Consider the following 56,460-nt stretch of genomic DNA (forward strand, 5'->3'; position numbering starts at 1 on the left):
AGAGCAAGAGCAAGAGCAAGAGCAAGAGCAAGAGCAAGAGCAAGAGCAAGAGCAAGAGCAAGAGCAAGAGCAAGAGCTGGGCTGGCGGGCAGCTGCGCATTTCTCAAGCGGTGCTTGGACCGCGTCGCGCTATGCGCGACAATGGCGATCATTTTCGGAGCCCCCCATGACCGATTTCACCCCCGACGCCATCCTCGATGCCACCGGCCTGAACTGCCCGGAACCGGTGATGATGCTGCACCAGCACGTGCGCGACCTGGCCGCCGGCGGCCTGCTCAAGGTTATCGCCACCGACCCGTCGACCCGCCGCGACATCCCCAAGTTCTGCAACTTCCTCGGCCACGAACTGCTGCAGCAGCAAGAAGACGCCGGTACCTTCCTGTACTGGATTCGCAAGAAAGCCGACTGAAGCGCTCTGGAACACGCCCGACGTTGCGCCTACACTGCGTTCCCCAGACAGGAGAGCGCCATGCTGATAGTTGCCGACGAGAACATCCCGCTGCTCGATGCCTTTTTCCAGGGTTTCGGTGAAATCCGCCGTTACCCCGGCCGAAGTCTCGATGCCGCCAGCGTCAAGGACGCCGATATCCTGCTGGTGCGCTCGGTAACCAAAGTCGACCGCCAGTTGCTCGAAGGCAGCCGCGTACGCTTTGTCGGCACCTGCACCATCGGTACCGATCACCTGGACCTGGACTACTTTGCCGAAGCCGGCATTTGCTGGAGCAGTGCGCCGGGCTGCAATGCCCGCGGTGTGGTCGACTACGTGCTGGGCAGCCTGTTGACCCTGGCCGAGCTGGATGGCGCGGCACTCCCCGAGCGGGTGTATGGCGTGGTGGGCGCGGGTGAAGTGGGTGGCCGCCTGGTGCGGGTGCTGCACGGCCTGGGCTGGAAGGTGCTGGTGTGCGATCCGCTACGCCAGGCCGCCGAGGGCGGCAACTACGTCAGCCTCGAAACCATCGTGCAACAGTGCGATGTGATCAGCCTGCATACCCCGTTGCAGCGCGATGGCGAGCACCCGACCTGGCACCTGTTAGGCCAAGCGCAGCTGGCGCAGTTGCGGCCGGGTGCCTGGCTGATCAACGCCAGCCGTGGTCCGGTGGTGGACAACGCCGCCCTGCGCGAGCTGCTGCTGGACCGTGAAGACGTGCACGCAGTGCTGGACGTGTGGGAGGGCGAGCCACAGGTCGACCTGCAACTGGCCGACCTGTGCACATTGGCCTCACCGCACATTGCCGGCTACAGCCTCGACGGCCGCCAGCGTGGCACGGCGCAGATCTACCAGGCGCTGTGCCGGTTCCTGGGTGCGGACGAGCAGGTGCAACTGGCCGACTTGCTGCCCCGACCGCCGCTGGCGCAAATCGAACTGGATGCCAGCACTGACCCGGCCTGGGCCTTGGCGACCCTGTGCCGCGCGGTGTACGACCCACGCCGCGACGATGCCGACTTCCGCCGCAGCCTGAGTGACGACCCGCAGCAGCAGCGTGCGGCGTTCGACCAGCTGCGCAAGCAATACCCGCCGCGGCGCGAGATCGAAGGGTTGGCAGTGCGCTTGCGTGGGGAGTCGCCGCAGTTGGCGCAGCTGGTGAGTGCCTTGGGGGCGGAGTTGGTCTGACAAGCTCGCAATTCCCCCAGGTTTTTACAGCCCCTGTAGGAGCGGCGTACAGCGGCTGTCAGGCAATAAAAACCCGGCGCAGGCGCCGGGTTGCAAAAAAATCGCTGATCAACCTTTGTGTACGCGCTCGACCCGGCTTTCTTCCAGGGCCTTGCAGGCCTGCTGGATCATCTGCTCGGTAATTGGCACTTCGCGCCCCTTGCCGTCGATGATCGAACCGCATGCCTGGGGTGGCGGGGTGGTCTGAGGCTTCTGGTTGTCACTGCCATGCTGCAAGCTCATGCACTGTCTCCTCTTCAGGTTCAAGTTCAGGGTAGCCCTGCGCCGTGACTGGGCTGTGACAGCTTCTGTGTCACGGCAGCAACAGTCCAACAGAAACCCTGTGAAAGCTCCATCATCTGTTTAGACCGATGCGTTATAGCAACCTGCATGCATTCCCCCTGCCGGATGAGTGGTAGTCTGCGGTTTCCCCGCCATCGTAGCCGCCGCCATGCCCGATTCGGTTTCCCCTCGCCAACGCCGAGCCTTGCGCCTGGCCTGGCAGTTCGTTCGTCCGTACCGTCGACAGGTGCTGCTGGCCTTGTTGGCCCTGGTGGTTACCGCCGCCATCACGCTGTCCATGGGGCAGGGCATCCGCCTGCTGGTAGACCAGGGCTTCATGACCCGCTCGGCGCACCAGCTCAACCAGACCATCGGCCTGTTCCTGCTGCTGGTGCTGGCCCTGGCGGTGGGCACCTTCAGCCGTTTCTACCTGGTGTCGTGGATTGGCGAGCGTTGCGTGGCCGATATCCGTCGTGCCGTGTTCGACCACCTGATCGGCCTGCACCCCGGCTTTTTCGAAGACAACCGCAGTTCCGAGATCCAGTCGCGGCTGACCGCCGATACCACCTTGCTGCAATCGGTTATCGGCTCATCGCTGTCGATGTTCCTGCGCAACGCGCTGATGGTCATTGGTGGTGTGGTGCTGTTGTTCATCACCAACCCCAAGCTCACCAGCATCGTGGTGGTCGCCTTGCCGCTGGTGCTGGCACCGATCCTGCTGTTTGGTCGCAGGGTGCGCAGCCTGTCGCGCCAGAGCCTGGACCGGGTGGCCGATGTGGGCAGCTACGTGGCCGAGACCCTGGGGCAGATCAAGACGGTACAGGCCTACAACCACCAGGCGCATGACCGCGAACGGTTCGCCGACACGGTCGAAGCCGCCTTTGGCGTGGCCCGCAAGCGGATTGCCCAGCGTGCCTGGCTGATTACCCTGGTGATCGTGCTGGTGCTGGGGGCAGTGGGGGTGATGCTGTGGGTCGGCGGCATGGATGTGATCGCCGGGCGTATCTCCGCAGGCGAACTGGCGGCGTTCGTGTTCTACAGCCTGATCGTCGGTAGCGCGTTCGGCACCCTCAGTGAGGTGATCGGCGAGCTGCAACGGGCAGCGGGTGCGGCCGAGCGCATTGCCGAGCTTTTGGCGGCGCGCAGTGCGATCCTGCCACCCACCGTGGCGCAGGCGCTACCGCAGCAACGGGCCAGTGGACGTATCGAGTTGCAGCAGTTGGTGTTCGCCTACCCGTCACGGCCCTCGGTGGCAGCCGTCGATGGCCTGAGCCTGGTCATCGAGCCCGGGCAGACCGTGGCCCTGGTTGGCCCCTCGGGGGCGGGCAAGTCGACCCTGTTCGATTTGCTGCTGCGCTTTTACGACCCACAGCAAGGGCGCATCCTGCTCGATGGCCTGCCGGTTACCGAGCTGGACCCCGACCAGTTGCGCCGCCAGTTCGCCCTGGTGGCGCAAAACCCCTCACTGTTTCGCGGAACGGTGGAGGCCAATATCCGTTATGGCCGGCCCGATGCGACCCTGGCCGAAGTCGAAGCAGCGGCGCACGGTGCCCATGCCGACGAATTCATCCGGCAGCTACCGCAAGGCTACCAGACGCCCTTGGGCGAGGGTGGCATCGGCCTTTCTGGCGGGCAACGCCAGCGCCTGGCGATTGCCCGGGCGTTGCTGGTGGATGCACCGATCCTGCTGCTGGACGAGGCCACCAGCGCGCTCGACGCGCAGAGCGAACACTTGATCCAGCAGGCGTTGCCCAGCCTGATGGCCGGGCGTACCACGCTGGTGATCGCCCATCGGCTGGCCACGGTGCAGCATGCCGAGCGCATTGCGGTCATCGACAAGGGCCGGGTGGTGGCGGTGGGTACCCACCGCCAGCTGGTCGAGGAAAGCCCGCTGTATGCGCGGCTGGCGGCCTTGCAATTCACCAGCGGCTAACGCTTCGCGAGTTTGTAACAATTTTGTAGCAATTGCCTGAGAATATCTGGCTCAACTGTTGCGTAAGTGCTCGACCTGGCTGCCATTGCTTGATGGCAGCTTTTTTTTGGCCTGCCAACAAGGACATGGAATGTCTTACCTGGTGTTGCGGATGCGCGCCGTTCCTTTCCTTCCGGTTTCGAGATCCACGATGTTGCGTAAATCCCTCAGAGTGCAAATTCTCTCGCTGCTCGGCGGCAGCCTGGTGGCGATGCTGTTGATCGCCCTGGTGTGTTTCCAGTTTTTGTCGTCCAGCGTGCGCGGTTATGCCGAGCTGGTGGAGGGGCCGCTGCGGGCCTCGCAATTGATCGATGAAGCCAACCTGCAGTTCAAGATCCAGGTGCAGGAATGGAAGAACGTGCTGTTGCGCGGGCGCCAGCCGGCTGAGATGGACAAGTACTGGCAGCAGTTTCAGGCTCGCGAACAGCAGGTGCAACAACTGCTCGGGCAACTGATCGACAGCAGCGACGCCAGGCTCAAGGCGCCGTTGCAGCAACTGCGTGACAGCCATCGGCAGTTGGGCCAGGCCTATGCGCAGGGCCGTCAGGCCTTCCTCGCCGCCGGTGGCGACCCGGTAGCCGGCGACCTGGCGGTGAAGGGTGTAGACCGCGCCGCCAGTGAGCAGATGAGCGAACTGGTCGAGCAACTGCGTGCCGATGCCCGCCAGCGTGCGGCCAGCATCAACGCCAGTGCCGAACGCACGGTATGGCTGGGCTTGCTGGTGATGCTGGCCTCGGCGGTACTGGTGGGGCTGTTCAGCCTGTGGCTGGTCAACCGCAGCCTGATCGAGCCGATCCGCCAGTTGATCGAGTACGTCGCGCAGCTTAGCCAGGGCCGTTTTGCCGCCCGCGTGGACAGCCGCCGCGAGGACGAACTGGGGCGCCTGGCGCGGGCGGCCAACACCTTGCGCGACTTTCTCGCCGACACCGTCGGCCGGCTGAAGGACAATGCCCAGGAGCTGGAAGGTGCCAGTGGCCAGTTGCGCAGCATTGCCGGCGACATGGCCCGCGGCACCCATGACCAGTTCCAGCGCACCGACCAGGTGGCCACGGCCATGCACGAGATGTCTGCCACTGCCCAGGAAGTGGCCCGCCATGCCGCTGAAGCTGCCCGCGCAGCGGATGACGCCGACCACAGTGCCCAGGCGGGTGAGCAGGTGATGCAGCAGACCATCGATATCATTGGCGTGGTCAACCGCGAAATCGCCGGCACGGCGGCGGTAATCCGCGACCTGGAACACGACAGCACGCGCATCGGCAAAGTGCTCGAAGTGATCCGCGGTATTGCCGAGCAAACCAACCTGCTGGCGCTGAACGCGGCCATCGAAGCGGCCCGTGCCGGCGAGGCCGGGCGTGGCTTTGCGGTGGTGGCCGATGAGGTGCGCAGCCTGGCCCAGCGCACGGCAGCTTCGATTGCCGAGATCCATCAGATCATCGAAGCGGTGCAGTCAGGTGCGGTTGAAGCGGTCAAGGCCATCGAAAGCGGCCAGCAGCGAAGCGAAGAGGGGGCCGAGCAGGTGCAGCAGGCCGGGCAGATGCTGCAGCGCATCACCCAGGCGGTAGAGGCGATCCGCGACATGAACCGGCAGATCGCCACGGCGGCAGAAGAACAGACCAGCGTGGCCGAAGACATCTCGCGCAACCTGATCGAAATCACCTGCATTGCCACGGCCAACCAGGAGTCGGTGCAGCACACCGAGCAGGCGGGGCAACGCCTGCATGGGTTGTCCGGGCAGCTGGGCGAAGTAACCTCGCGCCTGAGCGCCTGACACTTTTCAGGGGCAACAAAAAGCCCGCGCAAGGCGGGCTTTTTGAAAAGGATCTGGTCGGAGAGACAGGATTCGAACCTGCGGCCTTCTCGTCCCGAACGAGACGCGCTACCTGGCTGCGCTACACTCCGATGAACAAAATCCTACTGCATCCCGTTTTCGCCCACAAGCCCTTGTTGTTGTAGGGGCCTTTGCCAAAACAGGTGCTTGATCAGAGCTCTTTGACGGTGCGGATCTGGTCCTTGTTCAGGCGCGTGCGCTTACCGTCGAGTTGCTCGAATTCGTAGAAACCGGAGTCTTCGTCGAAGGAGGGTTTATCCGTTGCCTGGATCTCCCGGCCATCGTTCAGGGTGATGACGGTAGGGGTCGAGCAGCCAGCGAGGGCGCCCAGGCCCAAGGCTAGCAGGAAGGCGGGTAGGGTCCGTTTGATCATCGTGTTTCTCCAAGTGCGATGGTGCTAGATGACATTTATGACGCAGGACATTAGTGTAAGTTCACTCCAAGTGCAGCATAGCGACAAATCTGTCTTCTTGATCCAAGGCAAGGCTGATGGCGCAACGCCGGGCAAAGGTACGCTGTGATATAACTGCGGCCATCTCATCCTGTTGTGACGGACACCCATGAAAGCCAAGGCAGATACCCCCTTCGTGGCGCTGAACATCGCCGTGCTGACGGTCAGCGACACTCGCACCTTCGACACCGACACCTCTGGCCAGCTGTTCGTCGACCGCCTGAGCGCAGCGGGCCACCGCCTGGCCGAGCGCGTACTGCTGAAAGACGACCTGTACAAGATCCGCGCCCAGGTCGCCACCTGGATTGCCGATGACTACGTGCAGGTGGTACTGATCACCGGTGGCACCGGCTTTACCGGCCGTGACAGCACGCCCGAGGCGGTGGCCTGCCTGCTGGACAAGCAGGTCGAAGGCTTTGGCGAGCTGTTCCGGCAGATTTCCGTGGCCGACATCGGCACCTCCACCGTGCAGTCGCGCGCCCTGGCCGGGTTGGCCAACGGCACCTTGGTGTGCTGCCTGCCGGGCTCGACCAATGCGGTGCGCACCGGCTGGGACGGCATCCTGGCGGAGCAGCTCGATGCACGCCATCGCCCATGCAACTTCGTGCCGCACCTGAAGCAGGCAGCGGCCTGTGACAGCCGTGGCTGAGGCTAGCCAGGCCCGGCCATTGATGCCGGTGGAGCAAGCCCTGGAGCAACTGCTGGCGCTGGCCGAAGCGGCGCCGATCCGTGACACCGAGAACCTGCCGTTGGCCGAGGCCGAGGGCCGCGTGCTGGCCACTGACCTGGTGGCCACGCTCGACCTGCCGCCCTGGCCGAACAGTGCCATGGACGGCTATGCCTTGCGCAAGGCCGACTGGCAGGGCGAGCCACTGCCGGTCAGCCAGAGGATCTTCGCCGGCCATGCGCCGCAGCCCCTGCAGCCGGGCACCTGCGCGCGCATCTTCACCGGGGCGCCAGTGCCTGAAGGTGCCGATTGCGTCGAGATGCAGGAAAACACCGAAGTGGCCGAAGACGGTCGGGTGCGCTTTCTCGAGCCCTTGCATGCCGATCAGAACATCCGCCCTCAAGGCCAGGAGACCCGCAAGGGCGAGCAGGTGATGAGCGCCGGCACCCGGCTGGGGCCTATCGAACTGGGCCTGGCGGCGACCCTGGGCCACGGCCGACTGGACGTGGTGCGCAAAGTGCGGGTGGCGGTGCTGTCCACGGGTGACGAACTGGTCGAGCCCGGCCTGCCGCTGGGGCCGGGGCAAATCTACAACAGCAACCGCCGGCTGCTGGTCAGCTGGTTGCAGCGGCTGGGCTGCGACGTGGTCGATGCAGGCATCCTGCCTGATGATTTGGCGCTTACCCGCGCCTGTTTGGCCTCGCTTGGCGACGTTGATCTGATCTTGTCTACCGGTGGTGTCTCGGTGGGCGAGGCCGATTACCTGGGTGCAGCCCTACGCGAGGCGGGCGAGCTGGCCTTGTGGAAGCTGGCGATCAAGCCGGGCAAGCCACTCACCTTCGGCCACTTCCAGGGCGTACCGGTGATCGGCCTGCCGGGTAACCCGGCCTCTACCCTGGTCACCTTTGGCCTGCTGACCAGGCCCTATCTGTTACGTCGCCAGGGCGTGGGCGATGTCACGCCGCTGCGCTTCGACATGCCGGCAGGCTTTGACTGGCCCAAGGCCGGCAAGCGGCGCGAGTACCTGCGTGCACGCATCGAGCAGGGCCAGGTGCGTATCTACAAGAACCAGAGCTCCGGTGTGCTGCGCAGCGCAGCGTGGGCCGAAGGTTTGGTGGAAGTGCGAGAGGGCAGCACGCCGAAACAGGGCGACAGCGTGCCGTTCATTCCCTTCAGCGAGCTACTTGGCTGAGCGGCCCAGCCAGGCACTGCCCAGCGGCGCGGCGTCGGCCGGCGCTGCCTGGGCCAGGCGCATGTGCACGTTCTCCAGTTGCTGGGCGGCCACGCTCCAGTCGTGGCGTTGGCGGGCGAACTGGCGCCCGGCAGCGCTCAACTGGCTCATGCGCCAGGGCTGGTTGAGCAGTTGGGTGATCAGCAGGGCCAACTGGTCGCCGTCATCACTGCCCAGATAGTGCTCGCCGTTGTTTGCGGTCAGGCCCGATACGCCTTTGCCGGTGGTGATCACCGGTAGGCCTGCGGCCATGGCCTCCAGGATTTTTACCTTGGAGCCCCCGGCATAGCGCAGCGGCGCGAAGAACAGTGCCGAACGCTTTTGCAGCTCACGCAGGTCAGGGCGGTAGCCAAACCATTCGATGCGCGGGTCGTTCCAGTGCAGTTTCCAGCTGGCCGGCAGGGCATGCCCGGCTATTGCCAGGCGCACAGCCGGGTTGCTCATCCACACCTGCGGCATGATGTCTTCCAGCGCCCACTCGATGGCCTCGAGGTTGGCGCCATATTCGAAGTTGCCGACGAACAGCAGGCGCTGGCTGTGTAACGCGGGCTCCACGTGCTGGTAGAAGTCACAATCCACTCCGTTGACCACCACATTCACCGGTCGCCCGCTGATCTGCGCGATCAGCTCGGCGTCGTGGGCGCTGACTGCCACCAGCTCGGTGGGCTGGCATAGCACCCGCTGTTCCCAGCGCCGGTAGCGCCAGCGGTCGAAGGCGTTGAGTGGGCGCAGCCACAGGGGCAGCCGGTCATGGCAGGCACCGCCCATCACCGACTCGAGCGTGTGTTCGCTGAGCATGTAGGGCAACCCGCGGGCCTGCAGGGCCTTCTCGAACGGTTGAAAACTGTAGCTGTGCTCGATCTGGATCACGTCCCAGGGTTCGTCCAGCAATTGCTCGAAACGGTGCCGCAGGCAAGGGGACAGGCCGTTGATGATGGCCCGCATGGGGTAGTCGATGATGGGCGAAGCCAATAGGTTCAGCGGGCTGTGCAACGGCCGACGGGGCATTACGATCAGGCGTTCGAGCAGTGGCTCCAGGGCTTCGCGGGCTGTATCGCTGAGGGGGATTTTCGACTGCGCCAACAGGGTAATGCGGTGGCCCTGCTGTGCCAGTGCGCGCATCAGGTGGTATTGCCGGGTTTTGCTACCGCTGGTGGTCGGCCAGGGTAGGTAGGGCAGTGTCCAGAGAATGCGCATGACCCGGAATCCTCGTGAAAGGCCGCGGATGAAAAGACGCGCCCATCGGCAGTGTGCTGAACACCACTGCCGGGGCGCGTCCATGGCTAGGGTTTCGAGCCCGGCAAACAGAAGTCAAAAGGCTGACTTCCCAGGTAGCTGTGTTTGCCTAGGTCAAAAACTTGTCAAAAGTTCATTTTCTGAGCATAGCGCGCATTGTCGGGTGTGGGAAAAAGACCACGCTGGCTTCGGTATTTTTTTGTGGGCATGCAACGATCGGTGAGCGGGCATGGTCGAGATCTGGGTCGGTCAACTTCACGGAGAAGCGCGATGCAAAGGCGCAAGGCAATGCTGATCCTGCATGGCAAGCAGGCGATGAATGAAGCGCTGCGCAGCGCCGTTTGCGACCTGCGCGATACCGGCTGGGTGCTGGATGTGCGTGTCACCTGGGAGGCGGGTGACGCGCAGCGCCTGGTCGGCGAGGCGCTCGCGGCGGGCTACAGCCATATCGTCGCAGGCGGTGGCGACGGCACTTTACGGGATGTGGCCGAGGCCATGGGCCTGGCAGATGCCGAGGCCAGCCTGGCGCTGTTGCCGCTGGGCACGGCCAACGATTTCGCCAAAGCCGCCGGCATACCCCTGGAGCCTGCAGAGGCACTGGCGCTGCTGAATACACCGGCGCAGGCTATCGACCTGGGCCAGGCCGGCGACCAGTTGTTCCTCAACATGGCCACGGGCGGGTTTGGTAGCCAGGTCACCGCCAACACCTCCGAAGACCTGAAGAAGGTGCTGGGTGCTGCGGCCTACCTGTTTACCGGGTTGTCGCGCTTCAGCGAGCTGCAGGCAGCCTCGGTGGAACTGCAAGGGCCTGACTTCCAGTGGCAAGGGAGCCTGCTGGCGCTGGGTATCGGCAATGGTCGCCAGGCGGGCGGCGGGCAAGTGCTGTGCCCTGAGGCGGTGGTGAATGACGGCTTGCTCGACATTGCCATCCTGCCAGCGCCGCAAGAGGTAGTCGGGGCACTGCGCGACCTGTTGGCCGGTGACGGGCTTTTCGTCCGCGCCAGGTTGCCCTGGGTCGAGATCAAGAGCGCGCAGGGCCTGGACATCAACCTCGATGGCGAGCCGTTGCAGGCCGGCAACCTGCGCTTTCAGGCCAAGCCTGGCGCGTTACACCTGCACCTGCCGGCCGGGTCGCCGCTGCTTAGTCATCCAGGCTGATGATTTTCTCGCGTACAGCGAACAGCACCAGGCCGGCCACATCATGAATCTGCAGGCGCTTCATGATTTGCGAGCGGTGGGTTTCCACGGTCTTGATCGACAGGCCCAGGCCCGCGGCGATTTCCCGGGTGGACTTGCCGCGCACGATCAGGCGCAGGATTTCCAGTTGTCGCGCAGTGAGGTTATGCCGTTCGCCAGTCGCTTGGTTGCCCTGCTTGGTGTGCCGTAGGGCCTGGTTGATGACGGTGTGGGCAATGGCCGGGCTGAGGTACCGCTCGCCTTTGCGCACTGCGCTCAGGGCCTGCTCCAGCTCGGTGGCGCTGGTGTCCTTGAGCAGGTAGCCGTGGGCGCCGCTTTCCAGGGCCCGCATGATCAGGTCAGGGTCGGTGTGCATCGACAGGATCAGCACCTTGCATGTACTTGCGCTTGCCCGCAGTTGGGTGAGGGCGTCCAGGCCGCTGGTCGACCGCATGGAGATGTCCAGCAAGACGATGTCGGGCGCCAGCGCGCGCACCTGTTCGAGCAGTTGGCTGCCGTCGTCGGCTTCACCGATCACGTCATAGCCGGGGATGTCGCAGACCAGTGCGCGCACACCGGCGCGGATCAGCGAGTGGTCGTCAACCAGCAGCAGTCTACAGGTCATGGGTGGCCTTGCTCCCGGCGCGTTGCTGGGTACGCGCAGGCCACGGGAACACCGCCTCGATACGCGTACCCAAGCCGAGCTGGCTGGTGATGTCGAGGCTACCCTGCAAGGCGGTGACCCGTTCCTGCATGCCAGCCAGGCCGCGCTGGCCTGCGTCGGCCGGGTGCCGTGCCGGGACGAAACCACGGCCATCGTCGTGGATCGACAACGCCAGCCCCTCAGGGGTGCGCTGCAGCTGGATGATCAGGTTATCTGCCTGGGCGTGGCGCAGCATGTTGGTCACGGCCTCCTGGGTAATGCGAAACACCGCCATGGCCACAGCTTCGTCGATGCCGCCCAGGCGCTGGTTGCACGCCAGGCTCCAGTGCACGCTGCTGCTGGCCAGGGTACGCACCAGGTGCGCGCGCAGGCTGGCTTCCAGGCCCAGGCTGGCCAATTGCCGAGGGTTGAGCAGGGCGGACACGTCGCGTACGTTGTCCAAGGTGTCATCCAGCGTGCTGCGCAGGGTGTTGCAGTGGCCTTGCAGCTCGTCGGGCATGCGCCTTTGCAGCCACTGCAGCTGCAGCTTGGCGGCAGTGAGCAGCTGGCCGATGTCGTCGTGCAGTTCCCGGCCCAAGTGCTGGCGCTCGTCTTCCTGGACCTTGAGCATGCGCTCGGCCAGTTCTGCCGGGCGCAGGCTGATCGACTTGGCGCTCAGGCCCAGGTAGACGACGGTGCCCAGCGTAGCGACCAGTTGCAGCACCAGCAGGCTGGCCGGGGCTGCCTGGTTGGCCAGGTACAGCATCAGGTTGGCGACCAGCGAGGCCACGCATAACGCGGCCGTCACCCAACGCAGCAGGGCAACGCGGGAGCAGCAACGCAAAGAAGTCTTCAAGCGTGGAAGCATAGGTAGGGAAGCCACTGAAGTATTGCTGATGGAGGCCTTGCACAATGCTGCTCAGAGGCTTTGGCGCAGTACTTTCGATATTTTTTTGAGCACGTGATCGTTCAACCTTTATTCAGGTTGCAAGCGTTTATGGGGGCGCATATTACCACTTCGCACTGTATCGGTCGCGGCGGGGTAATGCCTTGAAACGCCTGCGGGTCGGGCACTGGCGAGTGGCAAAGTGCCACCCATTGATCGCGCATTACGTACTTGTAGTGCAACTAGCGCGTTAGAGATTCATCTTGGCCCCCGAAAACTTGGCTAACTTCCCTAGTTCGATCTTTGTGGGGCATGAACGAACGTGCTTAGTTGCACTTCGTGTCAGGTTAATACGGTGGGTTCCACCGGCCTGTGCCTGTGCCGCGTGCCACTGTAGCGTGCGGGTGGAGGCACACGCTGCCGTGCTCGTCGCAGGAGGTACAGGCTTGCGCAAACGGTTGCTTCACGACCTTGGCCAGGTCGCTGAGCAGCACCAGTTGCTCGCCGATGTCCAGGTTCAGCCGCCCGGTACGGGTATCGACCAGTTCCAGTTGCCAGGCCAGCAAGGTAAGGCAGGCCCCTAGCGCGGGCAGGGCTTCACGTTGCAGGCAGCCGCGGTGACAGGCGGGGGCAAGCAACTGATGCAGGGCATTGGTGTAATGGGCGACTTCACGCAGGCCCAAGCGTGTAGCCTGCCTGGCAAGGCTCTCGAGGGTGGTGTCCAGGCAGCGGCAGGCATCTGGATCATTGTCGATCAGTTCCAGATGCTGCAGACACTCCTGGGCCTGGGTCAGCAAGACCTGGGCATCCAGCAGATAACCCTGCAGGGCGTCATCGAACGATAAGGCAGTGTCCATGATCAGGTCCCCGCGCGTAGGGCAGGCGCAGGGGGCGGGCACGCCGAAACGATAGCTAGCAAAAGCCTGACTCCATTCATGCATTGAGAATGGCGTCACATTAATGGCTAAAGGATATCGCGAACATCAGGTTGCACCCGATTGCAGGTAGGGGTTTCCCTGATATCGAGCTCAGGTGGGGAACTTTTGTCGCGCTGCTGATTTGCCGTGTAATGCCCGCAGTAAAGCATGATGGTAAAGTGATATCAATTGCCTTCGCGGCATTTTCCCGCAAGGGTCAAGGTGCGCGTGAAGCCGCCGATACAGGGTGGATGCTTACACTTTTTTGACTCAAGCCTGGGGGTTTTCCAATGGCTGGCATTCTCGACACAGTAGACCAACGCACGCAACTGGTGGGTGAGAACCGCCTGGAAATTCTGATGTTTCGCCTGGCCGGCCGCCAGTTGTTCGCGATCAACGTGTTCAAGGTGCAGGAAGTGCTGCAACTGCCTAAGTTGACCCTGATGCCCCAGCGCCACGCCTTCGTCTGCGGGGTGGTCAACCTGCGCGGCCAGACCCTGCCAGTGATCGACCTGTCCCAGGCGATCGGCATGCGCCCGCTGCAGCCGGGGCCGGACAGCACCATCATCGTCACCGAGTACAACCGGTCGGTGCAGGCCTTCCTGGTGGGTGGTGTCGACCGTATCGTCAACATGAACTGGGAGTCGATCATGCCGCCGCCTGCCAGCGCCGGTCGCCAGCACTACCTGACCGCCATCACCAAGGTGGATGAAAAGCTGGTGGAGGTGATCGACGTGGAGAAGGTGCTGGCTGAGATTGTGCCGTACAACGCCCGGGTCTCCGGCGAGAAGCTCGCCGACCCGGTGCTGGCCCGTGCCCGCGGGCGCGAGGTGCTGCTGGTGGACGACTCCAGTGTGGCTCTGGCGCAATTGCGTGACACCCTGTCCCAGTTGGGGGTGAAGCTGCACGTGGCCAGTGACGGCCTGAAGGCGCTGCGCATGCTCAAGGGCTGGGCCGATGCGGGCGAGGATGTGTGCGAAAAGCTGCTGATGGTGTTCACTGACGCCGAAATGCCGGAAATGGACGGCTACCGGCTGACCACCGAGATTCGCAGCGATGCCCGTTTGCGCCAGCTCTACGTCGTGCTGCACACCTCGCTATCGGGCAGCTTCAATGAATCCATGGTGAAGAAGGTGGGTTGCGACAACTTCCTGTCCAAGTTCCAGCCTGATCGCCTGGTCGATGTGGTCAAGCAACGCCTGCTGCTGGATACTGCCACTGCGTGATCGCCGGGCCAGCCAGGTATAAGCTTGGCTTTTGGCATGACGCGAGGCGGCAGGGATGTTTCTCAGTGAGTTGTATCGATACCCGGTGAAGTCGGGCCAGGCGCAAAGCTTGCAGGCATCACGGGTGGGGCTGTTGGGGTTGCAGGGTGACCGGCGCTGGATGGTGGTCGAGGAAGAAACTGGACGCTTCCTGACCCAACGAGCCTGGCCACAACTTGGCCAGATCGACGCGCGTGATGACGACAACGGCCAGTTACTGCTGCAGGCGCCCGGGCTTGTGCCGTTGCGGGTGCCTGTACCTGCAGGCGATGACGGCCTGCGTGGCGTGACGATCTGGCGCGACACCCTGCGCGTGCCCGACGCTGGCGACGCAGCAGCGGCCTGGTTGAGCGCGTTGCTAGGCAAGGCCGTACGGCTGGTGCACTGCCCGGAGCAGCGCGCGCGTTACCTGCCCAATGGCTATGGCTACAACAGTGACCGGGCGGCGTTTCCCGACGGCTTTCCCTTGCTGCTGATTGGGCAGGGCTCGCTCGACGAGCTTAACCGGCGTATTGGCCGGCCCATGGAAATGCTGCGCTTTCGACCGAACCTGGTGGTGCAAGGGGCAGAACCGTTTGCCGAGGATGGCTGGAAGCGGATTCGCATTGGCAGCCTGGAATTTCGCGTGCTAAAGCCCAGTGTGCGGTGCATCTTCACGACCATCGACCCGGTCACCGGGGAGCGCAGTGCCGACCGCGAGCCGATGGCAACCCTCAAGACCTTCCGCGAGAAGGAGGGGGATGTGCTGTTCGGGCAGAACCTGGCGGTGGATGGCAGTGGGTGGCTTGAACCAGGAATGCAGGTGGAAGTTCTGGAGTGAATGTGCTGCCTGAACCGGCCCTATCGCCGGCAAGCCAGCTCCCACAGGTTCATCACAGGTTCGAAGACTTGTGCGCTACCTGTGGGAGCTGGCTTGCCGGCGATAGGGCCGGTTCAGGTTCAGCTGGCCTTACATGTCATCGAAATACCGCTCATGCCAATCCACCAGCGGCTGCGGCGAATTCAGCTTCTGCCCGTAGATCACCGAATAAGACAGCACGTTCTGTACATACTGGCGTGTTTCGTCGAACGGGATCGATTCAACCCACACATCGAAGCTCAGATGCTTGGCGCCTTTCAGCCACTGCCGCACGCGGCCGGGCCCGGCGTTGTAGGCCGCCGAGGCCAGCACCCGGTTGCCGTTGAACTGGCTGTGCACCTGGCTCAGGTAGGCCGCGCCCAGCTGGATGTTCTTGTCCGGGTTCAGCACCTGCGCCGGTGATGCCAGCGGGATGCTGAACTTGCGCGCGGTCTCTTTGGCCGTGGCCGGCATCAGCTGCATCAGGCCGCTGGCACCCACCGGCGAGCGCGCATCCTCCATGAATGCACTTTCCTGGCGGGTGATGGCGAATACCCAGCTCGAATGCAGGCCGCGGACCTTGGCTTCGCGCACCAGGGTGTCGCGGTGGGCCATCGGGAAGCGGATGTCCAGGTCGTCCCAGTATTGCGCCTGGCTGATGGTGCGGATGGCCGGGAAGTACCAGCGCAGGTCGTAGCCCAGGCGTGCCTGGGCAACCATTTCGTCGCGGGTGAAGTGGCGGCTGACGTGGTACCACTCGCGGCGGCCCTCGACGATCTGGCCACGGGCGTGGAATTCCAGTGCACGCTGGATGCCGGGCGTGTTGCGCACCTTCTTGACAAGTTGCGGGCTTAGCAGCAGCGGCTTGTTGTTCAGCTGGTATGGCGTCTGTGCCCGGTCGGCAGCGAGGAAGCCATAGAAGTCGCGCTCACGTGCCACGGTCTTGTACAGCAGCGGGATCTGCGGGTTGTTCGGCTGGGCCAGCTCCAGGCTGCGTGCCTGCCAGTATTTCCAACGGCTGCTGCTGGCCAGGTCCTGGGGCAGGCGCTTGGTCAGCTCGTAGGCGTCTTCCCAGCGGCCCAGGCGCAGCAGCAGGCGCAGGCGCCATTCGCTGACGGTGTTGTCGCGCAGTTCGGGGTCGTAGCGGGTCATCAGGTCGAGCGCGCGCGGGTCGTAGCGGCGAGCCAGGGTCAGGCCGATTTCGCGGGCGATGGCCACCTTCTCGTTGCGAGAGAAGTGCATGCGCTGGGCATAATCGTCGAGCAGTGCCATGGCCCGCTCCGGGTCCTGCCGGGCCAGGCGGCGCAGGCCGAGGCTGACGACATCGGACATGGCTTCGTTGACCGGGGTAAAGCGCGACGGCTGGTTGAGCAGCTCTGGCTTTTGCGCCACGTCGACCAGAAGCCGCCCCTGAGGGCCGAGGGTGGTCAGGGTCTTGACCAGGTTGTTGGCCAAAGCGTAGTTGCGCGCCTGGGCCGCCAGCTTGGTGCGTTCCCAGCGCTTGGCCTCGGTCAACTGGCCTTCGGCCGCCCACATGCCGAACAGCGTATCGCAGGCGGCAGGTTGCGACTTCCCGACGTTCCACAATTTGTCAGCTGTGACATAGCCCTCGGCGCGCAGGCCATGGCTGAGCTGATACTGGCCGTTGAGGCAGTCCAGTTCGGTGAAATTGAGCTTGGGGTCGTAGTATTTGACGAAGGTGTCCCATTCGCCGCGTTCGGCCAGCCAGCGTAGCCAGCGCAGTTTCATCCAGTTGGCCTGGGGCAGGTCGCCATGCTTGGCGAGAAAGCCTTCGATCTCCTGGTTGCTGGCGCTTTTGAGGCGGGCGGTAAGCTCGTCGTAGGCCAGGTAAGGTGTCAGCGGGTAGTCGCTCAGGGCTTGCGCATAGCGCAAGTACGGGCCTTTGTCGCCTTTGGCCAGCGCACGCTTGGCCTCGTCGTAGTACTGGCGTTGCTGGGTGAGGTCGGAGGCCTGCGCTGCACAGGTGGCAGCGGTGAGCAGCAGGCATGATGCAATGTGTAACAGGCGGCTGCGCATGATACGTCCGGGCAGTAGAACCATGGGGAAGTGACGGCGGAGCCAGCACTGTTGGAAGCAATTGCCTTAGCTTAGCTGTTTGCCGGCGGCGGGTGAAAGCACTGTGCTTGTATCGGGATATTAACTTCGACCAGATGTCGCAAAGCGCTCGTCGGGTGGCCAAGCGGATGCCGTCGAGGGCCAAGTCAGGTAGAATGCGCGCCCGATTTATGGAGACCAACATGACCCTGCTCAAATTCAGCGATGTGTCCCTCGCATTCGGCGCCATGCCGCTGCTGGACAAAGTGTCCTGGCAGATCGCTCGTGGTGAGCGGGTGTGCATCATCGGCCGCAACGGTACTGGCAAATCCAGCATGCTGCGCCTGGTCAAGGGCGAGCAGAAGGGCGACGACGGTGAAGTCTGGCGTGCCCCGGGCCTGAAGATCGGCGAGCTGCCGCAGGAACTGCCGGTGGCCGACGATCGCACGGTCTTCGATGTGGTGGCCGCAGGCCTGGATGGCGTCGGTGAGTTGCTGGCACAGTTCCATCACCTGAGCATGAATATCCAGAACGACGAAGACCTGGAAAAGCTCATGCACGTCCAGCACGAGCTGGAAGCCCGGGATGGCTGGCGCCTGCAGCAAGTGGTGGAAAGCACCCTCAGCCGCCTGCAGTTGCCGGCCGACAAGACCCTGGCCGAGCTGTCCGGTGGCTGGCGCCGCCGTGTGCTGCTGGCCCAGGCGCTGGTGTCCGAGCCCGACCTGCTGCTGCTCGACGAGCCTACCAACCACCTGGACATCGGTGCCATTGCCTGGCTCGAAGAGGCCCTGCGCAGCTTTAACGGCGCGGTCCTGTTCATCACCCACGACCGGTCCTTCCTGCAGAACCTGGCCACCCGCATCCTTGAACTGGACCGTGGCGGCCTAATCGACTGGAACGGTGACTACGCCAGCTTCCTGGTGCACAAAGAGGCCGCACTGGCCGCCGAAGAAACCGCCAACGCGCTGTTCGACAAGCGCCTGGCCCAGGAAGAAGTGTGGATCCGCCAAGGCATCAAGGCCCGCCGCACCCGTAACGAAGGCCGCGTGCGTGCGCTGAAAGCCTTGCGCGTGGAGCGTGGTGAGCGCCGCGAACGCCAGGGCAAGGCCAACATCCAGATCGAGTCGGCAGAAAAATCCGGCAAGCAGGTGATGGTGCTGGAAAACGTCAGCTTCCATCACGCCGGCGGGCCAATGCTGGTCAAGGACTTTTCCATGGTCCTGCAGCGTCAGGACCGTATCGGCCTGCTGGGCGCCAACGGCACCGGCAAGACCACCTTGCTCAAGCTGATGCTCGGCGGCCTGGAACCCACGTCGGGCAAGGTCGAGAGCGGCACCAAGCTGGAAGTCGCCTACTTCGACCAGATGCGCCACCAGCTCGAGCTGGAAAAGACCGTGATCGACAACCTGGCCGAAGGCCGTGACTTCATCGAGATCGACGGCCAGAACCGCCACGTGCTGAGCTACCTGGGCGACTTCCTGTTCAGCCCGCAGCGTGCCCGCACGCCGGTCAAGGCATTGTCGGGTGGCGAGCGTGCGCGCCTGTTGCTGGCCAAGCTGTTCAGCAAGCCGGCCAACCTGCTGGTGCTCGACGAACCGACCAACGACCTGGACGTTGAAACCCTCGAACTGCTCGAAGAAGTGCTGTCCAACTACAAGGGCACCGTGCTGATGGTCAGCCACGACCGGGCCTTCCTCGACAACGTCGTCACCAGTACCCTGGTGTTCGAAGGCGAGGGCAAGGTGCGTGAGTACGTCGGCGGCTACGAGGACTGGATTCGCCAGGGTGGCTCACCGAAGCTGCTGGGCGTGACCGAGAGCAAAGGCGGCAAGTCGGCGCTCAACAGCGCAGTGGTGGAGAAAGTCGAGGACAAGCCCGCGCCAGTTGCTGCGCCGGTGGCGGAAGAAGCTTCGAAGAAGAAGCTCAGCTACAAGCTGCAGCGTGAGCTGGAGATGCTGCCAGGGCAGATCGACCAGGTTGAGCAGCGCATGGCTGAGGCTCAGGAAGAAGTGAATGCGGCTGGCTTCTACCAGCGGCCGATTACTGAAACTTCCGCAGTGCTGGCCAAGATCGAGAAGCTCCAAGGTGAGCTGGATGCGCTGGTAGAGCGCTGGGCCGAGCTGGAAGGCTGATCGGCGTCAGCCTGAACTGGCCCTATCGCCGGCAAGCCAGCTCCCACAGGTGCACCACAGGTTTCAAGCTTTGTGGTATCCCTGTGGGAGCTGGCTTGCCGGCGATAGGGCCGGGGCAGGTTAAATCATTCTTTCTTTTGCAGCCGCACTGCCAGTACATCACACGGTGCGCCGTGCAGCACGTCATTGGCCGTGGAACCCAGCAGCAACGCCAGGCCATGGCGGCCATGGCTGCCGACCACGATCAGGTCGCACTTCTGGTCCTTGGCCAGTTGGTGGATTTCCTGGCGCGGCTGGCCGTAGGTCAGGTGTGAGTCGCCCCGGTTGATCTCAGGGTATTTGTTGAACAGGCGGTCCATGCGCTCCTTGGCCTGGTCGAACTGTTGCTGTTGCAACTGCGACAGGTCCATGGGCACGTCACCGCCGAATGCCATGGCCATCGGCTCGACGATGTGAACCAGGGACACCTTGGCGCCTGAGGGCTCGGCGAGCTTCATGGCACGCTTGATCACCGGGTCGCATTCTTCGGTCAGGTCGACGGCGACCAACAAATGTTCATATTGCATGAGCGGTACTCCTGGCAATCGCGATAGAAGAAGTATGGTCGCTTTCGGGCGGGTCTTCCGTGAAAAATGGCTAACCAGCTCATTTGCAACGCTTTATGGGAACTACTGATATGACGGTATTGCTGGTGGTGTCAATCCTTGCGCTGATTCTCAGCCCGCTTTCCTGGCTGCGCGGCTCGCGCAAGCAGAGCGAGCAGATGAAGCTGCGCCTGGAGGCACGGCGAATGGGGCTGGGTATGCAGCTGGCGCCGCAGCAATGGCCGCACTGGCTCGAAAAGGAGCCGCCAAGCCCTTGCCCGCAGTACCATCGGGCACGGCGTCGGGGGCACGAAGACAGCTTCAGCTTCTGGCAGATCAGCCCAGGGGTATGGTGGAACCAGTGGCGTGAGCCCTGCGAAGATCCACGCTTCATTGAGCCCCTGGCGCGCTTGCCGGCGAGCGTCTACAAGGTCGAAGCCGATGCGCGGATGATCGCCCTGTACTGGACTGAACGGGGCGATACGGCTGTGTTGCAGGATGTTGCCTACGTCCTCGAAACCCTGGCTTGAACCCTGGGGCCACCTCGTACCTGTAGGAGCAGCCTTGTGCTGCGAAGAGGCCGATACGCCCGGAACACCTCTATCAGGCATACCGGCCGCTTCGCAGCACAAGGCTGCTCCTACAGGTACGGCGCAGGCGTTCAGGGCTTTAAACGACAAAGCGGCGGCTTGGCAGAACCCTGAAGGGGTGGGGTGCCAAGTCGCCGCTTTGCGTTCTGCTGCGCAGAAAAGGCCAGGCAGGCCGGGTATTCATTCAAGCAGGTGGCAGTGTAGCCGCCTTGGGTTGCCGCGCAAGTCGAAAGTCGCAGCGTTATTCAATCGGCCGTGGTCAATCGCTGACATGAATGGTCGGCGATCACTGTCATCATGTTTTGTACCCAGACGATACAAAGTGACTGGAAAGTCGCGTTTTCGCCGTGCTCGTGAGCATTTGACAACGCCGATCTTTTCGGAGAATGTGTGCACACCCAAATCAAACGGGCGTATGAATTGAGCGTTTGTATGTCATGACGCCAAGCCATACTTCCGACTAGCGCGCTGACGGGTGTGCCTGGGGCAGGGCAGCTAGGCCTGCTTCTGCTGCAGCGATCGGCGTGTACAGTTCAGCTTCCATATCGTGGAGATCAGTTGATGATTTACGAAGGTAAAGCCATCACGGTTAAGGCTCTTGAAAGTGGCATCGTCGAGCTCAAGTTCGACCTCAAGGGTGAGTCCGTCAACAAGTTCAACCGCCTGACCCTGAACGAGCTTCGCCAGGCCGTCGATGCCATCAAGGCCGACGCCTCGGTCAAGGGCGTTATCGTCAGCAGTGGCAAGGACGTGTTCATCGTCGGCGCCGACATCACCGAGTTCGTCGACAACTTCAAGCTGCCCGAGGCCGAACTGGTCGCCGGCAACCTGGAAGCCAACCGCATCTTCAGCGCCTTCGAAGACCTCGAAGTGCCGACCGTTGCGGCCATCAACGGCATCGCCCTGGGCGGCGGCCTGGAGATGTGCCTGGCCGCCGACTACCGGGTCATGTCCACCAGCGCCAAGATCGGCCTGCCTGAAGTCAAGCTGGGCATCTACCCCGGCTTTGGCGGCACCGTACGCCTGCCGCGCCTGATCGGTTCGGACAACGCTGTCGAGTGGATCGCCTCCGGCAAGGAAAACCGTGCCGAAGACGCCCTGAAAGTGGGTGCCGTCGACGCCGTGGTCGCCCCTGAGTTGCTGCAGGCCGGTGCCCTGGACCTGATCAAGCGCGCCATCAGTGGCGAGCTGGACTACAAGGCCAAGCGCCAGCCCAAGCTGGAAAAGCTCAAGCTCAATGCCATCGAGCAGATGATGGCCTTCGAGACCGCCAAGGGCTTCGTTGCCGGCCAGGCCGGCCCGAACTACCCGGCCCCGGTCGAAGCCATCAAGACCATCCAGAAAGCCGCCAACTTCGGCCGCGACAAGGCCTTGGAAGTCGAAGCAGCAGGCTTTGCCAAGCTGGCCAAGACGTCGGTTGCCGAAAGCCTGATCGGCCTGTTCCTGAACGACCAGGAACTCAAGCGCAAGGCCAAGGCGCATGACGAGATCGCCCATGACGTGAAGCAGGCCGCCGTGCTCGGTGCCGGCATCATGGGTGGCGGCATCGCTTACCAGTCGGCGGTCAAAGGCACCCCGATCCTGATGAAGGATATCCGCGAGGAAGCCATTCAGCTGGGCCTGAACGAAGCCTCCAAGCTGCTCGGCAACCGCGTCGACAAGGGCCGCCTGACCCCGGCCAAGATGGCCGAGGCGCTCAACGCCATTCGCCCGACCCTGTCCTATGGCGATTTCGCCAATGTCGACATCGTCGTCGAAGCCGTGGTCGAGAACCCGAAAGTGAAGCAGGCCGTGCTGGCCGAGGTGGAAGGCCAGGTGAAAGAGGATGCGATCCTTGCGTCCAACACCTCGACCATCTCCATCAACCTGCTGGCAAAAGCGCTCAAGCGCCCGGAAAACTTCGTCGGCATGCACTTCTTCAACCCGGTGCACATGATGCCGCTGGTGGAAGTGATCCGTGGCGAGAAGTCCAGTGAAGTGGCGGTCGCCACCACCGTGGCCTACGCCAAGAAAATGGGCAAGAACCCGATCGTGGTCAACGATTGCCCGGGCTTTTTGGTCAACCGCGTGCTGTTCCCGTATTTTGGCGGCTTTGCCAAGCTGGTCAGTGCCGGTGTCGACTTCGTGCGCATCGACAAGGTCATGGAAAAATTCGGCTGGCCGATGGGCCCAGCCTACCTGATGGACGTGGTCGGCATCGACACCGGCCACCACGGGCGTGACGTGATGGCCGAAGGCTTCCCGGACCGCATGAAGGACGAGCGCCGCTCGGCCGTCGACGCGCTGTACGAGGCGAACCGCCTGGGCCAGAAGAACGGCAAGGGCTTCTATGCCTACGAAACCGACAAGCGCGGCAAGCCGAAGAAAGTCTTCGACGCCGCCGTACTGGACGTGCTCAAGCCAATCGTGTTCGAACAGCGCGAAGTCACCGACGAAGACATCATCAACTGGATGATGGTCCCGCTGTGCCTGGAGACCGTGCGCTGCCTGGAAGACGGCATTGTCGAAACCGCTGCCGAAGCCGACATGGGCCTGGTGTATGGCATTGGTTTCCCTCCCTTCCGCGGTGGTGCGCTGCGTTACATCGACTCGATCGGTGTGGCCGAATTCGTCGCCCTGGCCGATCAGTACGCCGATCTGGGGCCGCTGTACCACCCGACTGCGAAGCTGCGTGAAATGGCCAAGAACGGCCAGCGCTTCTTCAACTGAGCGGTCAACGAGCTAGAGCGAGAGATTTGATATGAGCCTTAATCCAAGAGACGTGGTGATTGTCGACTTCGGTCGCACGCCAATGGGCCGCTCCAAGGGTGGCATGCACCGCAATACCCGCGCCGAGGACATGTCGGCGCACCTGATCAGCAAGCTGCTGGAGCGTAACGACAAGGTCGACCCGAAGGAAGTCGAGGACGTGATCTGGGGCTGCGTCAACCAGACCCTGGAGCAGGGGTGGAACATCGCCCGCATGGCGTCGCTGATGACCCCGATCCCGCACACTTCTGCAGCGCAGACCGTCAGCCGCCTGTGCGGCTCGTCGATGAGTGCACTGCACACCGCTGCCCAGGCGATCATGACCGGTAACGGCGATGTATTCGTGATTGGCGGGGTGGAGCACATGGGCCACGTCAGCATGATGCACGGCGTCGACCCCAACCCGCACCTGTCCTTGCATGCTGCCAAGGCTTCCGGGATGATGGGCCTGACTGCGGAAATGCTCGGCAAGATGCACGGCATCACCCGTGAGCAGCAGGACCTGTTCGGCGTGCGTTCGCACCAGTTGGCCCACAAGGCCACGGTCGAAGGCAAGTTCAAGGACGAGATCATCCCGATGCAGGGCTATGACGAGAACGGCTTCCTGAAGGTGTTCGATTTCGACGAAACCATTCGCCCGGAAACCACCCTCGAAGGCCTGGCGTCGCTCAAGCCCGCGTTCAACCCGAAAGGCGGTACCGTCACTGCCGGTACCTCGTCGCAGATCACCGACGGCGCTTCGTGCATGATCGTCATGTCCGGCCAGCGTGCGATGGACCTGGGTATCCAGCCATTGGCGGTGATCCGTTCGATGGCGGTGGCCGGTGTCGATCCGGCGATCATGGGTTATGGCCCGGTGCCGTCGACCCAAAAAGCCCTCAAGCGCGCCGGGCTGACCATGGCCGATATCGACTTCATCGAGCTCAACGAAGCCTTTGCTGCACAGGCCTTGCCAGTGCTGAAAGACTTGAAAGTGCTCGACAAGATGGATGAGAAGGTTAACCTGCACGGCGGCGCCATTGCTTTGGGCCACCCGTTCGGTTGCTCCGGGGCGCGCATTTCGGGCACCCTGCTCAACGTCATGAAGCAGAATGGCGGTACCCTGGGGGTGGCGACCATGTGCGTCGGCCTCGGTCAAGGTATCACCACTGTCTTTGAACGCGTCTGATCGCGTTGCGGGACAGCAACCGGGGCCTTGTGCCCCGGTTTTGTTTTTTCAGGATTAATTCAAGAGGGTGGGCAACATGCAGATACAACCAGGCGTATACCGGCATTACAAAGGGCCTGAGTACCGTGTCTTCAGCGTTGCGCGGCATTCCGAGAACGAAGAGTGGATGGTGTTCTACCAATGCCTGTATGGTGATTACAGCTTCTGGGTGCGCCCCCTTTTGATGTTCCAGGAGTCTGTCGAGGTTGACGGCGAGCAGGTGCCACGCTTTGCTTTGGTCAAGGCCGAAGAAGGGCTGCCAGGGTTGCTGGGCAAGTCGCACGAGTGATCACCCGAGCTTGACCTCACACTTTTGCCACTATATATAGCGGTGCCGCGTTTGGTACCTGACGCGTTTTTCATTTTCAGATTCAGGAATACTCCGATCCATGGGCAAATCGCTGGTCATTGTGGAATCCCCGGCCAAGGCCAAGACCATCAACAAGTATTTGGGCAACCAGTACGTGGTGAAGTCGAGTATCGGCCATATCCGAGACCTCCCCACCAGCGGTTCGGCCAGCGCAAGCAAAGAGCCAGCCGCCAAGCGTGGCAAGGCCGCGGGGGAGGCTCCGGCGCTGTCGCCGAAAGAAAAGGCCCGCCGCCAGCTGGTGGCACGCATGGGCGTCGACCCGGATCACGGCTGGAAGGCCAAGTACGAGATCCTGCCTGGCAAGGAAAAGGTGATCGAAGAGCTGCGTCGCCTGGCGAAGGATGCCGACACCATCTATCTCGCAACCGACTTGGACCGCGAGGGGGAAGCCATTGCCTGGCACCTGCGCGAAGCCATCGGCGGTGACGACACCCGCTACAAGCGCGTGGTGTTCAACGAAATTACCAAGAAGGCCATCCAGGAGGCTTTCTCGCAGCCAGGCGAGCTGGACATCGACCGGGTCAATGCCCAGCAGGCGCGGCGGTTCCTCGACCGTGTGGTCGGTTACATGGTTTCGCCGCTGCTGTGGGCCAAGATTGCCCGCGGCCTGTCCGCTGGCCGTGTGCAGTCGGTCGCGGTGAAGCTGGTGGTGGAGCGCGAGCGTGAAATCCGCGCATTCATCCCGGAAGAGTATTGGGAGATCCACGCCGACCTCGGTACCGCCAAGAACGCCAAGGTGCGTTTCGAGGTGGCGCGCGAGAAGGGCGAGGCCTTCAAGCCGCTGAACGAAGCCCAGACCATGGCTGCGCTGGAGAAGCTCAAGGCTTCCAGCTACAGCGTGGTCAAGCGTGAAGACCGCCCGACCAGCAGCAAGCCATCGGCGCCGTTCATTACCTCCACTCTGCAGCAGGCGGCCAGTAACCGCCTGGGCTTCGGGGTGAAGAAGACCATGATGATGGCCCAGCGCTTGTATGAAGCCGGCTACATCACTTACATGCGTACAGACTCGACCAACCTGTCGGTCGATGCCCTGGACATGGCGCGCAACTATATCGAGCGCGAGTTCGGCAAACAGTACCTGCCGGATGCGCCGCTGGTATACGGCAGCAAGGAAGGGGCCCAGGAGGCGCACGAAGCGATTCGTCCTTCCGATGTGAACACCCACCCGACCAAGCTCAGTGGCATGGAGCGCGACGCCGAGCGCCTGTACGAGCTGATCTGGCGCCAGTTCCTGGCCTGCCAGATGCCGCCGGCGCAGTACCTGTCCACCAGCGTCACCGTGGCTGCTGGCGACTTCGAACTGCGTGCCAAGGGCCGTATCCTCAAGTTCGACGGTTATACCCGTGTGTTGCCGCAGCAGAGCAAGCCGGGCGAAGACGACGTGCTGCCAGAGATGGTCCAGGGCGAAGCGCTGAAGCTGATTCAGATCGATCCGAGCCAGCACTTTACCAAGCCACCGGCACGCTTCACTGAAGCCAGCCTGGTCAAGGAAATGGAAAAGCGCGGTATTGGTCGCCCGTCGACCTATGCGGCGATCATCTCGACCATCCAGGACCGTGGCTATGTGACGTTGCACAACCGCCGTTTCTATTCCGAGAAAATGGGCGACATCGTCACCGAGCGCCTGTCGGAAAGCTTCTCCAACCTGATGGACTACGGTTTTACCGCCGACATGGAGGAGAACCTCGACGACGTGGCCCAGGGCGAACGTGACTGGAAGAACGTGCTCGACGAGTTCTACGGCGACTTCAGCAAGAAGCTGCAGACTGCCGAGTCCAGCGAAGGCGGGATGCGCGCCAACCAGCCGACCATGACCAACATTCCGTGCAAGGAATGTGGCCGGCCGATGATGATTCGTACTGCTTCCACCGGTGTGTTCCTGGGTTGCTCGGGTTACACCTTGCCGCCAAAAGAGCGCTGCAAGGCCACCGTCAACCTGGTGCCGGGTGACGAGATTGCCGCTGACGACGAGGGTGAATCGGAATCCCGCGTGCTGCTGGGCAAGCACCGTTGCCCGATCTGCGCCACGGCGATGGACGCTTACCTGCTGGATGAGAAGCACAAACTGCACATTTGCGGTAACAACCCGGATTGCGTGGGCTACGAGATCGAAGAGGGCAGCTACCGCATCAAGGGTTACGAAGGGCCGAGCCTGGAGTGCGACAAGTGTGGCAGCGAGATGCAGTTGAAGACCGGCCGTTTTGGCAAGTTCTTCGGCTGCACCAATCCAACCTGCAAGAACACCCGCAAACTGCTCAAGAGTGGCGAGGCGGCACCACCGAAGATGGACAAGGTGGACATGCCGGAGCTCAAGTGCGAGAAGGTCGACGACACTTACGTGCTTCGTGACGGCGCTTCGGGGTTGTTCCTGGCCGCCAGCCAGTTCCCGAAAAACCGCGAAACCCGTGCGCCGCTGGTGATGGAAATCGTGCCGCACAAGCACGAAATCGATTCGAAGTACCACTTCCTGTGCGATGCGCCGCAGAAAGACCCGGATGGCCGCCCGACGGTAATCCGCTACAGCCGCAAGACCAAGGAGCAGTACGTGCAGTCCGAAGTCGATGGCAAGCCGACCGGCTGGAAGGCGTTCTACGACGGCAATGCCTGGAAGGTTGAAGACAAGCGCTGATCTTTCAGTGCTTTAATTGGGGCCGCTTCGCGCCCCTTCGCGGCACAAGGCCGCTCCTGCAAGGAATCGTGTTCTCTTGTAGGGGCGGCCTTGTGCTGCGAAGGGGCGCGAAGCGGCCCCAATCATTTATGATGCATGTATTCGCCTTGCAGCCTGATGGGAGGGCACAGAAATGGCCCAGGAAACCTACACCCGCACCAACCAGAAACTATTCTTCGCCGGTCTCGCCCTCGAGTCCATGGCCAAGGCTGAACAAAGCCAGGCCATGAACGCCCAAGGCATGGTTCAGGCTGAGCGCGAGTCGGCGCTGTTTCACCTGTATGGCGCGCTGCTGGGCCTATGCCATGAAATCGGAGTCTTCTACCGACTGCCGGTTGTCGCAACGGTCGAGCAGGCGCTGGCCGACGATGCGCTCAATGGCATCGCCATACCGGAAGTGGCCGAGTTGCTGGAATTGGCCCGCCAGCGCGAAACCTGGCTGGCGCAGATGCTGAGTGCTTATGCCGATTTGTTCCGACCACCGGTCGCCAGGAAAGCGCCAAAAACCGACGTCACCCAGCCATTGATCCAGGCCGTCAATCTCGATGAGCCCGAGCATCCTGCGCTGTCGCGTGCCGAGCTGGAAAGCTGGCGCAACAACCTCAAGGGCCTGGTGAGACGTTTCCGCGATGCGTTGAGTGAGTGCTGATAGCCGTTACGGCTGGTACAATATTGGCCTTTCGCGGAGAACTGCCATTTATGTCTACGTCTTTTCTAGAAATTGTCGAGTTGCCTGATGGCCGCATCGAACTGCGTCGCGCCGAGGATGAGGGCTCCCTGGTAACCTTGGATTTCTCGGAAGACGCCAAGGCGTTCCTGCAGGGCCAGCACGTAGAAGTGGCCAAGGCCATGCTCAGCGTGGGTGTGCAGATGGCAGGTCGCCTGATGGATGGCGAGCTTGAGCGTGATGAAGGGCCGCGCGTGCTGCACTGAAGGTGCAGCAGGGCATCAGGTTTGTTCAAATGACAGGCAAAGCCTGAACATCAGCCGAGGCGGATGTTCAGGCTTTGTGCGTTTCCGACACTGGCAGCGCGCTGCAATTGCTGGCGTGCAGTGGCGTTGACGTTGCCCAGCCAGCTGACCACGGTGTGGCTGAGGCCCAGGCGCAGGGCTTCGCAGGCCAGTTGCAGCGGGGTTTGGTTAGCGCGAGGTTGCAGCAGCAGGATGCGTTCACGGTTGAGGCCGGCATCGCGCAGCCAGGCCTGGGTCAGGCTCGACGGCGGGGCGATCAGGGTCAGCCAGCGGGCCTCGTCCTCTTCGCTCAGCTCGCGCAGTACCGGTGCCAGCAGGCTTTGGCAGTGCCCGGGGGCGCCGCGCAGCGACAATTCGCTGAACAGTTCGGGCTGGTTGCTCTTGCGCGCCAGTTCGCTGGCTTTCAGGCCCGGTAGTACGGGCTGGGCGAGAAATGCTTCGAACAGGGGCAACTGGGCTTGCTCGGGTGCGTGAATGAACTGCTGCATGACGCCTCCTGGATCAGCGGCGAATGACGCCGACGCTCAAGCCCTCAATCACCAGTTCCTGATCTTTCAGGTCAACTTCGATGGGGGCGAATTCGGGGTTTTCGGCAAGCAGCCAGACCTTGCTGCCTTCACGCTTGAAGCGCTTGACGGTCACTTCGTCACCAATGCGGGCCACGACGATCTGACCGTTGCGGGCTTCGCGGCAGGTGTGAACTGCCAGAAGGTCGCCGTCGAAGATGCCGACGTCCTTCATGCTCATGCCGTGGACGCGCAGCAAATAGTCGGCCTGGGGGTGGAAGAAGGCAGGGTTGATATTGCAGGATTGCTCAATGTGCTGTTCGGCAAGAATTGGCGCACCGGCAGCAACCCTGCCGATGATCGGCAAGCCGCTTTCTTCTGCCTTGGTATCCAGGCCTGGAATGCGGATGCCGCGCGAGGCGCCCGGGGTCATCTCGATCGCGCCCTTGCGGGCGAGGGCCTTGAGGTGCTCCTCGGCAGCGTTGGGCGACTTGAAGCCCAGCTCCTGAGCGATCTCGGCGCGTGTCGGCGGGAAGCCGTTGTCTTCCAGGCAGCGCTTGATGAACGCGAGAATTTCGGCTTGGCGTGGCGTCAGTTTCAACATGGTGAGCGCTCTGTCTTTTTGTACAGTGACTGGGATTATATACAGTACTGGATGCGCTGCAAGCCAAATGGCGCAATAAACCTGAGCGGTGGCGCTTGCAGCCCGCAGCCAGGCTGCTTTTAAATGGCGACCGCCCGGTCACCGAGCCTTGACAGAAGCAGGCCTGAAACGTATGTTTCAAACACCTGTTTGTCTGGCGGAGCACGCGGAGTAGTCATGGCCCAATCGGAAACCGTTGAACGCATTCTCGATGCTGCCGAGCAGCTGTTCGCGGAAAGGGGGTTCGCCGAGACCTCGTTGCGGCTGATCACCAGCAAGGCCGGGGTCAACCTGGCGGCGGTCAACTATCATTTCGGCTCCAAGAAGGCACTTATTCAGGCCGTGTTCTCGCGCTTCCTCGGGCCCTTCTGCGCCAGCCTCGAACGCGAGCTGGAGCGGCGCCAGGCGAAGCCGGAGCACAAGCCCAGCCTCGAAGAACTGCTGGAAATGCTGGTGGAGCAGGCGTTGGCCGTGCAGCCTCGCAGCAATAACGACCTGTCGATCTTCATGCGCCTGCTGGGCCTGGCCTTCAGCCAGAGCCAGGGCCACCTGCGGCGTTACCTGGAAGACATGTACGGCAAAGTGTTCCGCCGCTACATGCTGCTGGTCAACGAGGCCGCGCCTCGTATTCCGCCACTGGAACTGTTCTGGCGCGTGCACTTCATGCTGGGTGCCGCCGCCTTCAGCATGTCCGGTATAAAGGCCCTGCGGGCAATTGCCGAGACCGACTTTGGCATCAACACCTCGATCGAGCAGGTGATGCGCCTGATGGTACCGTTCCTGGCCGCAGGCATGCGTGCCGACAGCGGCGTCACCGACGAGGCCATGGCCACGGCGCAGCTGCGGCCACGCAGCAAGACTACCGCGATCACCGCCAAGGCCTGAAGGCTGGGCGGGGCAGGGCGCTTCGGCTAAGCTAGCGCCCATGCCCGATCTCGACCTGCTGCACATTTCCCTCGCCGACCAATGCCTGTATGGCTTTGGCCGTGACCAGCTGCGCGTGCGCCTGCCGGTTTCCACGGCGCGCAACGGTGCCGGTGAGCGCAATGGCTCGGGCTGCACGCCGCGTGGCTTGCACCAGGTGCGGGCGAAGATCGGCGCGGGCCTGCCGCTTAATGCGGTGCTGGTCGGGCGGCGCTGGACGGGTGAGGTGTGGTCGCCGGCGTTGCACGCGCAATACCCCGGCCGCGACTGGATCCTGACTCGCATCCTCTGGCTAAGCGGCTGCGAACCTGGCGTCAATCGCCTGGGCGCGGTCGACACCTTCCGCCGCTTTATCTACCTGCACGGCACCCCGGATACGGAACCCATGGGCGTAGCGCTGTCCCATGGCTGCATACGCCTGCGCAACACTGACTTGCTTGGCCTGTTCGACCGTATCGGGGGGCATTGCCCGGTGCAGGTCGCAGAGGCCGCATGCCCTGATTGGGCTTCTCTCGTTCTGCAATGAAGGATTACCTATGACCGTCAGCCTGCAAGGCTCCCTGATGGTGGATATCGCCGGTAAATGGCTGACCGCCGAAGACCGTCACTTGCTGCGCCAACCCGAAGTGGCCGGCCTGATCATCTTTGCCCGCAACATCGACAGCCCACGTCAGGTGCGTGAGCTGTGCGCGTCGATCCGTGCCATCCGCCCCGACCTGATTCTGGCGGTGGACCAGGAAGGTGGTCGCGTGCAGCGCCTGCGTCAGGGTTTCGTGCGCCTGCCGGCCATGCGTGCGCTGGCCGATAATGACAACGCCGAATATCTGGCGGAGCAGTGCGGTTGGCTGATGGCGACCGAGGTGCTGGCGGTTGGCCTGGACCTCAGCTTTGCCCCGGTGCTCGACCTGGACCACCAGCGTAGCGCCGTGGTCGGCAGCCGTGCCTTCGAGGGTGACCCGCTGCGTGCCACGCAACTGGCCGGGGCGTTCATTCGCGGTATGAATGCGGCGGGCATGGCTGCCTGTGGCAAACACTTCCCGGGGCATGGCTGGGCCGAGGCGGACTCGCATGTGGCCATTCCCACCGATGAGCGCAGCCTTGAACAATTGCGCCAGGTCGACCTGGTGCCATTCTCGCGCCTGAGCGGGCAATTGGCGGCGGTGATGCCGGCGCATGTCATCTACCCGCAGGTCGACAACCAGCCAGCCGGTTTCTCCCGGCGTTGGCTGCAGGACATCCTGCGCGGCGAGCTGGGCTTTGACGGGGTGATCTTCAGTGATGATCTGTCGATGGCCGGTGCGCATGTGGTGGGTGATGCGGCCAGCCGTATCGAGGCGGCGTTGAGCGCCGGCTGTGACATGGGCCTGGTGTGCAATGACCGGGCGGCAGCAGAGCTGGCACTGAGTGCTGCGCAGCGCATGAAGGTCAAGCCATCGCCGCGGATTGCGCGGATGCGCGGGCAAGGGTTTGCGCGGACCGACTATCGCCAACAGCCGCGCTGGCTGGAGGCGTTGGGGGCGTTGAAGGAAGCTCAGCTGGTCGATTGACTGCGCAGGCCTCTTCGCGGGTTTACCCGCGAAGAGGCCAGTACAGGCAGTACAACATGCTGAATTACCGCCCGCGCTTGCCTGGCAAGGGCGCAAACAGTGCCTCGATTTCTTCATCGCCCATGCGCCATTGCCCAGCCTGCCCGCCATCCAGCAAGCTGGCTGCCAGCGCCGCTTTTTCCTGCTGCAGCAACTGGATCTTCTCTTCAACCGTACCCCGGGTAATGAGCTTGAATACGAACACCGGCTTGTCCTGGCCAATGCGGTAGGCGCGGTCGGTGGCCTGGTTTTCGCTGGCCGGGTTCCACCAGGGGTCGAAGTGGATCACCGTGTCCGCGGCCGTCAGGTTCAAGCCCACGCCACCGGCCTTGAGGCTGATCAGGAACACTTCGCTATCACCCTGCTGGAACTGCTGCACAGGCGTGCGACGGTCCCGGGTATCGCCGGTCAGCAGGCTGTAGCGGATACTGCGCTTTTCCAGCTCCTGCTGGATCAGCGCCAGCATCGAGGTGAACTGCGAGAACAGCAGCACCCGGCGCCCTTCGCTTAACAGCTCTTCGAGCATTTCCAGCAGTGCGCCCAGCTTGCCCTTGTCGGCCTGGTTGCCTTTGCTTTCCACGCCCTTGACCAGCCGCAGGTCGCAGCACACCTGGCGCAGTTTGAGCAGCGCGTCGAGGATGACGATCTGGCTGCGTGCCGCGCCATTGCGGGCGATTTCGTCGCGGACTTTCTTGTCCATGGCCACCCGCACCGCCTCGTAGGTATCGCGCTGGGCGTCGCTGAGCTCGACCCAGTGCACCATCTCGGTCTTGGCCGGCAACTCGGTGGCCACCTGCTCCTTGGTGCGGCGCAGCAGGAACGGGCGGATGCGCGTGACCAGATGGCCCAGCCGCTCAGCGTCGCCATGGCGTTCGATCGGGGTGCGGTAGTCCTGGTTGAAGCGTTTGACATCGCCCAGCCAGCCGGGCATCAGGAAGTGGAAGATCGACCACAGCTCGCCCAGGTTGTTTTCCATCGGCGTGCCGGTCAGGCACAGGCGCTGGCCGGCCTGTAGCTCGCAGACGGCGAGGGCGGCCTTGCTGGTGCTGCTCTTGATGTTCTGCGCCTCGTCCAGCACCAGCATGTGCCAGTTTTGGGCGCGCAGGTGTTCGAGGTCGCGTGGGATCAGGGCGTAAGTGGTCAGGACCAGGTCGTATTCGTGCAGTCGGGTGAAATGCTTGTTGCGCCCCGGGCCATGCAGTGCCAGCACGCGCAGGTCGGGGGCGAAACGCTGGGCTTCGTCCAGCCAGTTGGGTATCAGGCTGGTGGGCATGACCGCCAGGGCCGGTGTGCCCAGGCGCCCGGACTCTTTCTCCAGCAGCAGGTGCGCCAGGGCCTGCAGGGTCTTGCCCAGGCCCATGTCGTCACCGAGGATGCCGCCGGTGCCCATATCGCGCAGTGCCTGTAGCCAGTTCAGGCCCTGCTGCTGATAAGGGCGCAAGCTGGCCTGCAGCCCGGCGGGTGGTTCCACTTGCAGGTCGCGGGCATCGCGCAGGCGGCGGCCCAGATCGCGAACGTGCTCGCCACCCTCCCAGAGCAAGGGCAACCCTTCGATTTCGTTGAGGCGCGCGGCGTCGGCGCGTTCCATGCGTAGCGCCGGGCCCGCTGTGTCTTCGTGCAGGTACAGCTTGCCCAGGGTGCCCATCACGGCCTTGATGCGGCCGTAGGGCAGGGCGACGCGCAACGCCGGGGCATCCAGGCGGCCGCGGTTGAGGTCGATCAGCAGGTGTTCATCGTCACTGCGCCGGGCCAGTTCGTTGGGGCGCAGCAGCTCCGGGCTGCTGCGCAGCAGTTGCAGCACGATTGGCAGCAAGCTGTGACGCTGACCGTCGACCACGATGCCCAGCTCCAGGTCGAACCATTCATGGCCGGGCGCTTCGTCGATGGTGGCGTACCAGTTGTCCACCTCCTGCAGGTTGAAGGCGAAGTCACGGTGGACGTCTATGTTCCAGCCGGCTTGGCGCAGGCGTGGCAGGCCCTCACGGGCGAAGCGCAGCCAGGCTTCGTCGTCGGGCAGTTGGAACATTTCGCCGGCACTGTCGGGCAGGGCCTTGCTCTGGCGAGTGGCGGGTTTGAAGCCCAGGTCACGTAACGCCTTGCGCAAGGCCTGCTCGGCTTGCGGCTGTCGGCGAATTCGCTGGCTGGTATTGCCGACCAGGCGGGTCAACGGCTTTTCGTCATTGCCGCTGGCGCGCAGGTCGTCGTAGTCGAATGCCAGTGCGGCACGGTGTTGCATTTGCCGCTGCATACGCCCGGTCTTGGGCATATAGGCGCTGAATTCGAGGCTGCCCAACGTCAATCGCCCTCTTGGCGTGATGTCTTCGATGTGCTCGGTGCTCACGGCAGTGGGGGTGGGGACGTGACGGTTCAAGGCGTTCAATCGATGACTCAAGGGGATGACCAGATGCTCGGGCACGATGGGCGCGCGTGCAAGCTGGCTGGCAATGAAGGGGTCGAGGTCGTGGCGCAGCATGCCGGTCAGATGCTGCTGCCGGTCAACATAGTGCATGGGCTCGATGGGCACCGCCTGCAACTGCTCGTGACCATTGTGGTACCAGGCGCCACGGTAGCTGCCATTGTCCAGCCTGACCCAGCGGAACTCGGCGTGTAGCTCCGGCCCCGGGGCCAGTGGCGCCAAGTCGTCTTCAAACAGAAGGCGGCCCGTGGCCAGGGCATAGCTGTAGAGCTCACCGCCCGGTTTGCCCTCCAGTTGCACCGTGGACGCCATCGTTTCGCGGCGGGAATCGATCAGGCGCAACAGCCGCGCATCGTCTTCTGTGACGTAGCGAGGCGTGTAGTAGAGCATTTCGGGCATCGATGTGATGCGGCCGATCTTCAGGGTGTCGTCTGCCTGGCGGGTACCTTTGATTGGCTCAAGCCGCCAGAGCCCGTGATCCACCTGGATTCGGTAATAGATTGCCGGGCCTTTGCGCGCTGGCCCTTGAGGCGTTGGTTGCGAGGGGGACTCAAGGGCTTCCACCCATAGGTTGAGGTCCGGTGGCAGCGACAGGGCGGATTGTTCATGGGGGGCTGTGGCGTCGGGGCTGTCCTGCAATTGCAGCAGCGCCGCAACGCAGTGTTTGCAGTTGAGCCCGACTGGGCAGCTGCATTTCCCAAATACCCGCAGGTCCCCATAGTTGACGACCAGGCGGATTATCTGCTGGTAGGTCTCGCCTGCCGAACCCTGGCAGATGGCCTCGATCGTTGCGTCATCCTGCGACAGGATGCGTGCCCGCGCTTGCGCAGCATAGCTGCGGCCTCGTGCCAGCGTGCCGGCCTCGATGAAGTCGACCCAGCCCGGATAGGCCCTTAGCAGCTGCTGCGCATCGCCATCGCTCACATCACTGCTCCATCATCTCCGGGTCCATCACCGGCATTTTCGGCGTGCCCGGTGGCGTGACCTTCAGCAGCACCGCCAGGTGCCCGCCGTCGAGGAAGGTCAGCTGGCCGCCCTTGACGTTGCTGTTGCTCTGCTTGAACTGCTCGCTTTGCAGGACGCTGCCGTTGCCGTCCAGCTGGTTGACCCAGAAGTTGGCCTCGACCGAGATAAAGCGGCCTTCAGCGATGCTCAGGTTGCCTTCGATGGGGAAGTGGCCGAACTGTTCGGTGCCTTCGCCCAGGGCGATGCGGCCAGGCTCGCTGCCGACCTGCTGCTGCCAGGCCTTGTGCATCAATACGGTGTAGTCGGCAGTGGCTTCCAGGCGGGTGGCTTCGTCTTCCAGCGCCAGGCGGCGCTCGGCGTCCTTCGCCAGGCGCGGGGCGCCGGCGCTCCAGTCTTCAGGGGCAAACGGGCTGGTGAAGGCAGGCACGCTGTTCTGCCGCACCAGAATCATTTCTACCTGATACAGGCCTTCGGCGAAGGCGGCTGGCGCGAACAGCGCCAGCAGCAGGGTCAGGCAACGGATGGCACGCATGGATCTTCCTTAGGCAGGCTGTGGTGTCAGGCGCTCGAACAGCGCCTCCAGGGTATTGAAGCGTTCGTCGGGGCGTTCCATCGGGACCAGGAAGCGGAACTGGGTGGCGCCTTCGAACTTGTAGCGTTTGGGCTGGCCCTGGATCAGCTTGATCAGGGTCAGCGGGTCGACCGGGGTTTCGGCTTCGAACTCGAGCTTGCCGCCATTGGGGCCGGCATCGACTTTCTTGATGCCTAGCTTTTCTGCGTGCAGCTTGAGCGAGGTCAGGCGCATCAGGTTCTTGGTCGGCTCTGGCAGCAGGCCGAAGCGGTCGATCATTTCCACCTGCAGGTCCTTGAGGCCTTCTTCGTCGGCGGCCGAGGCAATGCGCTTGTACAGGATCAGCCGCGCATGCACGTCGGGCAGGTAGCTCTCGGGGATCAGCGCCGGCAGGCGCAGGTTGATCTCCGGGCCGCCGCCCAGCGGCTGCTCCAGATTTGGCTGGGTACCCTTGCGGATCGCCTTGACCGCGCGCTCGAGCATTTCCATGTACAGGGTGAAGCCCACCGCCTGGATCTGCCCGCTCTGGCCTTCGCCCAGCAGCTCGCCCGCACCGCGGATTTCCAGGTCGTTGGTGGCCAGCACGAAGCCGGCGCCCAGGTCTTGGGTGTTGGCGATGGCCTCCAGGCGTTTTTCGGCGTCGGCGCTGACTTTTTGCCGGGTAGGCGTCAGCAGGTAGGCGTAGGCCTGGTGGTGGCTGCGGCCGACCCGGCCACGCAGCTGGTGCAGCTGCGCCAGGCCAAATTTGTCGGCGCGCTCGATGACGATGGTGTTGGCGCTGGGCACGTCGATGCCGGTTTCGATGATGGTCGACGCCACCAGCACGTTGAAGCGCTTGTGGTAGAAATCGCTCATCACCTGTTCCAGCTCGCGCTCGCGCATTTGCCCGTGGCCGATGCCGATACGTGCCTCGGGCACCAGTTCGGCAAGGTCGGCGGCGCATTTTTCGATGGTTTTCACATCGTTGTGCAGGTAGTACACCTGGCCACCGCGCAGCAGCTCACGCAGCAGCGCCTCCTTCACGGTGCTGTTGTTGTGCTCCATGACGAAGGTGCGCACCGACAAGCGGCGCGCCGGCGGCGTGGCGATGATCGACAGGTCGCGCATGCCGGCCACTGCCATGTTCAGCGTGCGAGGGATCGGCGTGGCGGTCAGGGTGAGGATGTCGACCTCGCTGCGCAGGGCCTTCAGCTGCTCCTTCTGGCGCACGCCAAAGCGGTGCTCTTCGTCGATGATGGCCAGGCCCAGGTCCTTGAAGCGCACATCGTCCTGCAGCAGCTTGTGGGTGCCGATGAGGATGTCGATCTTGCCTTCGGCCAGGTCGGCGGCGGCGGCGGCCACCTCTTTGGCCGACTTGAAGCGGCTCATCACTTCCACGGTCACCGGCCAGTCGGCAAAACGGTCGCGGAAGCTGTTGTAGTGTTGCTGGGCGAGCAGGGTAGTGGGCACCAGCACCGCTACCTGGCGGCCACTGTGCACGGCGATGAACGCGGCGCGCATGGCCACTTCGGTCTTGCCGAAGCCGACGTCGCCGCACACCAGGCGGTCCATCGGCTTGGGCGCCAGCATGTCGGCCCGCACGGCCTCGATGGCGGTTTGCTGGTCCGGGGTTTCTTCGAACGGGAAGCCGGCGCTGAAGGTGGCGTAGTCGGCGGACGGGTCGGCAAATGCATAACCCTTGCGTGCGGCACGGCGGGCATAGATGTCGAGCAGTTCGGCAGCCACGTCGCGCACCTGTTCGGCGGCCTTGCGTTTGGCCTTCTGCCAGGCTTCCGAGCCCAGCCGGTGCAACGGTGCCAGGGCATCGTCGCTGCCGGTGTAGCGGGCGATCAGGTGCAGGTTGGCCACCGGCACGTACAGCTTGGCGTTCTCGGCGTATTCCAGGGTGAGGAACTCGGCAGCCTGGCCGTCGATCTCCAGGGTGGCCAGGCCCAGGTAGCGGCCCACGCCATGGTCGATGTGCACCACCGGCGCACCTTCGCGCAGCTCGGTGAGGTTCTTGATGACCGCGTCGTTGGCGGTTTCGCCGCGCTTGTCGCGGCGGCGGCGCTGCATCACCCGCTGGCCGAACAGTGGGCTTTCGGCAATCAGGGCCAGCCCTGGATCGTCCAGCAGCAGGCCGTCGTCCAGCGGGGCGATGGTGATCGCCAGGCGCTCGGCACCGGTAATGAAGTCGTCCCAGCCTTCGACGGTATGCGGGCGCAGCTTCAGTCGTTCGAGCAGCTCCAGCAGCACTTCCCGGCGGCCCGCTGATTCGGCGGTGAACAGCACGCGGCCGGGGAACTGATTGAGGAAGTTGGCCAGTTCGGCCAGCGGCTGGTTGGCCTTGGCCTCGATAGCCAGGTTGGGCAGGGCGCGGGCCGGGAAGCGCTCACGGCCTGCGCCCGGCTCGATGTCTTCGCTGCTGACCACCACCCGCGGCCATTGCTTGAGCCGGGCGAAGCAGTCTTCCACCGGCATGAACAGCTCGGCGGGCGGCAGCAGCGGGCGGCTGAGGTCGCCGCGGCGGTCTTCATAACGCCCGCGCACGTCGTTCCAGAAGTGTTCAGCGGCCTGTTCCACACCGGGCAGCGAAAACACCTGGGTGTCGGCTGGCAGGTAGTCGAACAGGGTGGAGGTTTCTTCGAAGAACAGCGGCAGGTAGTACTCGATGCCGGCAGGGATGATACCGCTGGCCAGGTCCTGGAAGATTGCGCTGCGGCGGAAGTCGACGTCGAAGCGTTCACGGAAGCGTGCCTTGAAGCGGGTCACTTCCTCTTTCTGCATGGGAAATTCGCGTGCCGGCAGCAGGCGCACCGAATCCACCTTGTCGATCGAGCGCTGGGTCTCGGGGTCGAAGGTGCGCAGTGTCTCGATCTCGTCGTCGAACAGGTCGATGCGGTAGGGCAGCTTGCTGCCCATCGGGAACAGGTCGATTAGCGCGCCGCGCACGGCGAACTCGCCATGTTCATAGACGGTGTCGACGCAACGATAGCCACTGGCCTCCAGGCGCGTGCGCATCTGCTCCACGTCGATGGTCTGGCCCACGTCCAGCACCAGGCTGCTGCCCAGCAGGAAGCGCGTGGGCGCCAGGCGGTGCAGGGCGGTGGTGACCGGCACCACCAGGATGCCGTGGCTCAGCTCCGGCAGGCGGTACAGGCTGGCGATGCGCTGGGAAATGATGTCCTGGTGTGGCGAGAACAGGTCGTAGGGCAGGGTTTCCCAGTCGGGGAACGGCAGCACTGGCAGGTCGGGGGCGAAGAAGCGCAGCTCCTGCTCCAGACGGTCGGCGGCCTGGCTGTCGGCGGTCAGCAGCAGGGTGAAGCGGCCAGCGTTGCTGGCAGCCTCGGCGATGGCAAGGCTGAGGGCGGCACCGGGCAGGTTACCCCAGGTTTGTTTGCCGGCCGTGGCCGACATGTGCGGTAGGCGCAGAACTGACACGGGAGATTGCACTCCAAGCGTTGCGGCAAAGACACCGATTGTACCGGTGAGCGTGCCGGCTGTCAGGCTCGAAAGGGCGTGAACGCTGGCTTGCATCACTACGACAGGCGCTCATTGCCGGTTCCGCGTCGGGGCGTCATAATGTAGCCCCTTTTTTCTGTCCCTACATGTGGAAGGTTCCCGTGACTCAGAAGCCCGACCAGTGTCTTGGTGAGTGGATTGATCGTGAAGCTCTGGCTGAAGCGATGATCCCGCTTATCGGTCAGCTCTACCGCAACAATAACGTGGTGAGCTCGATTTATGGCCGTAGCCTGATCAACCGTTCGGTTATCTCGATCCTCAAGGCGCACCGCTTTGCGCGTCATCGTCAAACCGACGAAACCGAACTGTCCGTCCACGAGACATTCCCCCTGCTCAAGGCCATGAGCGAGCTGAAACTGGGCGCCGCTTCGGTCGACCTGGGCAAGCTGGCCAACAAGTTCAAGCAGGAAGGCAATGGCCGCACTGCCGAGCAGTTCGTCCGTGAAGAGCTGGCCGACGTGGTTGGCCAGCAGAACGCTTCGGCGCGCAAAGGCACCGACGTTGTCCTGTACGGCTTCGGCCGCATTGGCCGCCTGCTGGCGCGCATCCTGATCGAGAAGACCGGTGGCGGCGACGGCCTGCGCCTGCGTGCCATCGTCGTGCGCAAAGGCGCCGAGAACGACCTGGTCAAGCGTGCCAGCCTGCTGCGTCGTGACTCGGTGCACGGCCCGTTCGATGGCACCATCACCATCGACGAAGCCAACAACACCATCACCGCCAACGGCAACCTGATCCAGGTTATCTACGCCAAGAGCCCGAGCGAAGTCGACTACACCCAGTACGGCATCGACAACGCGCTGATCGTCGACAACACCGGCGTATGGCGTGATGCCGACGGCCTGGGCCAGCACCTGGCCTGCCCGGGCGCTGCCCGCGTGATCCTCACCGCACCTGGCAAGGGCGCGCTGAAGAACATCGTGCACGGCATCAACCACGGTGACATCGCTGCTGATGACAAGATCATCTCGGCGGCCTCCTGCACCACCAACGCCATCGTGCCGGTGCTGAAGGCGGTGAACGACAAGTACGGCATCATCAACGGCCACGTCGAAACCGTTCACTCGTTCACCAACGACCAGAACCTGATCGACAACTTCCACAAGGGCAGCCGCCGTGGTCGTGCCGCGCCGCTGAACATGGTCATCACCGAAACCGGCGCCGCCACTGCTGCTGCCAAGGCGCTGCCAGTGCTGAAGGGCAAGCTGACCGGCAACGCCATTCGTGTGCCGACGCCAAACGTTTCGATGGCCATCCTGAACCTGAACCTGGAAAAGGCCACCAACCGCGACGAGATCAACGAGTACCTGCGCCAGACGGCCATGCACTCGGAACTGCACAAGCAGATCGACTACGTCAGCTCGCAGGAAGTGGTTTCGACCGACTTCGTTGGCTCGCGCCACGCCGGTGTGGTTGATGCTGAAGCCACCATCGCCAATGACAACCGCGTTGTCCTGTACGTCTGGTACGACAACGAATTCGGTTACAGCTGCCAGGTGGTTCGCGTGATGGAAGACATGGCCGGTGTGAACCCGCCAGCGTTTCCGCGCTGATTTGCTTGTAAGGCAATGAAAAAACGGGAACCTTCGGGTTCCCGTTTTTTTTGCCTGATGAACTGATCGGGCATCTACTGTGTCTGTACTGACCTCATCGCCGGCAAGCCAGCTCCTACAGGTACAGCAAAGTCGTCAGACTCGGCTCAGTACTTGCGGGAGCTGGCTTGCCGGCGATGAGGCCAGTGCAGGCAACCGAGAGCCCGAACCTTGCGCATAGCCTTACTGTTCATCCTCCTGCTGCTCACCGCCTGCAACCAGGGCCCCACCCTGGAGCGCCTGGGCGGCCCGAGCATGGGTAGCAGCTACAGCATCCAATACGTCCGCGAGCCCGGTGGCCCGGGGCCGGCCCAGGTACAGGCGGCGGTCGAAACCATCCTTGGCGACATCGACCGGCACTATTCGACCTACCGCAGCGACTCCACCGTCAGCCGTTTCAACCAGCTGCCCGCCAACCAGTGCCTGACCCTGCCGCCCGACATGCTCGAGCTGGTTGCCCTCGGCCAGCACCTGGCCGAGCAAAGTGATGGCGCCTTTGACCTCACCGTCGAGCCCTTGCTCGACCTCTGGGGCTTCGGCCCTCAGGCCCGCCACGAGCAGGTGCCGGACCCGCAAGCACTGGCCCAGGTTCGTCAGCGTGTGGGCCATCGGCACTTGCATATCGAAGGCCAGACCCTATGCAAGGACGCCCCGGTGCAGCTCGACTTCAACAGCATCGCCGCCGGCCATGCCGTGGACTTGATCGCCGCGCGCCTGCTTGCCATGGGTGTCGCCAGCTTTGTCGCCGAGGCCACTGGCGAGCTCAAGGCGGTTGGCCGCAAACCCGACGGCACCCCCTGGCGCATCGCCCTGGAATTGCCCCGCGAAGACCGTCAGATCGCCCGGCAGATCATCGCGGTCAATGGCCTTTCGGTCTCAACCTCGGGTGACTATCGGCACTATTTCGAGGAGAATGGCCGGCGCTATTCGCACACCTTCGATGCCCGCCTCGGGCGCCCTGTGCAGCACGACCTGGCCGCAGCCACCGTGCTGGATGTCTCGGCGTTGCAGGCCGACGGCTACTCGACACTGCTGCTGATACTTGGCCCTGAGCGTGGCTGGGATTATGCCGTGGCGCATGGCCTGGCCGCAGTATTGGTGACTCGGGCCGAGGGTGGCTTCGTCTCTCGAGCTACGCCCGCATTCGAACGGGCAGTGAAAGGCGATTGAAAGCGCAGGCAGGGATGATTGCCGCCAGGGAATGGGTGAACCATATGTAGTGCGGGCAAAATTGGCCTACGACGCGACCAAGGGTTAATGTGCGCGGCGTTCACGCTTGATTAGACTGCACCCGAATTTTCTCATGACGCCCCGGCGGCATGATCGCGCCCCGCGAGCGACCGTGGCTTGCGGGCAGTTCTGAAGGAGTACGCATGGCTGTCTACAACTACGACGTAGTGGTGCTGGGTTCTGGCCCGGCCGGTGAAGGCGCGGCAATGAACGCCGCCAAAGCAGGGCGCAAGGTAGCGATGGTCGATGACCGTCGCCAAGTCGGTGGCAACTGCACGCACCTGGGTACCATCCCGTCCAAGGCACTGCGTCACTCGGTGCGGCAGATCATGCAGTTCAACACCAACCCGATGTTCCGGGCCATCGGTGAGCCGCGCTGGTTCTCGTTCCCGGACGTGCTGAAAAGCGCCGAGAAGGTGATTTCCAAGCAAGTGGCATCGCGCACCGGCTACTACGCCCGCAACCGTGTCGATGTGTTCTTCGGCACCGGCAGCTTCGCCGACGAGCAAACCGTTGAAGTGGTGTGCCCGAACGGTGTGGTGGAAAAGCTCAACGCCAAGCACATCATCATTGCCACCGGCTCGCGCCCGTACCGCCCGGCCGACATCGACTTCCACCACCCGCGCGTCTACGACAGCGACACCATCCTCAGCCTTAGCCACACCCCGCGCAAGCTGATCGTGTACGGCGCCGGCGTGATTGGTTGCGAATACGCCTCGATCTTCAGCGGCCTGGGCGTGCTGGTCGAGCTGGTGGACAACCGTGGCCAGTTGTTGAGCTTCCTGGATTCGGAAATTTCCCAGGCACTGAGCTACCACTTCAGCAACAACAACATCACTGTGCGCCACAACGAAGAGTATGAGCGCGTCGAAGGCCTGGACAACGGGGTGATCCTGCACCTGAAATCGGGCAAGAAGATCAAGGCCGACGCCTTGCTGTGGTGCAACGGCCGTACCGGCAACACCGACAAGCTGGGCCTGGAAAACATCGGCATCAAGGTCAACAGCCGTGGCCAGATCGAGGTCGACCAGGCTTACCGCACCACCGTGCCGAACATCTACGGTGCCGGTGACGTGATCGGCTGGCCGAGCCTGGCCAGTGCCGCCCATGACCAGGGGCGTTCTGCGGCTGGCAGCATCGTCGACAATGGCAGCTGGCGCTTCGTCAATGACGTACCGACTGGTATCTACACCATTCCGGAAATCAGCTCGATCGGCAAGAACGAGCAGGAGCTGACCCAGGCCAAGGTGCCGTACGAAGTGGGCAAGGCCTTCTTCAAGAGCATGGCGCGTGCGCAGATCGCCGGCGAGCCGCAGGGCATGCTGAAGATCCTGTTCCACCGTGAAACCCTGGAAATCCTCGGCGTACACTGCTTCGGCTACCAAGCTTCGGAAATCGTCCACATTGGCCAGGCGATCATGAATCAGCCGGGTGAGCTGAACAACCTGAAGTACTTCGTCAACACCACGTTCAACTACCCGACCATGGCCGAAGCTTACCGGGTAGCTGCCTACGACGGCCTGAACCGGCTTTTTTGAGCGGCTCCGACCGGTGGCCTGAGCCGGTCGGAGAGACCGATTTCAACCCTACCCGAGGGTGGTCTTGGCCAAACCGGGAAAGTCTGTAATCAGGCTGTCCACGCCAAAGTCAGCGAGCCGGCGCATAAGCGCCGGTTCGTTGACCGTCCACACCGACACGTGCAAACCCTGGCCCTGTGCTTTCAGCAGGCGCTCGGGGGTGCACAGTGTCCAGTTCAATGCCAGCAGCTCGCAACCGTAGTTCTGTGCCACCTTCAGCGGGTCGAGCCAGGCGTACTCGGCGACCAGCCCGCGTTTCACGTCCGGCACCAGCTCCACGGCCGCGCCCAGCACTTCGCGTGAGCTGGAGGTGATGGTGACCTTGTCCAGCAGGCCGTATTGCTGGGCCAGTTCGCGAATCGCCAGCACGGTAGTTGCGGCGCGGGTGCGCGAAGCGCTTTTCACTTCCAGCTGCCAGTGCTCGAACGGGCATTTCTCGAACAGCTCTTCCAGTTTCGGGATAGGGCAGGGCTGCACGTGGCCCGGGCCGCCGTTGCGCGCATCGATCTTCACCAGGTCGGCGGCAGGGTGATCGACCACCTTGCCCCGTCGGCCGGTGGTGCGCTTGAGGGTTGGGTCGTGGATCACCATCAGCTCGTTGTCGGCCGACAGGTGCAGGTCCAGTTCGCAGCGGGTGACGCCGTGGGACAGGCACTGGCGAAAGCTGTGCAGGGTGTTCTCGGGCGCTTCGCCCTTGGCGCCGCGATGGCCGTAGATCAGGGTCACGTTCGTTCCTTCAAATCAGAGAAAAACAGGGTCATGAGGCGGGATCGTTCTGTTCCAGCTGCTGGCGCCGTTGTTGTTGCTGGCGCTGCAGGATGTAGCGAGCCAGCAGTTGGCGCTGGGCGTCGGTCATGTCGATGAATTCGGTGCCGACCTCGAAGCCGCCCTCGGGGCAAGGGTCGCAATGGGTGACCTTGCCGCGCAGCAGCAAGCCATGGGCGCGCGGCATCAGCACCATCTTCACTTTTACCCGGGTGCCCGGGGCAATGTGCGTCGCCTGCGCGAATTCGATACCGCCTTCGGAAAGGACTACCGGCAGAGGCTGGCCTACTTCGCCGAGCAGGGTCTGGGCAACGACTGCGCTGAGCAGGTCGAGGCGTTTGTTCTGTGCCCGCAGGAAGGCCGCGAGGGTGCGGTCCTTGTCGCTTAGCTGACGCAGCAGGTGCTGCGACTCGAAGTCGGACAGGTGCAGCTCGCTGAGCAGGTTGAACAGCGGAGAATCATCTTGCAATACATCTGGCTCAAGGGCTTCGGCCGCGCTGAGGGGGCTGATTTGAAGTGCGATCCGATCTTCGATGCGGTAGTATTCGCGGCGATCTTCTTCGTCTAATGTCGTCATGGCGAACCCAAGGTAGCGGCGGTGGTCCGAGTGTAAAGCCGCCGTAGGCGCCTCGCCACAAGGACGTTCCCTTTCATCCGAACAAGCCCCGACATGTTCAGACCTCTTTTCGCATTCATAGGCACGCGTTATACCCGTGCCAAACGCCGTAATCACTTCGTCTCGTTCATTTCCCTGACCTCGATGATCGGCCTCGCCCTGGGCGTGGTGGTGATGATCGTGGTGCTGTCGGTGATGAACGGTTTCGACCACGAAATGCGCACCCGCGTGCTGGGCATGATCCCCCATGCCACGCTGGAGAGCGGCCAGCCCATTGCTGACTGGCCTGCCCTTGCCCAACAAGTAAAGCAGAATCCGCAGGTGGTGGCGGTTGCGCCGTTCACCCAGATGCAGGGCCTGCTGACCCATGATGGCAAGGTGCAGAAGGTGCTGCTCAACGGCATCGATCCGGCCCGCGAGCGTGAGGTGTCGATCATCGACAACTTCGTCCTGCAAGGCCGCCTCGACCAGCTGGCGCCGGGTGAGTGGGGCATCATGATCGGCGACAAGGCTGCGGCCAAGCTGGGTGTGGCCATCGGCGACAAACTCACCTTCGTCGCCCCCGAGGTCAGCGTGACGCCGGCGGGCATGTTCCCGCGCATGAAGCGCTTCACCGTGGTTGGCACCTTCCACGTGGGCGCAGGCGAGATCGACGGTTACCTGGGGTTGACCAACATCAGCGACCTTTCCCGCCTGCACCGCTGGAAGCCCGACCAGGTGCAGGGCCTGCGCCTGAAGTTCGACGACCTGTTCCAGGCGCCGCGCGTGGCCTGGAGCATCGCACAGCAGCTGGGCGACCAGGAGTTCTACAGCCGTGACTGGACCCGCACCCACGGCAACCTGTACCAGGCCATCCGCATGGAAAAGGCCATGATCGGCCTGCTGTTGCTGCTGATCGTGGCGGTGGCGGCGTTCAACATCATTTCCACCCTGGTGATGGTGGTCAACGACAAGCGCGGCGACATTGCCATCTTGCGCACGCTGGGCGCCACCCCCGGGCAGATCATGCTCATCTTCATGGTCCAGGGCACGGTGATCGGGGTGATCGGTACCCTGATCGGCGCCGTGGTCGGGATCGTTGCCGCGCTGAACGTGAGTGCGGCGATCGCCGGCATCGAGAAGCTGATCGGGCACAAGTTCCTGAACGCCGACGTGTACTTCATCGATTACCTGCCGTCGCAGATCCAGTCCCAGGACGTGTACATGGTCTGCGGTGCGGCGCTGGTCCTGAGTTTCTTCGCCACCCTGTACCCGGCCTGGCGTGCGGCCCGCACCCAGCCTGCAGAGGCGCTACGTTATGAGTGAGTCGCGCATGAGTGATAAAGCCGTTCTGAGTTGCCGCAACCTGGGCAAGTCCTACGACGAGGGCCCGGAATCGGTAAAGGTGCTGTCCGGGCTCAACCTTGAGCTGCATGCCGGTGAGCGGGTAGCCATTGTCGGTAGCTCCGGCTCGGGCAAGAGTACCTTGCTCAACCTGCTGGGCGGCCTTGATCGGCCGACCCAGGGCAGCGTCTGGCTGGCTGGCGAAGAGCTGTCGGCGCTGGGCGAACGTGCCCGTGGCCTGCTGCGCAACCGTGAGTTGGGCTTTGTCTATCAGTTTCACCACCTGTTGCCGGAATTCACCGCCATCGAGAACGTGTGCATGCCGCTGCTGATCGGCCGCACGCCCATCCCCGAGGCCCGGGAGCGTGCCGAGGCACTGCTCAAGCGCGTGGGCCTGGGCCACCGCCTGACCCACAAGCCGGCCGAGCTGTCCGGCGGTGAGCGCCAGCGTGTGGCGATTGCCCGGGCACTGGTCAACCGCCCCGGCCTGGTGATGCTCGACGAACCTACCGGCAACCTCGACCACCATACCGCTCAGGGCATCCAGGAACTGATGCAGGAGCTGTCCAGCTCGTCGCGCACGGCGTTCCTGGTGGTGACCCACGACCTCAACCTGGCGCGGCAGATGGACCGCGTATTGAAGCTCGACGACGGCCACCTGGTGGCGATCTGATCGACTGCTCGGGGTGGCAGGTGCCGCCCCGTTTTCCTGTTTTCATTGGGTGATTTCGTACATGTTCAGACCCTTGCCCATCTTCATCGGCGCGCGCTACACCCGAGCCAAGCGCCGCAACCACTTCATCTCGTTCATCTCGATGACCTCGATGATCGGCCTGTCGCTGGGCGTGCTGGCGATGATCGTGGTGCTGTCGGTGATGAACGGCTTCCAGCGCGAAATGAGCTCGCGCATTCTCGGCCTGGTACCGCATGCCGCCATCCTCGGCGTGCAGCCGCTGGACGACTGGCACAAGGTGGCCGACACAGCCTTGCAGAACCCGGCGGTGATGGCGGCTGCGCCGATTACCGAAATGGAGGGCATGCTGTCGTACAAGGGTGCGATGCAGCCGATCCAGGTGGGCGGTATCGATCCGGCCGAAGAGGGCAAGGTCTCGATCGTTGGCCAGCACATTGTCCAGGGCCGCCTGCAGGACCTGCAGCCGGGTGAGTTCGGTGTGGTCATCGGTGAATTGACCGCGCGGCGCTTCCGCCTGAACACCGGCGACAAACTGACCCTGATCGTGCCGGAAATCAGCAAGGAACCGGGTGGTATCACCCCGCGCATGCAGCGCCTGACGGTGGTTGGTATCTTCAAGGTCGGAGCCGAGCTGGATGGTTCGCAGGCCTATATCCACGTGGCCGATGCCGGCGAGATGCAACGCTGGGCACCGGGCCAGGTGCAGGGCGTGCGCCTGAAGCTGCATGACCTGTATGCGGCGCCGCAGGTGTCCAAGGCGATTGCAGCCGGGCTGGGTGATGCCTACCGCGCCGATGACTGGTCGCACACCCAGGGCAGCCTGTTCAGCGCCATGAAGATGGAAAAAACCATGATCGGGCTGCTGCTGATGATGATCATCGCCGTGGCGGCCTTCAATATAATTGCCACCTTGGTGATGGTGGTGAACGACAAGGGGCCGGATATTGCCATTCTGCGTACCTTGGGTGCTACACCCGCGCAGATCATGGGCACGTTCATGGTCCAGGGCAGCCTGATTGGTGTGGTCGGGACGTTGATCGGCGGCGTGCTGGGCGTGATTGCGGCGTTCAATGTCAGCCAGATCGTGGGTTGGCTGGAGCGGGTGAGCGGGCAGCACATCTTTACGTCGGACGTGTACTTCGTCAGCAGCTTGCCGTCGCAATTGCAGTGGGGCGATGTGGTGATGATCTGCACGGCTGGGTTGGTGATGAGCTTCCTGGCGACCATTTACCCGGCTTACCGGGCGTCGCAGGTGCAGCCGGCGATCGGCCTGGCGGTTTGATGTAGGTTCCACGGCCTCATCGCCGGCAAGCCAGCTCCCACAGGTACCGCGCAGGCTCCGGGCTTGATGCAGTCCTGTGGGAGCTGGCTTGCCGGCGATGGGCTGCGAAGCAGCCCCAATTTCACCGATCCTGAGTGAACTCGATCACAAACCGTGTCCACCCATTTTCACATTCCGCCCGAATGGCCCCGCCATGGGCCTGCACGATCGACCGGGTAATCGCCAAGCCCAACCCAGCATGCTCGCTACTGCCTTCGCGCCGTGCCGGGTCCACACGGTAAAAGCGGTCGAACAACCGCGGCAAAGCAGCTGGCTCGATGGCCGGCCCGGTATTGGCCACGCTGATTCTCGGCCCAGGCGCCAGCGTTACCCTTATCTGCCCACCCGCCGGGGTAAAACGCATGGCGTTATCCAGCAGGTTGGACAGCGCCCGGCGCAGCATATGCCGGTCACCGTGCAACATGGCCTGCCCCTCGCGCAGCATCTGCACATTGTTGTCTTCGGCCAGCGGCGCGTAGTACTCCAGCAGCGCATCCACCTCGTCATGCAACGCCAAAGGCGCTTGCCCCGGTACCAGCAGGCCGTGGTCGGCCTTGGCCAGGAACAACATGTCGTTGATCATCTGCGCCATCCACTGCAGTTCTTCCAGGTTGCCATGCAGCGCTTCGCGGTACTCCTCAAGGCTGCGCGGGCGGGTGAGGGTAACCTGGGTATGAGTTAGCAGATTGGACAGCGGCGTGCGCAGCTCATGGGCAATGTCGGCAGAAAATGCCGACAGGCGCTGGAAGGCATCGTCCAGGCGCTGCAGCATGGCGTTCATGCTGGTGGCCAGTTCGGCCAGCTCTTCGGGCATTTGCGCCACCGGCAGGCGTGTGGTGAGCGAGCGTGCCGACACGCTGGCGGCCACCTGGCCCATCTGCCGTAACGGGCGCAGGCCGCTGCGTACCGCCCAGGCGCCGAGCAGCGCGGTGGCAAGCGCTGAAAGGCCGACAGTCAGCCAGATCAGGCGTTGCATGCCCTGCAGGAAATGCTGGTGGTGGGTGATGTCGAGGTACAGGGCCAGTTGTGGCGACTGCACGGCGCCCTGCGCCAGGTGCACAGCCAGGCTGCGGTAGTCGGTGCCTTGTGCATGCAGGGTGGCCAGCCCGGCGGGCAGAGGTGCCTGCGGTAGCCCGGTGCGGCTTTCGAACCAGGTGGTGCCGTCGCTGCCGCTGATGCGCAGCGCCAGGTCGGCCTGGTGGCTCAGCTCATCGCGCAGGGCGGGCAGGCGCGCCTGCAGCTGGGTTGGGGTGGCGATGCCAGCCAGTTGCGTACGGAACAGTGACAGGCGCGAGTCCAGCAGTTGCTGGTCGAGTTCGACGAAGTGCTGCTCGCTGGCCCGGCTGAACAACACGCCGGCGCCCAGCGAAACGGCGGCGGTGCAGGCGGCGAACAACAGGGCCAGACGGCTGCCGAGGGAAACCCTGCGCATCATTCCGTGCGCTCTTCGAGCACATAGCCCATGCCACGTACGGTGTGGATCAGCTTGTTGGGGTGCGGGTCGTCGATTTTCAGGCGCAGGCGGCGGATCGCCACTTCGATCACGTTGGTGTCGCTGTCGAAATTCATGTCCCACACCTGCGATGCGATCAGCGATTTTGGCAATACCTCGCCCTGGCGCCGCAGCAGCAGTTCGAGCAGGGCGAACTCCTTGGCGGTCAGGTCGATGCGCTGGCCGGCGCGCTCGGCGCGGCGGCGGATCAGGTCCAGGCGCAGGTCGGCCAGGTTCAGGGTGGTGTCCTGGCTGGGGCTGGTACCACGGCGCAGCAGGCTGCGCACCCGGGCCAGCAGTTCGGAAAAGGCGAACGGCTTGACCAGATAGTCGTCGGCGCCCAGCTCCAGGCCATGCACGCGGTCCTCGACGGCATCGCGGGCGGTGAGGAACAGTACTGGCGTATCCAGGCCGGCCTGGCGCACGGCCTGGAGGATCTGCCAGCCGTCACGGCCAGGCAACATTACGTCGAGGATCAGCAGGTCGTGGTCGCCGGTCAGGGCCAGGAACTGGCCGGTTTCGCCATCGGTGGCCAGCTCGGTGGCGAAGCCGGCCTCGCTCAAGCCCTGGCTGAGGTACTGGCCGGTGCGGGCCTGGTCTTCGACGATCAGCAGTTTCATGCACTGTCCATAATCTGAAAGTTTGTACCTGCCGTGTGGAAGCGGGTGGTGTAGTGGCTGAAATGATACGTGACGAAGCGCAGGCACGCCCAAGCTGACAAAGTTGTAATCTCCCTGTCAGGTAGCTGCCAGTCGCCCGTGACTAAGGTGGCCTCATCCTGTTGTACATTTCCGGAGTCATCATGAAACGCCTGTTCATCGCCGCCCTTGCCCTGGCCAGCCTGCCGACCTTTGCCGGCGAGGCGCAAACTTTCGCCTTTGGCGAGCCGGCCCCGGCGAACAAAGCCACCCGCACGGTCAACGTGGTGCTCAAGGACATCGCCTTCGAGCCCAAAGACCTGCAGGTAAAGGCCGGCGAGACAGTGCGCTTCGTGCTGGTCAACGAGGGTAAGCTGCCGCATGAATTCAACCTGGGTGACAAGGCCATGCACGCCGAGCACCAGAAGGAAATGGTGGCCATGCAAGGCAAGATGTTCACCGAGGCCATGAACCACGAAGGCATGGACCACGGCCAGATGATGGGTCACGGCGGCGGCCATGGCCACGGTGGCGGCAACACGGTGCTGGTCATGCCAGGCCAGCGCGCCGAGCTGACCTGGGCCTTCCGCAAGTCGGCGCCCATCGAGTTCGCCTGCAACGTGCCGGGGCATTATCAGGCTGGCATGGTCGGGGTGTTGACCATCGAGTGACTTGCGCTCCAAGGCAGGGTGCAAAAACGGTAGACTAGGGGCAATTTCGAACCTCTAGGTCAGTTTCCATGCATCCTGCTGCCGAACACTCGCCGCTGGGCAAGTCCAGCGAATACATCGCCACCTACTCCCCGGAGCAGCTGTTCCCGATCCCGCGTACTGCCAAGTGGGCCGAGCTGGGCGTCACCGCGCAGACCTTGCCCTGGCATGGCGTGGATTACTGGAACTGCTTCGAACTGAGCTGGCTGCTGCCGTCGGGCAAACCGGTGGTGGCGATCGGCGAGTTCGCCATCCCGGCCGACTCGCCGAACATCATCGAGTCCAAGTCGTTCAAGCTATACCTCAACTCGCTGAACCAGACGGTGTTTGCCTCGCTGGGCGAATTGCAGGCCTGCCTGGAGAAAGACCTGTCTGCCGCGGCCGGCAAGCCGGTGGGGGTGAAGGTACGTACCTTGGCTGAGGTCGAGGCCCAAGGCGTGGAGGCCTTGCCGGGGCTGTGCATCGATGCGCTGGACGTTGTCATCAGCAACTACGAGCAGCCGCAGCCAGAGCTGCTGCGCTGCAACCCGGAGCACGTGGTGGAAGAAACCTTGCACAGCCACCTGCTGAAGTCCAACTGCCCGGTAACCGGCCAGCCGGACTGGGGCAGCGTGGTGGTCGAGTACAAGGGCAGGGCGCTGGACCACGCCAGCCTGCTGACTTACCTGATCAGCTTCCGACAGCACGCCGACTTCCATGAGCAATGCGTCGAGCGCATTTACCTGGATTTGAAGAACCTGCTGCAGCCTGAGCACCTGACGGTGTATGCGAGGTATGTGCGCCGGGGTGGGCTGGATATCAACCCGTACCGTAGCACCGGGGCGATCAGCCCGGGTAACAAGCGGCTGGTTCGGCAGTAAGGCTCAAGTACGTTGGGGCGCTCTGCGTCCCTTTTCGCGACACAAGGCCGCCCCCACAGGTTCAGTGCATGATCAGGGTTTTGCGCTGAACCTGTGGGAGCAGCCTTGTGCTGCGAATGGGCTGCCGAGCAGCCCCGGCTATATCAGATCCCCATGCTGTGCAGCGAGTTGACGATACTGCGCAGGGTGGCGGTGAGGTCGGGGTGGTCGGCCTCGAAGCGTTCGATTGCCAGGTTCACGCCATCCACCACGTTGTTGTCTGGCGTGGCTTCTTCCAGTTTCAGTTGCGCTTCGATCTGGCGCGCTTCTTCGTGCAGTGCGGCCAGTTCGTCGTCCGAAAGCGGTACGTTGCGGTCCAGTTGCTCGCGCAAGCTGTTCAGGCGCTCTTGCAATTCGCGGGCAGGCATTGGTAGTTCTCCATCAAGGGCTTGGCAAACCATGGACCTCAGCGAAGCGGCAAAGGTTCTGGCCTGTCTTCAGCGTAATCCACCTGCCGCCGCTTTGCATGATCCGCGTCAAAGTTGCTGTATCAGGGTTTTTCACCTTTGCGCCGGCGCTGGGCGATGTCCTGCAGGCAGGTGTCCAGCGCCTCCAGGTGGTCGATTACCGAGTGCACGCCCAGGCCGAACAGTTCTAGCGTTGCCTTGCCACGGGCCACGTCCTGTTGCTGTGAGGTCATGGCTTGCCATTGCCGCGAGCTGCGGTCGCAGAACGGGCTGCAGGCGGCCAGGCCCACCGTCCACAAGCCCGCGTTAAGCCCGGACTGCAGCAGGCGCGGGTCGCCGCTGACCAGTACACAGCCGTCCAGGCGTTCGCTTTCCAGGCTCATCAACGCCTGCCAGCAGGCGTTGGGCGCCGGCCAGCGCGCGCCATTGACCGAATGCCCCGGCAGCCAGCCAGGCAGTACGTGGGCCAGGCGCTTGCTTTGGGTGGCGCCGAGATCATCCAGCCAGATGCACGGCACCTGGTGCTGGCGCAGCTTGGCGAGGGTAGCCAGGGCGCCGGGGGCGGGCGAGGGGGCGCCACCAGTGGCGGCCTGTACCAGGCAGCCGCGCAAACCGAACAGCACGGCAGTGAAGGTGGGTGCAGCGTCCATGGCAACTTCCCCCAAATAGTCCGCAGGCTATGCGGTGATTGTTACCGCCCTGTGACATCGGCCTTTTTGCAACAGTTGTTCACAAAATATTGAGCAAAGATGTGTAAAGCTGTTTATCAGCCCGCAAGCCTCTATACTGCCGCCTTACCAGCAGCGCGACCCGTTGCGCTTGCGGCCGAGAAATTCGATGGAGAGACATCTATGCGTAGGATCGGTGCCAGTGTGATCGAACGAGTCACCCAGGCCTGTGTCTGCGCCAGCATGCTGCTGGCGCCCGTGGCAGCCACCCAGGCAGCCACCGAGGAAGATCCCTGGGAAGCGGTCAACCGGCCGATCTTCCGCTTCAACGATACCCTCGACACCTATGCCCTCAAGCCGTTGGCCAAGGGCTACCAGGCGGTCACTCCGCAGTTCCTTGAAGATGGCATCCACAACATCTTCCGCAACCTGGGTGACGTGACCAACCTCGCCAACAACGTGCTGCAGCTCAAGCCTCATGCGGCGGGCGTGGATACTGCGCGGCTGATCGTCAACACCACCTTTGGCCTGGGCGGTTTCTTCGACGTGGGCACCACGATGGGCCTGCAGCGCAATGACGAAGACTTTGGCCAGACCCTGGGCTACTGGGGTGTGCCGAGCGGCCCGTACGTGGTCATCCCGTTGCTGGGGCCAAGCACGGTGCGTGACGGCGTTGCCAAGTACCCGGACAGCTACACCAAGCCTTACCGCTACATCGACCATGTGCCGACGCGCAATTCGATCTTTGCCCTGGACGTGATCGACACGCGTGCCGACCTGCTCTCTGCCGAGAAGCTGATACAGGGTGACAAGTACATCTTCATTCGTAACGCCTACCTGCAGAACCGCGAGTTCAAGGTCAAGGATGGCGAAGTCGAAGACGATTTCTGATCTGTGAACAGGGGCCGCAATAGGCCCCTTTTCAATGCATGGCCAGCACGCGCAGCCCGAACTTCTGCTGCCCACCCGGCTGGTCGGCAATCCATACCACTTCGGTGCTGGCATGCAGCCCTTTCAGCGCCGGGTGGTCGGACTCGATCCGCACCTCGATATGATCCCCCACCTGGAAGCGTTGCGGCGCCTGCACTTGCATGCCGCTGCTGGACAGGTCCAGGCACACGGCTGCGATCACCTGGCCCTCATGCAGCAGGCTGACCGCGGTATCGATGCGCATGCGGATGAAATCGCGTTTTTCGCTGTGGCTGGAGGGTGTGTGGGGCATGCTGCATCCTTCCCATCGGGGTGCGCTGGTCGACTTTCTTATAACTCCCAGTGATTTGCCCTGTAAAGAGCGGCGAGGTCGACCCTCGCATGCTTGAAACGCCTGCCGGATGGGAGTACCGTCTGCGCCTTACAAGGTACCTCTGAACAGTTGCCGGGCAGGTGTTCTTGTCCTACAACTCAAGTAGAGTGTGACCACAAAGAATTCCCGTAGCTGGCCGTCTGCTTTGCCGACACCGCTGCACCCACCCAAATCGGCGCCGTTCGCCCACATGCAGAAAACCAGTGCAACGCTGCTGATTATCGATGACGACGACGTGGTCCGTGCGAGCCTCGCCGCCTATCTTGAAGACAGTGGCTTCAGCGTCCTCCAGGCCGGTAATGGCCAGCAGGGGCTTCAGGTCTTCGAAGAACACCAGCCCGACCTCGTGATCTGCGATCTGCGCATGCCGCAGATGGGCGGCCTCGAACTGATCCGTCAGGTCAGCGAGCGTGCGCCGCAGTTGCCGGTGATCGTGGTGTCTGGTGCCGGTGTCATGAGTGATGCGGTGGAAGCCTTGCGCCTGGGCGCCGCCGACTACCTGATCAAGCCGCTGGAAGATCTGGCCGTCCTTGAGCATTCGGTGCGCCGCGCCCTCGACCGCTCGCGCCTGGTGCTGGAAAACCAACGCTACCGCGACAAGCTCGAAACGGCCAACCGCGAACTGGAAGCCAGCCTGCACCTGCTGCAGGAGGACCAGACCGCCGGTCGCCAGGTGCAGATGAACATGCTGCCGGAAAGCCCCTGGGTAGCTGGCGAGTTCGCCTTCGAGCACCAGATCATCCCGTCGTTGTACCTGTCGGGTGATTTTGTCGATTACTTCCGCGTCGACGAGCGGCGCATTGCCTTCTACCTCGCCGATGTCTCCGGGCATGGCGCGTCGTCGGCCTTTGTCACCGTGCTGTTGAAATTCATGACCACGCGGCTCATGTTTGAGCTTAAGCGCAGCAGGATGCGCGAGTTCAAGCCGTCCGAAGTGCTCAGCCACATCAACCGCGGCCTGATCAATAGCAAGCTGGGCAAGCACGTGACCATGGTCGGCGGGGTAATCGACGAAGAGGCCGGTCTGTTGACCTACGCCGTGGGTGGCCACTTGCCGCTGCCCGTGCTGCATACCCCCGGGCATACCCGCTACCTGGAAGGCCGTGGCCTGCCGGTGGGGCTGTTCGACGAGGCTACCTACCAGGACTTGGTGGTGGAGCTGCCACCTCAGTTCAGCCTCAGCCTGATGTCCGATGGCATTCTGGACCTTTTGCCGGGTGACACGCTCAAAGATAAAGAGGCTGCCTTGCCGGAGATCGTCAAGGCAGCAGGTGGCAGCCTGGATGGGCTGCGTCAACGATTCGGATTAGCTACGCTTGGGGATATGCCGGATGATATCGCCCTATTGGTGTTGAGCAGGAACCTTCAATGAGTACCGGTAGAATCCAGTTCGCCGAGCAGAGTGGTACCTTCGTATTGAAGTTCGTCGGTGAAGTGCGCCTGACCCTGTGTTCTGCGCTGGATGCGACGATCGAGAAGATATTCACGGCGTTGAACTTCTCGGCGATTGTCATCGACCTGACCGAAACCGAGAGTATCGACAGCACCACCCTGGGCCTGCTGGCCAAGCTGTCGATCCTGTCGCGGCAGAAGGTAGGCCTGTTGCCGACCGTGGTCACCACCAACCCGGACATTTCCCGGTTGTTGCAGTCGATGGGTTTCGATCAGGTGTTCAACATCGTCGATCGCCCGATTCCGTGCCCCGAGTGCCTGACCGACCTGCCGTCGCAGGACCAGAACGAAGAG

Annotated in this window: 51 protein-coding genes, 1 tRNA gene and 1 pseudogene (1 of these 53 only partly in view); 32 read left to right on the top strand and 21 right to left on the bottom strand. The window is 63.1% G+C overall.

From position 1 onward, the window contains the following. Positions 1 to 166 precede the first annotated feature (166 nt). Together tusA and pdxB are read left to right on the top strand one after the other, a co-directional pair. A complete protein-coding gene (tusA, locus tag SB765_RS21485) occupies positions 167 to 409 on the top strand; it encodes a sulfurtransferase TusA (protein WP_016500764.1) in 243 nt (80 codons plus the stop codon). Positions 410 to 469: 60 nt separating this feature from the next. Continuing rightward, a complete protein-coding gene (pdxB, locus tag SB765_RS21490; RefSeq protein ID WP_410931869.1) occupies positions 470 to 1,612 on the top strand; it encodes a 4-phosphoerythronate dehydrogenase PdxB in 1,143 nt (380 codons plus the stop codon). Between the two features lie 108 nt (positions 1,613 to 1,720). On the opposite strand, the gene SB765_RS21495 is transcribed toward pdxB, so the two are convergent. Further along, positions 1,721 to 1,894, bottom strand: coding sequence for a PA1571 family protein (locus tag SB765_RS21495; protein ID WP_193393751.1), 174 nt, complete (start codon positions 1,892 to 1,894; stop codon positions 1,721 to 1,723). Between the two features lie 208 nt (positions 1,895 to 2,102). Here SB765_RS21495 and SB765_RS21500 point away from each other — a divergent pair, with 208 nt between their 5' ends. From SB765_RS21500 to SB765_RS21510, 3 genes and pseudogenes are all read left to right on the top strand, one after another. Then, positions 2,103 to 3,866, top strand: a complete 1,764-nt coding sequence (locus SB765_RS21500) for an ABC transporter transmembrane domain-containing protein (RefSeq protein WP_410931870.1) — start codon at positions 2,103 to 2,105, stop codon at positions 3,864 to 3,866. A 763-nt stretch (positions 3,867 to 4,629) separates the two neighbouring features. After that, positions 4,630 to 4,740 (top strand): annotated as a pseudogene (locus tag SB765_RS21505) (hypothetical protein); the annotation flags it as partial. Positions 4,741 to 4,968: 228 nt separating this feature from the next. Further along, positions 4,969 to 5,673: a methyl-accepting chemotaxis protein gene (locus SB765_RS21510; protein ID WP_410931980.1), complete on the top strand. Its 705-nt coding sequence runs from the start codon at positions 4,969 to 4,971 to the stop codon at positions 5,671 to 5,673. Positions 5,674 to 5,727: 54 nt separating this feature from the next. Here SB765_RS21510 and SB765_RS21515 read toward each other — a convergent pair. Continuing rightward, a tRNA-Pro gene (locus SB765_RS21515) sits at positions 5,728 to 5,804 on the bottom strand. An 80-nt stretch (positions 5,805 to 5,884) separates the two neighbouring features. After that, positions 5,885 to 6,106: a YgdI/YgdR family lipoprotein gene (locus SB765_RS21520; RefSeq protein WP_016485624.1), complete on the bottom strand. Its 222-nt coding sequence runs from the start codon at positions 6,104 to 6,106 to the stop codon at positions 5,885 to 5,887. A 187-nt stretch (positions 6,107 to 6,293) separates the two neighbouring features. Between SB765_RS21520 and moaB the strand changes: the two genes are divergently transcribed. Together moaB and glp are read left to right on the top strand one after the other, a co-directional pair. Further along, a complete protein-coding gene (gene moaB, locus SB765_RS21525; protein ID WP_341798037.1) occupies positions 6,294 to 6,833 on the top strand; it encodes a molybdenum cofactor biosynthesis protein B in 540 nt (179 codons plus the stop codon). Further along, positions 6,817 to 8,043, top strand: a complete 1,227-nt coding sequence (gene glp / locus SB765_RS21530; protein ID WP_341798038.1) for a gephyrin-like molybdotransferase Glp — start codon at positions 6,817 to 6,819, stop codon at positions 8,041 to 8,043. Before moaB ends, glp begins: the two co-directional genes overlap by 17 nt. Here the strand turns inward: glp and SB765_RS21535 are convergent. Next, positions 8,032 to 9,279, bottom strand: coding sequence for a glycosyltransferase family 4 protein (locus SB765_RS21535; RefSeq protein ID WP_341798039.1), 1,248 nt, complete (start codon positions 9,277 to 9,279; stop codon positions 8,032 to 8,034). The two genes, glp and SB765_RS21535, sit on opposite strands and share 12 nt — an antisense overlap. 309 nt (positions 9,280 to 9,588) lie before the next feature. Here SB765_RS21535 and yegS point away from each other — a divergent pair, with 309 nt between their 5' ends. Then, positions 9,589 to 10,476: a lipid kinase YegS gene (yegS, locus tag SB765_RS21540; protein WP_341798040.1), complete on the top strand. Its 888-nt coding sequence runs from the start codon at positions 9,589 to 9,591 to the stop codon at positions 10,474 to 10,476. On the opposite strand, the gene SB765_RS21545 is transcribed toward yegS, so the two are convergent. From SB765_RS21545 to SB765_RS21555, 3 genes are all read right to left on the bottom strand, one after another. Next, positions 10,460 to 11,119, bottom strand: coding sequence for a response regulator (locus tag SB765_RS21545; RefSeq protein WP_410931871.1), 660 nt, complete (start codon positions 11,117 to 11,119; stop codon positions 10,460 to 10,462). The genes yegS and SB765_RS21545 overlap by 17 nt on opposite strands. Further along, entirely contained in the window at positions 11,109 to 12,005 is an 897-nt protein-coding gene (locus tag SB765_RS21550) for a sensor histidine kinase (protein ID WP_341798042.1), read from the bottom strand. Before SB765_RS21550 ends, SB765_RS21545 begins: the two co-directional genes overlap by 11 nt. Before the next feature lie 365 nt (positions 12,006 to 12,370). Beyond that, the gene (locus tag SB765_RS21555) at positions 12,371 to 12,880 is read right to left on the bottom strand and encodes a histidine kinase (protein WP_410931872.1); all 510 of its coding nucleotides are present in this window, start codon (positions 12,878 to 12,880) and stop codon (positions 12,371 to 12,373) included. Positions 12,881 to 13,230: 350 nt separating this feature from the next. On the opposite strand from SB765_RS21555, the gene SB765_RS21560 reads away from it, so the two are divergent. Both SB765_RS21560 and SB765_RS21565 read left to right on the top strand, forming a co-directional pair. Next, a complete protein-coding gene (locus SB765_RS21560) occupies positions 13,231 to 14,166 on the top strand; it encodes a chemotaxis protein CheV (protein ID WP_341798044.1) in 936 nt (311 codons plus the stop codon). Between the two features lie 55 nt (positions 14,167 to 14,221). After that, positions 14,222 to 15,025, top strand: a complete 804-nt coding sequence (locus SB765_RS21565) for an MOSC domain-containing protein (RefSeq protein ID WP_410931873.1) — start codon at positions 14,222 to 14,224, stop codon at positions 15,023 to 15,025. A 129-nt stretch (positions 15,026 to 15,154) separates the two neighbouring features. On the opposite strand, the gene SB765_RS21570 is transcribed toward SB765_RS21565, so the two are convergent. Beyond that, a complete protein-coding gene (locus SB765_RS21570) occupies positions 15,155 to 17,080 on the bottom strand; it encodes a transglycosylase SLT domain-containing protein (RefSeq protein ID WP_410931874.1) in 1,926 nt (641 codons plus the stop codon). A gap of 221 nt (positions 17,081 to 17,301) precedes the next feature. On the opposite strand from SB765_RS21570, the gene SB765_RS21575 reads away from it, so the two are divergent. Continuing rightward, the gene (locus SB765_RS21575; protein ID WP_016500749.1) at positions 17,302 to 19,230 is read left to right on the top strand and encodes an ATP-binding cassette domain-containing protein; all 1,929 of its coding nucleotides are present in this window, start codon (positions 17,302 to 17,304) and stop codon (positions 19,228 to 19,230) included. Between the two features lie 125 nt (positions 19,231 to 19,355). Here SB765_RS21575 and SB765_RS21580 read toward each other — a convergent pair whose 3' ends face one another. After that, positions 19,356 to 19,796, bottom strand: a complete 441-nt coding sequence (locus SB765_RS21580; protein ID WP_016500748.1) for a universal stress protein — start codon at positions 19,794 to 19,796, stop codon at positions 19,356 to 19,358. A 110-nt stretch (positions 19,797 to 19,906) separates the two neighbouring features. Here SB765_RS21580 and SB765_RS21585 point away from each other — a divergent pair, with 110 nt between their 5' ends. The 7 genes from SB765_RS21585 to SB765_RS21615 all read left to right on the top strand — a co-directional run bounded on the left by SB765_RS21585 (position 19,907) and on the right by SB765_RS21615 (position 28,330). Next, positions 19,907 to 20,344, top strand: a complete 438-nt coding sequence (locus SB765_RS21585) for a hypothetical protein (RefSeq protein WP_016500747.1) — start codon at positions 19,907 to 19,909, stop codon at positions 20,342 to 20,344. A 621-nt stretch (positions 20,345 to 20,965) separates the two neighbouring features. Next, positions 20,966 to 23,113 (top strand): fatty acid oxidation complex subunit alpha FadB, encoded by a 2,148-nt coding sequence (gene fadB, locus SB765_RS21590; RefSeq protein WP_016500746.1) that lies wholly within the window; start codon positions 20,966 to 20,968, stop codon positions 23,111 to 23,113. A 31-nt stretch (positions 23,114 to 23,144) separates the two neighbouring features. Continuing rightward, positions 23,145 to 24,320 carry an acetyl-CoA C-acyltransferase FadA gene (fadA, locus tag SB765_RS21595; protein ID WP_016500745.1) on the top strand — a complete coding sequence of 392 codons (1,176 nt, stop codon included), beginning with the start codon at positions 23,145 to 23,147 and terminating at the stop codon, positions 24,318 to 24,320. A 76-nt stretch (positions 24,321 to 24,396) separates the two neighbouring features. Beyond that, on the top strand, positions 24,397 to 24,648 hold the full coding sequence (locus SB765_RS21600) for a DUF1653 domain-containing protein (RefSeq protein WP_016485639.1): 252 nt from the start codon (positions 24,397 to 24,399) through the stop codon (positions 24,646 to 24,648). A gap of 100 nt (positions 24,649 to 24,748) precedes the next feature. Continuing rightward, positions 24,749 to 27,358: a type I DNA topoisomerase gene (gene topA / locus SB765_RS21605; protein ID WP_410931875.1), complete on the top strand. Its 2,610-nt coding sequence runs from the start codon at positions 24,749 to 24,751 to the stop codon at positions 27,356 to 27,358. A gap of 172 nt (positions 27,359 to 27,530) precedes the next feature. Continuing rightward, positions 27,531 to 28,046 carry a DUF6586 family protein gene (locus SB765_RS21610; RefSeq protein WP_341798047.1) on the top strand — a complete coding sequence of 172 codons (516 nt, stop codon included), beginning with the start codon at positions 27,531 to 27,533 and terminating at the stop codon, positions 28,044 to 28,046. A gap of 50 nt (positions 28,047 to 28,096) precedes the next feature. Next, on the top strand, positions 28,097 to 28,330 hold the full coding sequence (locus tag SB765_RS21615; protein ID WP_004376430.1) for a hypothetical protein: 234 nt from the start codon (positions 28,097 to 28,099) through the stop codon (positions 28,328 to 28,330). Between the two features lie 50 nt (positions 28,331 to 28,380). Here SB765_RS21615 and sulA read toward each other — a convergent pair whose 3' ends face one another. Beyond that, positions 28,381 to 28,857: an SOS-induced cell division inhibitor SulA gene (sulA, locus tag SB765_RS21620; protein ID WP_229609948.1), complete on the bottom strand. Its 477-nt coding sequence runs from the start codon at positions 28,855 to 28,857 to the stop codon at positions 28,381 to 28,383. Positions 28,858 to 28,870: 13 nt separating this feature from the next. Then, positions 28,871 to 29,479: a transcriptional repressor LexA gene (lexA, locus tag SB765_RS21625; RefSeq protein WP_016500740.1), complete on the bottom strand. Its 609-nt coding sequence runs from the start codon at positions 29,477 to 29,479 to the stop codon at positions 28,871 to 28,873. 216 nt (positions 29,480 to 29,695) lie between these two features. On the opposite strand from lexA, the gene SB765_RS21630 reads away from it, so the two are divergent. From SB765_RS21630 to nagZ, 3 genes are read left to right on the top strand one after another with little or no spacing between them, the layout of a single operon-like run. Next, a complete protein-coding gene (locus SB765_RS21630; RefSeq protein ID WP_016500739.1) occupies positions 29,696 to 30,403 on the top strand; it encodes a TetR/AcrR family transcriptional regulator in 708 nt (235 codons plus the stop codon). 40 nt (positions 30,404 to 30,443) lie between these two features. Next, positions 30,444 to 30,968: a L,D-transpeptidase family protein gene (locus SB765_RS21635; protein ID WP_410931876.1), complete on the top strand. Its 525-nt coding sequence runs from the start codon at positions 30,444 to 30,446 to the stop codon at positions 30,966 to 30,968. Positions 30,969 to 30,990: 22 nt separating this feature from the next. Continuing rightward, a complete protein-coding gene (nagZ, locus tag SB765_RS21640) occupies positions 30,991 to 31,989 on the top strand; it encodes a beta-N-acetylhexosaminidase (protein ID WP_172439606.1) in 999 nt (332 codons plus the stop codon). Positions 31,990 to 32,053: 64 nt separating this feature from the next. Here the strand turns inward: nagZ and SB765_RS21645 are convergent, their stop codons facing one another. Genes SB765_RS21645 through mfd form a run of 3 tightly spaced genes read right to left on the bottom strand, consistent with a single transcriptional unit; the run spans position 32,054 to position 39,401 of the window. Next, the gene (locus SB765_RS21645) at positions 32,054 to 35,368 is read right to left on the bottom strand and encodes an SNF2-related protein (protein ID WP_410931877.1); all 3,315 of its coding nucleotides are present in this window, start codon (positions 35,366 to 35,368) and stop codon (positions 32,054 to 32,056) included. 1 nt (position 35,369) lies between these two features. Next, on the bottom strand, positions 35,370 to 35,942 hold the full coding sequence (locus tag SB765_RS21650) for a CsiV family protein (RefSeq protein WP_341798050.1): 573 nt from the start codon (positions 35,940 to 35,942) through the stop codon (positions 35,370 to 35,372). Between the two features lie 9 nt (positions 35,943 to 35,951). After that, positions 35,952 to 39,401 (bottom strand): transcription-repair coupling factor, encoded by a 3,450-nt coding sequence (gene mfd / locus SB765_RS21655; protein WP_410931878.1) that lies wholly within the window; start codon positions 39,399 to 39,401, stop codon positions 35,952 to 35,954. Positions 39,402 to 39,568: 167 nt separating this feature from the next. On the opposite strand from mfd, the gene SB765_RS21660 reads away from it, so the two are divergent. From SB765_RS21660 to sthA, 3 genes are all read left to right on the top strand, one after another. Further along, positions 39,569 to 41,032, top strand: coding sequence for a glyceraldehyde-3-phosphate dehydrogenase (locus tag SB765_RS21660; protein ID WP_041167813.1), 1,464 nt, complete (start codon positions 39,569 to 39,571; stop codon positions 41,030 to 41,032). Between the two features lie 210 nt (positions 41,033 to 41,242). Further along, on the top strand, positions 41,243 to 42,241 hold the full coding sequence (locus tag SB765_RS21665) for an FAD:protein FMN transferase (protein WP_410931879.1): 999 nt from the start codon (positions 41,243 to 41,245) through the stop codon (positions 42,239 to 42,241). A gap of 203 nt (positions 42,242 to 42,444) precedes the next feature. Then, positions 42,445 to 43,839: a Si-specific NAD(P)(+) transhydrogenase gene (gene sthA / locus SB765_RS21670; protein ID WP_258911806.1), complete on the top strand. Its 1,395-nt coding sequence runs from the start codon at positions 42,445 to 42,447 to the stop codon at positions 43,837 to 43,839. Positions 43,840 to 43,887: 48 nt separating this feature from the next. On the opposite strand, the gene SB765_RS21675 is transcribed toward sthA, so the two are convergent. Together SB765_RS21675 and SB765_RS21680 are read right to left on the bottom strand one after the other, a co-directional pair. Beyond that, a complete protein-coding gene (locus SB765_RS21675) occupies positions 43,888 to 44,604 on the bottom strand; it encodes a glycerophosphodiester phosphodiesterase (protein WP_016500730.1) in 717 nt (238 codons plus the stop codon). Between the two features lie 31 nt (positions 44,605 to 44,635). Further along, entirely contained in the window at positions 44,636 to 45,112 is a 477-nt protein-coding gene (locus SB765_RS21680; protein WP_016500729.1) for a PilZ domain-containing protein, read from the bottom strand. Positions 45,113 to 45,313: 201 nt separating this feature from the next. Between SB765_RS21680 and SB765_RS21685 the strand changes: the two genes are divergently transcribed. The 3 genes from SB765_RS21685 (at position 45,314) to SB765_RS21695 (ending at position 48,558) form a co-directional block, all read left to right on the top strand. Next, positions 45,314 to 46,564: a lipoprotein-releasing ABC transporter permease subunit gene (locus SB765_RS21685; protein WP_016500727.1), complete on the top strand. Its 1,251-nt coding sequence runs from the start codon at positions 45,314 to 45,316 to the stop codon at positions 46,562 to 46,564. A 7-nt stretch (positions 46,565 to 46,571) separates the two neighbouring features. After that, complete coding sequence (lolD, locus tag SB765_RS21690) at positions 46,572 to 47,255, top strand: lipoprotein-releasing ABC transporter ATP-binding protein LolD (RefSeq protein WP_177313761.1); 684 nt, start codon at positions 46,572 to 46,574, stop codon at positions 47,253 to 47,255. 61 nt (positions 47,256 to 47,316) lie between these two features. Continuing rightward, a complete protein-coding gene (locus SB765_RS21695) occupies positions 47,317 to 48,558 on the top strand; it encodes a lipoprotein-releasing ABC transporter permease subunit (protein ID WP_410931880.1) in 1,242 nt (413 codons plus the stop codon). A 121-nt stretch (positions 48,559 to 48,679) separates the two neighbouring features. On the opposite strand, the gene SB765_RS21700 is transcribed toward SB765_RS21695, so the two are convergent. Both SB765_RS21700 and cinR read right to left on the bottom strand, forming a co-directional pair. Beyond that, entirely contained in the window at positions 48,680 to 50,032 is a 1,353-nt protein-coding gene (locus SB765_RS21700) for a heavy metal sensor histidine kinase (protein WP_341798053.1), read from the bottom strand. Next, the gene (cinR, locus tag SB765_RS21705; RefSeq protein WP_016485658.1) at positions 50,029 to 50,709 is read right to left on the bottom strand and encodes a two-component system response regulator CinR; all 681 of its coding nucleotides are present in this window, start codon (positions 50,707 to 50,709) and stop codon (positions 50,029 to 50,031) included. The genes SB765_RS21700 and cinR overlap by 4 nt, the downstream gene beginning before the upstream one ends. 182 nt (positions 50,710 to 50,891) lie before the next feature. On the opposite strand from cinR, the gene SB765_RS21710 reads away from it, so the two are divergent. Next, a complete protein-coding gene (locus SB765_RS21710; protein ID WP_341798054.1) occupies positions 50,892 to 51,398 on the top strand; it encodes a cupredoxin family protein in 507 nt (168 codons plus the stop codon). A 68-nt stretch (positions 51,399 to 51,466) separates the two neighbouring features. Next, positions 51,467 to 52,297: an NADPH-dependent 7-cyano-7-deazaguanine reductase QueF gene (gene queF, locus SB765_RS21715; protein ID WP_410931881.1), complete on the top strand. Its 831-nt coding sequence runs from the start codon at positions 51,467 to 51,469 to the stop codon at positions 52,295 to 52,297. Between the two features lie 143 nt (positions 52,298 to 52,440). Here the strand turns inward: queF and SB765_RS21720 are convergent, their stop codons facing one another. Then, a complete protein-coding gene (locus SB765_RS21720; RefSeq protein WP_174369904.1) occupies positions 52,441 to 52,704 on the bottom strand; it encodes a DUF4404 family protein in 264 nt (87 codons plus the stop codon). A gap of 122 nt (positions 52,705 to 52,826) precedes the next feature. Next, entirely contained in the window at positions 52,827 to 53,393 is a 567-nt protein-coding gene (locus SB765_RS21725) for a phosphonoacetaldehyde phosphonohydrolase-related protein (RefSeq protein ID WP_410912224.1), read from the bottom strand. 201 nt (positions 53,394 to 53,594) lie between these two features. Here SB765_RS21725 and SB765_RS21730 point away from each other — a divergent pair, with 201 nt between their 5' ends. Continuing rightward, entirely contained in the window at positions 53,595 to 54,302 is a 708-nt protein-coding gene (locus SB765_RS21730; protein ID WP_019471258.1) for a VacJ family lipoprotein, read from the top strand. Positions 54,303 to 54,333: 31 nt separating this feature from the next. On the opposite strand, the gene SB765_RS21735 is transcribed toward SB765_RS21730, so the two are convergent. Next, entirely contained in the window at positions 54,334 to 54,633 is a 300-nt protein-coding gene (locus SB765_RS21735; protein ID WP_016500717.1) for a PilZ domain-containing protein, read from the bottom strand. 271 nt (positions 54,634 to 54,904) lie between these two features. Here SB765_RS21735 and rssB point away from each other — a divergent pair, with 271 nt between their 5' ends. Both rssB and rssC read left to right on the top strand, forming a co-directional pair. Beyond that, a complete protein-coding gene (gene rssB / locus SB765_RS21740) occupies positions 54,905 to 56,086 on the top strand; it encodes a two-component system response regulator RssB (RefSeq protein WP_016500716.1) in 1,182 nt (393 codons plus the stop codon). Beyond that, on the top strand, positions 56,083 to 56,460 hold the 5' portion of the coding sequence (rssC, locus tag SB765_RS21745; RefSeq protein ID WP_016500715.1) for an anti-sigma factor antagonist RssC. 105 nt of this gene lie beyond the right edge of the window; only the first 378 of its 483 coding nucleotides appear in the window; it begins with the start codon at positions 56,083 to 56,085; its stop codon lies beyond the right edge, outside the window. The genes rssB and rssC overlap by 4 nt, the downstream gene beginning before the upstream one ends.

The organism is Pseudomonas sp. SIMBA_067 (assembly GCF_046534675.1).
Taxonomy (GTDB): Bacteria; Pseudomonadota; Gammaproteobacteria; order Pseudomonadales; family Pseudomonadaceae; genus Aquipseudomonas; species Aquipseudomonas putida.

Bases quoted from the DNA above. Each gene is read 5' to 3' on its own strand.
- tusA (WP_016500764.1), top strand. From the start codon at position 167: ATGACCGATTTCACCCCCGACGCCATCCTCGATGCCACCGGCCTGAAC.
- pdxB (WP_410931869.1), top strand. From the start codon at position 470: ATGCTGATAGTTGCCGACGAGAACATCCCGCTGCTCGATGCCTTTTTC.
- SB765_RS21495 (WP_193393751.1), bottom strand. From the start codon at position 1,894: ATGAGCTTGCAGCATGGCAGTGACAACCAGAAGCCTCAGACCACCCCG.
- SB765_RS21500 (WP_410931870.1), top strand. From the start codon at position 2,103: ATGCCCGATTCGGTTTCCCCTCGCCAACGCCGAGCCTTGCGCCTGGCC.
- SB765_RS21510 (WP_410931980.1), top strand. From the start codon at position 4,969: ATGTCTGCCACTGCCCAGGAAGTGGCCCGCCATGCCGCTGAAGCTGCC.
- SB765_RS21520 (WP_016485624.1), bottom strand. From the start codon at position 6,106: ATGATCAAACGGACCCTACCCGCCTTCCTGCTAGCCTTGGGCCTGGGC.
- moaB (WP_341798037.1), top strand. From the start codon at position 6,294: ATGAAAGCCAAGGCAGATACCCCCTTCGTGGCGCTGAACATCGCCGTG.
- SB765_RS21535 (WP_341798039.1), bottom strand. From the start codon at position 9,279: ATGCGCATTCTCTGGACACTGCCCTACCTACCCTGGCCGACCACCAGC.
- yegS (WP_341798040.1), top strand. From the start codon at position 9,589: ATGCAAAGGCGCAAGGCAATGCTGATCCTGCATGGCAAGCAGGCGATG.
- SB765_RS21545 (WP_410931871.1), bottom strand. From the start codon at position 11,119: ATGACCTGTAGACTGCTGCTGGTTGACGACCACTCGCTGATCCGCGCC.
- SB765_RS21550 (WP_341798042.1), bottom strand. From the start codon at position 12,005: ATGCTTCCACGCTTGAAGACTTCTTTGCGTTGCTGCTCCCGCGTTGCC.
- SB765_RS21555 (WP_410931872.1), bottom strand. From the start codon at position 12,880: ATGGACACTGCCTTATCGTTCGATGACGCCCTGCAGGGTTATCTGCTG.
- SB765_RS21560 (WP_341798044.1), top strand. From the start codon at position 13,231: ATGGCTGGCATTCTCGACACAGTAGACCAACGCACGCAACTGGTGGGT.
- SB765_RS21565 (WP_410931873.1), top strand. From the start codon at position 14,222: ATGTTTCTCAGTGAGTTGTATCGATACCCGGTGAAGTCGGGCCAGGCG.
- SB765_RS21570 (WP_410931874.1), bottom strand. From the start codon at position 17,080: ATGCGCAGCCGCCTGTTACACATTGCATCATGCCTGCTGCTCACCGCT.
- SB765_RS21575 (WP_016500749.1), top strand. From the start codon at position 17,302: ATGACCCTGCTCAAATTCAGCGATGTGTCCCTCGCATTCGGCGCCATG.
- SB765_RS21580 (WP_016500748.1), bottom strand. From the start codon at position 19,796: ATGCAATATGAACATTTGTTGGTCGCCGTCGACCTGACCGAAGAATGC.
- SB765_RS21585 (WP_016500747.1), top strand. From the start codon at position 19,907: ATGACGGTATTGCTGGTGGTGTCAATCCTTGCGCTGATTCTCAGCCCG.
- fadB (WP_016500746.1), top strand. From the start codon at position 20,966: ATGATTTACGAAGGTAAAGCCATCACGGTTAAGGCTCTTGAAAGTGGC.
- fadA (WP_016500745.1), top strand. From the start codon at position 23,145: ATGAGCCTTAATCCAAGAGACGTGGTGATTGTCGACTTCGGTCGCACG.
- SB765_RS21600 (WP_016485639.1), top strand. From the start codon at position 24,397: ATGCAGATACAACCAGGCGTATACCGGCATTACAAAGGGCCTGAGTAC.
- topA (WP_410931875.1), top strand. From the start codon at position 24,749: ATGGGCAAATCGCTGGTCATTGTGGAATCCCCGGCCAAGGCCAAGACC.
- SB765_RS21610 (WP_341798047.1), top strand. From the start codon at position 27,531: ATGGCCCAGGAAACCTACACCCGCACCAACCAGAAACTATTCTTCGCC.
- SB765_RS21615 (WP_004376430.1), top strand. From the start codon at position 28,097: ATGTCTACGTCTTTTCTAGAAATTGTCGAGTTGCCTGATGGCCGCATC.
- sulA (WP_229609948.1), bottom strand. From the start codon at position 28,857: ATGCAGCAGTTCATTCACGCACCCGAGCAAGCCCAGTTGCCCCTGTTC.
- lexA (WP_016500740.1), bottom strand. From the start codon at position 29,479: ATGTTGAAACTGACGCCACGCCAAGCCGAAATTCTCGCGTTCATCAAG.
- SB765_RS21630 (WP_016500739.1), top strand. From the start codon at position 29,696: ATGGCCCAATCGGAAACCGTTGAACGCATTCTCGATGCTGCCGAGCAG.
- SB765_RS21635 (WP_410931876.1), top strand. From the start codon at position 30,444: ATGCCCGATCTCGACCTGCTGCACATTTCCCTCGCCGACCAATGCCTG.
- SB765_RS21650 (WP_341798050.1), bottom strand. From the start codon at position 35,942: ATGCGTGCCATCCGTTGCCTGACCCTGCTGCTGGCGCTGTTCGCGCCA.
- SB765_RS21660 (WP_041167813.1), top strand. From the start codon at position 39,569: ATGTGGAAGGTTCCCGTGACTCAGAAGCCCGACCAGTGTCTTGGTGAG.
- sthA (WP_258911806.1), top strand. From the start codon at position 42,445: ATGGCTGTCTACAACTACGACGTAGTGGTGCTGGGTTCTGGCCCGGCC.
- SB765_RS21685 (WP_016500727.1), top strand. From the start codon at position 45,314: ATGTTCAGACCTCTTTTCGCATTCATAGGCACGCGTTATACCCGTGCC.
- lolD (WP_177313761.1), top strand. From the start codon at position 46,572: ATGAGTGATAAAGCCGTTCTGAGTTGCCGCAACCTGGGCAAGTCCTAC.
- SB765_RS21695 (WP_410931880.1), top strand. From the start codon at position 47,317: ATGTTCAGACCCTTGCCCATCTTCATCGGCGCGCGCTACACCCGAGCC.
- SB765_RS21700 (WP_341798053.1), bottom strand. From the start codon at position 50,032: ATGATGCGCAGGGTTTCCCTCGGCAGCCGTCTGGCCCTGTTGTTCGCC.
- cinR (WP_016485658.1), bottom strand. From the start codon at position 50,709: ATGAAACTGCTGATCGTCGAAGACCAGGCCCGCACCGGCCAGTACCTC.
- SB765_RS21710 (WP_341798054.1), top strand. From the start codon at position 50,892: ATGAAACGCCTGTTCATCGCCGCCCTTGCCCTGGCCAGCCTGCCGACC.
- queF (WP_410931881.1), top strand. From the start codon at position 51,467: ATGCATCCTGCTGCCGAACACTCGCCGCTGGGCAAGTCCAGCGAATAC.
- SB765_RS21720 (WP_174369904.1), bottom strand. From the start codon at position 52,704: ATGCCTGCCCGCGAATTGCAAGAGCGCCTGAACAGCTTGCGCGAGCAA.
- SB765_RS21725 (WP_410912224.1), bottom strand. From the start codon at position 53,393: ATGGACGCTGCACCCACCTTCACTGCCGTGCTGTTCGGTTTGCGCGGC.
- SB765_RS21730 (WP_019471258.1), top strand. From the start codon at position 53,595: ATGCGTAGGATCGGTGCCAGTGTGATCGAACGAGTCACCCAGGCCTGT.
- SB765_RS21735 (WP_016500717.1), bottom strand. From the start codon at position 54,633: ATGCCCCACACACCCTCCAGCCACAGCGAAAAACGCGATTTCATCCGC.
- rssB (WP_016500716.1), top strand. From the start codon at position 54,905: ATGCAGAAAACCAGTGCAACGCTGCTGATTATCGATGACGACGACGTG.